This window comes from Aggregatibacter kilianii, assembly GCF_003129965.1.
GTDB classification, from domain to species: domain Bacteria; phylum Pseudomonadota; class Gammaproteobacteria; order Enterobacterales; family Pasteurellaceae; genus Aggregatibacter; species Aggregatibacter kilianii_A.
This window is the reverse complement of record NZ_NRCJ01000009.1, coordinates 57672-104559: the sequence shown is the minus strand read 5'-3', so window position 1 is coordinate 104559 and position 46888 is coordinate 57672. Positions and strand designations below refer to the sequence as shown.

Here is a 46888-nt window from a genome sequence, read left to right as displayed (position 1 = left end):
TTATTTAACCAACTTACCGTTTTCCCACTCTTGCGTGCGATAGACTTCATCTTCGCCTTTGTTATTGGTGCGGTAGAATTCTTCTTTGCCATGTTTCACATTGCCATCCATTTCTTGCATATGAATGATGTGGCCATGTTTATGTTCCCAAACTTTGAACAATTTACCGTTTTCATCATATACACGATCTAAACCGTGTTCCAAATCATTTTGGTATTGGATGTCGCCTTTCAAAGTGCCATCTTCTCTATAAAAAACCATCTTGCCGTGTTTTTGCCCCTCGTTGTTATATTGCATAATCGCTAGCGGTTTACCGCTAGGTGAGTAACGCACATATTCTCCCACAGTAGCACCTTTTGGTGTTTGCGTAATAACAGATTCTAAAATAGTGTGTGCCGCATCATAGTAACGGTAACAGCGTTCATTACCATTTTTTAGCACTTCACACCGCGTTAGCGGAGGCGGTGGCGTGTATTGGGAAGAAGAACCGCCGGAATAGCTTCCGGATGAACAATTTGGGTTGTAACCATATCCACATAATGCAGGGTCATTCTGTAATGCACCTTTTGTTACATCATAAGTTGGATCGGCAGCATAACCACTCTCGGCAAGCATTGTTAACGAAATTAACCACCATTTTTTCATCATTTTGTTCCTTTTAAGTGAGAAAAATAAATCCGACAAAAACTATCAGAATCTATGCCGAAATGCACTGAAAATTCCCCGGATGGCGCGCGTTTCCTAACGCGTGCCGGCTAAAGGCGTTTATTTAACCAACTTACCGTTTTCCCACTCTTGCGTGCGATAGACTTCATCTTCGCCTTTGTTATTGGTGCGGTAGAATTCTTCTTTACCGTGTTTAATTTTGCCGTCCATTTCTTGCGAGTGAATCAGATGACCCTGATTGTATTCCCAAACTTTGAACAATTTACCGTCTTCATCATACTCGTGGGATAAGCCGTGTTCCAAATCATTTTGGTATTGGATGTCGCCTTTTGGTTTGCCGTTTTTCCAGTAGTGAACGATTGTGCCGTGTTTTAACCCCTTATCGTTATAACGCATAATATTTTTAAGTCTGCCATTATCATAATAATTCAAGTATTCACCAATAACGACGTTATTAGGATCTAGGGTCATGACAGATTTTAAGCTCGTACGGGTCACATCATAGTAATGGGCGCAACGTTGGTATCCATTGCCTAGAGCTTCACACTGAATACTATCTACGCGTGGTGGTGGCGTGTATTGGGAAGAGGAACCGCGGGAATAGCTCCCTGATGAACAATTTGGGTTGTAACCATATCCACATAATGCAGGGTTATTTTGTAGCGCACCTTTTGTTGCATCATAAGTTGGATCAGCAGCATAACCACTCCCGACAAGCATTGTTAATGAAACTAACCACCATTTTTTCATCATTTTGTTCCTTTATTAAGTGAGAAAAATAAATCCGACAAAAACTATCAGAATCTATGCCGAAATGCACTGAAAATTCTTTTTACTGGCGCAAACGCCCGTGCTTATGCTTGTTTTTTGTTCAAATATTGAAATATTCAGATAGCGCAAGCGTCCTCGCTTGTGCTTGTTCCGGTAGGATGGGCTTGCCAGCCCACCGTATAAATGTGCATGGTGGGTTAGCCAATCCACTCCACAAAAAACACATCAAAAACCGACCGCACTTTATTCTTCCACAAACCCAAGCGCGGTTTCCACCACTTCAACGCCTGCGCCGGCTTTGTAGGCATTTTCGCTTAAATACCGCCGCCATTGGCGTGCGCCTTTGCACTGTTGGAATGCGCCGAGCATGTGACGCACGATGTGGTTGAGATACACGCCTTGGCTGAGTTGGTTTTCAATGTATGGGAACATTTTTTCCACTGCTTGGCGCGGGGTGACAATCGGCGCATCGGCATCAAATAGTGCCTGATCGATATAGCCGAGCAACGACGGATTATGATAAGCCTCGCGCCCCACCATCACACCGTCCACCTGTTGCAAATGCCGTTGCATTTCTTCAAGGGTTTTAATGCCGCCGTTAATACTGATGAGCAAATGCGGAAAATCCCGTTTCAGTTGATAAACCCGTTCGTAATCCAACGGCGGGATTTCGCGATTTTGCTTCGGGCTTAAACCGGACAACCAGGCTTTGCGGGCGTGCACGATAAATTCTTGACAGCCTGCTTGTTGCACTTTTTGAATGAAATCGCAAAGAAAATCATAACTGTCGAGATCATCAATGCCGATGCGGGTTTTCACCGTAACGGGAATCTGCACCGCTTGTTGCATTTGCTGCACGCATTCGGCGACCAGCTCTGCTTTCGCCATTAAACAAGCGCCGAACATGCCGTTTTGCACGCGATCCGACGGGCAGCCCACGTTCAAGTTGATTTCTTGGTAGCCCCGTTGTTCCGCCAGTCGGGCGCAATGTTGCAGTTGCGCGGGGTCGCTTCCGCCCAGTTGCAATGCCACGGGGGGGGCCGCCAAATCAAAATCCAAGTGATCGTATTTGGCATGAATGATGGCTTGTGTCGTCACCATTTCCGTGTAAAGCAGGGCGTGGCGGGAAAATTGGCGGTGGAAATAGCGACAGTGGCGCGTGGTCCAGTCCAGCATAGGCGCCACGGCGAAGCGTCCGCGATAAAAGTGCGGTTGATTTTGGGGCATTTTTACGGTTTTTCCTTCATGTCTTTTTGCATTTCTTCTTGAATCCGATGGCGGAAACGCCCCGCCGCAAAGTGATAAAACGGCTTCGGATTAAATTGGCGTGAAATAATGGAGGAAATCAGGCAGCAAATCAATAGCCAAATCAACACGGGCTGGCAGCCGGTCATTTCCATTACGATGACGCTGGCGGTCACCGGCGATTGGGTGGCGCCCGCCAAAAACGCTGCCATGCACAACAGCACCAACAGGCGTTGGTCGATTAAGCCGTCGGTGAGCGTCGCCACTTGTACGCCAAGCCCGGCGCCGATGGTTAAGGACGGCGTGAAAATCCCGCCGGCAATGCCCGTCCAGTAAGTGCCTACGGTGGCGAACAGTTTCATCACGCCGATGTCCCCTTGTAAGGGTTGTCCGTCGAGGGCTTGGGTCACCACATGATAGCCTGTGCCGTAGGTTTGCCTGTGAGTGTATGTACCAAGTGCGGTCAAAATTAAACCCAAAATAAAGGCGGTATAAATGGGGTGATTGCGTACCCAGCCACGGCATAAATTCGGTAACACGCCGCTCACGCCTTTTGCCAACAGGCGCGCGAAAATGCCGCCGAAGACGCCGCTTACCACGCCGCACAATAAGACCCATAAATACAAATAAGGAATGTCGGTCACGCCGTGGTATTTAGGAAAATACGGGTTGTTGCCGTCGATGGCGACCAAAATAAAACCGGCGGCAAGCACGCCCAACAGCACTCGCCGTTCCCAGCGTAATAATACGCCGCGCCCCAATTCTTCAATGGCAAAGATGACGCCTGCCAGGGGCGCGTTAAAGGCAGCAGCAAGACCACCGGCGGCGCCTGTTGCCATCAATTCGTTGGCGCTTAAACCCTGAAATGCGATGCCGTATTTTCGGCACAAATTGCCCCACCATAACATCACGGCCGCCCCGACTTGCACGGAGGGACCTTCCCGCCCGACGGACGCGCCGATGAGCATTGCCAGAAAGGTTAGCGGGATTTTCCACAAGGTTTGTGCAAATGCCACTAAACGTGTTTTGTCGCCGTTATGAGGCAAACTGAGCGAAGCGATCACCTGCGGAATGCCGCTGCCGCCCACATAAGGCGTATATTTCAGTACGAACCACGCCAGTGCGGCTAGCCCGCAGGGCATGACAAACCAAGCAGCGAGAGGATATTGCTGCGTCCACTGCGCATTCCATTCCAAACCCAAATCCGCCAGTTTGGCAAAACCTAAGGAGAAAAGGGAAACTAAGGCGGCGCCGATCATGAGGCAGGAAAATTCGACGGTTTTGTGGGAAATGCGGTGGCTCTGGCGCAATTTCTTGTGTAAAACGTACCGCACTTTTGACGCAAAGTGGCGTAATGAGGTGATGAAAGCGTTCATTTTTATCGTGAAATTTTAAGGTATTGTGGTGTTTTATGAGCAATTTCTCTGTAAAACCGAATTTTATACCAATAAAAATCCCTTTGTTAGACATAAGTTCAAAATCTTTACACTGAGGCGAAAAATTCGCAATTATATTTCCCGTGACTTCTCTTAGAATACAATCATTCGCAATCCGCTGTTGGTCGTATGTCGAATACCCCATTTGTTGTTAGTCAATCCATCATATAAATAAGGAGATTATTATGGCTTTCAATCTTAAAAACAGACACTTATTAAGCTTGGTAAATCACTCAGAACGTGAAATCAAATATTTGTTGGATTTGTCCCGAGACTTAAAAAGAGCGAAATATGCCGGCACCGAACAACAAAAATTAAAAGGGAAAAACATTGCGTTAATTTTTGAAAAAACCTCCACCCGTACCCGTTGTGCCTTTGAAGTCGCCGCCTACGACCAGGGCGCCAACGTCACTTATATCGATCCGAATTCCTCCCAAATCGGGCACAAAGAAAGTATGAAAGACACTGCCCGCGTGTTGGGCAGAATGTACGATGCCATTGAATATCGCGGCTTCAAACAAGAAATTGTGGACGAGTTGGCGGCTTATGCCGGCGTGCCGGTGTTCAACGGTTTAACCGACGAATTCCACCCGACCCAAATGTTGGCGGATGTGCTCACTATGATTGAAAACTGCGACAAACCGTTAAGCGAAATCAGCTATGTGTATATCGGCGACGCGCGTAACAATATGGGTAACTCCTTACTCTTAATCGGGGCAAAACTGGGGATGGATGTGCGCATTTGCGGACCGAAAGCCTTATTGCCGGATGCCGAGTTGGTGGAAATGTGCGAAGGGTTTGCAAAACAAAGCGGCGCCCGTATTACCGTCACCGATGACATAGACAAAGCGGTAAAAGACGTGGATTTTGTGCACACCGACGTGTGGGTTTCCATGGGCGAACCGTTGGAAAGCTGGGGCGAGCGCATTAAATTATTGCTACCGTATCAAGTCACCCCGGCATTGATGAAACGCACCGGTAATCCGCGTGTGAAATTTATGCACTGTTTACCGGCATTCCACAACAGCGAAACTAAAGTGGGTCGTCAAATTGCGGAAAAATACCCTGAATTGGCAAACGGCATTGAAGTGACCGAAGATGTATTTGAATCGCCGATGAATGTGGCGTTTGAACAAGCGGAAAACCGGATGCACACCATCAAAGCCGTGCTTTATTCCAGCCTAATCTAAGAGGTGGCGTATGAGAATTGTCATTGCATTGGGCGGTAATGCGCTGTTGCGGCGCGGTGAACCGTTGACCGCCGAAAACCAGCGATTGAACGTGCGTATCGCTTGCGAACAAATCGCCAAGATTTATCCGAATAACGAATTGGTGATTGCCCACGGTAACGGTCCGCAAGTGGGCTTGCTTGCACTGCAAGGCGCGGCGTATAAAGATGTGCCGACGTATCCGCTGGATGTGCTGGGCGCGGAATCAGTGGGGATGATTGGTTACATGATTCAACAAGAATTGGGTAATTTGGTGCCGTTTGAAGTTCCGTTTGCCACCTTGCTTTCACAAGTGGAAGTGGATATTAACGACCCGGCATTCAAGAACCCGACCAAACCGATTGGCCCGGTGTATTCCAAAGAAGAAGCGGAGCGTTTGGCGAAAGAGAAAAATTGGACTATTGCGCAGGACGGCGATAAATATCGTCGTGTAGTGCCAAGCCCGTTACCGAAACGGATTTTTGAAATTCGTCCGGTGAAATGGTTGTTGGAAAAGGGAAGCATCGTGATTTGCGCCGGTGGCGGCGGGATTCCGACTTATTATGATGAGCAACATAATCTGCAAGGCGTGGAAGCCGTTATCGACAAAGATTTGTGTTCGGCATTGTTGGCGGAAAATCTGGAGGCGGATTTATTCATTATCGCCACTGATGTGTCTGCCGCCTTTGTGGATTGGGGCAAACCGACGCAAAAAGCCATTGCGTTGGCACCGCCTGATGAAATCGAAAAACTCGGTTTTGCCGCCGGTTCTATGGGACCGAAAGTGCAAGCTGCGGCGAATTTTGCCCGCCATACAGGAAAAGATGCAGTCATCGGATCACTTTCCGACATTGTTGATATTGTGAAAGGTAAAGCCGGCACCCGTATTACCAACAAGGTGACTGAAATTTCCTACTACTCATAAGGATGGACATAATAACAAAAGCGCTTTGAGAAATTCAGCGGTTCAAAGTAAAATGCGCGGTTGGCATAACTGCTTGAAAGTTATGCCAACTTGCCAAACAAAACTGTTGTATTGACGAGGAGTCTGTTATGGAAGCGTCTACTCAAAAAAAGACCTTTAATTTCCCATCGGCATTCACGATTTTATTCTTTATTCTCATTCTTGCCGTGGGACTCACCTGGGTTATTCCTTCCGGTTCATATTCTAAATTGACTTACAATATGACCGACAAAATGTTCGTAGTGAAAACCTATGGCGAACAAGATAAAGCCTATCCCGCCACCGAAGAAACATTAAATAACCTTAATATAAAAATCAAACTTTCCAATTTCACCGAAGGTGTCATTAAGAAACCGATTGCCATTCCGGGCACTTATCAACGTATTGAACAACACTATAAAGGCATCAAAGATATTCCTATAAGCATGGTGGAAGGAACCATTGAAGCCGTTGACGTGATGGTCTTTATTTTCGTGCTGGGCGGTATGATCGGCGTGATTAACAAAACGGGCTCCTTTAACGCCGGCCTGATGGCATTGGCGCGGCGTACCAAAGGCAACGAATTCATGATCGTGTTCAGTGTCTCCGTTTTGATGGTGCTGGGTGGAACCACTTGCGGTATCGAAGAAGAAGCCGTGGCGTTTTATCCTATCCTTGTACCGGTCTTTTTAGCCTTGGGCTATGATGCAATCGTTTGCGTCGGTGCAATCTTCTTGGCAGCTTCCATGGGGACGGCATTTTCCACCATTAACCCGTTTTCCGTGGTAATTGCCTCTAACGCCGCCGGTATTCAATTTACCGAAGGTATCGGCTTCCGCACCCTCGGCTTAGTGTTGGGGTCTATTTGCGTGATTTCTTATCTCTATTGGTATTGTAAGAAAATTAAAGCCGATCCGAGTTTTTCATATACTTATGAAGATAGAGAAGAGTTTCGTCATCGTTATATGAAGAATTTTGATCCGAATGTCGTGGTGGAATTTACCTTAAGAAGAAAACTCATCTTGATTTTATTCTGTATCGCTTTCCCAATGATGATTTGGGGCGTGATGGCAGGCGGCTGGTGGTTCCCGCAAATGGCGGCGTCTTTCTTATCTATCACCATTATCATCATGTTTATCAGTGGATTAAAAGAGAAAGAGATCGTGGAATCCTTCACCGATGGCGCATCCGAATTGGTGGGCGTATCGCTCATTATCGGCTTGGCGCGCGGGGTTAACTTGGTGCTGGAACAAGGTATGATTTCCGATACCATTTTGGATTACATGTCCAACCTCGTCAGCGGTATGCCGGGTAGCGTCTTTATTCTCGGTCAGCTCGTGGTCTTTGTCTTCCTAGGACTCATCGTGCCGTCTTCCTCCGGCTTAGCGGTACTTTCCATGCCGATTATGGCACCGCTTGCCGACGCCGTAGGCATCCCGCGCGACATCGTGGTTTCCGCTTATAACTGGGGGCAATATGCCATGTTGTTCCTGGCGCCGACCGGCTTGGTATTGGTGACGTTACAAATGTTGCATATTCCGTTTAATAAATGGGTGAAGTTTGTTATGCCGATGATAGGCTGCCTGTTGGTCATCGGCGCGGTATTACTGGTCGTTCAGGTTTCGTTGTATAGCGTTTAGACGGGATAATGAAAAGACCGCCCGTATTACAGATTTTTGCGGGTGGTCTTGTTATAATCTGTCGGTCTTTTTTCTTTTTTATAAAGGATTTTCTATGCGAAAGAAACCGTTTGATAACATTGATACGCGCATTCTTAAGGCATTGCAACGCAACGGAAGATTGCAAAATAACGAGCTTGCCAAAGAAGTCGGGCTATCCAATTCTGCTTGCCTACGACGGGTGAATCAGTTGGAAGAAAGTGGTGTTATTGATGGTTACGCAGCATTATTGGCACCCAAAAAACTGAATTGTAATTTGCTGGTGTATGTGCAGGGCACGTTTTTTGAAGAGGACCCGGAGATAAAAGAGCGGTTCATTTTTGAAGTGAAATTAATTCCGCAAATTACCGAATGTCATTTGATGGCGGGTAGCTATGATTTCATTTTAAAAATGTGGGTCTCCGATTTGGAAGAATTTAATGCCATTAAAACCAAATATCTCACTAAAGAAATCGGGATTAAAACGTTAAAATCCGAGGTGTCGCTGAAAATCGTCAAATCAACCACCGAGTTGCCGTTGTGATTTTGTTGTCTCTCTTAAAAGTGCGGTCGTTTTAAAAAACGTTTTTTAAAACGACCGCACTTTCTCTATGTAAAGATTAAGAAAACGCTTGCAGAGCCGGGGCACTTTTAGTAAAATTTGCGGGCTTTAATTATAGAAGCCGTTTAGTGTAATCATTTATTAAACGGGTATTACGATAGGTAATACTAACAATGTCCCCGATTTGGGGACTATATAACAGGTAGCTTGCACCTCCTTTTCTTGTTTTTTTGATGTAAGAATTGTGATGGTGTTAGTTTTTTTATTAGCTAAATTTATTGGAGCTCTGGTCTCATGCAGAACCAAAGAATCCGTATCCGTCTTAAAGCGTTTGATCATCGTTTGATCGATCAATCCACGGCGGAGATCGTTGAAACAGCTAAACGTACCGGTGCACAAGTGCGTGGTCCGATTCCTTTACCAACTCGTAAAGAGCGTTTCACAGTATTGATTTCTCCACACGTAAACAAAGATGCGCGTGACCAATATGAAATCCGTACTCACAAACGTTTAGTTGATATTGTCGAGCCAACAGAAAAAACTGTTGATGCATTAATGCGTTTAGACTTGGCTGCCGGCGTTGACGTGCAGATCAGCCTAGGTTAATTAAGAGGTTACTACAATGATTGGTTTAGTCGGTCGTAAAGTCGGTATGACCCGTATCTTCAATGAAGACGGCGTGTCAGTACCGGTTACCGTTATCGAAATCGAAGCCAACCGCGTAACTCAAGTTAAAACTCTTGAAAACGATGGCTACACTGCAGTTCAAGTTACAACCGGTTCTAAAAAAGCGAGCCGTGTGACTAAGCCTGAAGCTGGTCATTTCGTGAAAGCCGGTGTTGAAGCCGGTCGCGGTTTATGGGAATTTCGTACTGAAGGTGAAGAATTCACTTTAGGTCAAGAAATTAACGTTGACATCTTTGCAGATGTTAAAAAAGTCGATGTTACCGGTACATCTAAAGGTAAAGGTTTCCAAGGCGGTGTTAAGCGTTGGAACTTCCGTACTCAAGATGCTACCCACGGTAACTCTTTATCACATCGTGTTCTTGGTTCCATTGGTCAAAACCAAACTCCGGGCCGTGTGTTTAAAGGTAAAAAAATGGCAGGACACTTAGGTAATGAACGTGTAACCGTTCAATCACTTGAAGTTGTTCGTGTAGATGCTGAGCGTAAATTACTATTAGTGAAAGGTGCCGTTCCAGGTGCTACCGGTAGTGATGTTATCGTTAAGCCGGCAGTTAAAGCATAGGTCTGGGAGATAGAGATGGAATTACAAGTTGTAGGTGCTAACGCACTCACTGTTTCTGAAACTACCTTCGGCCGTGAGTTTAACGAAGCGTTGATTCACCAAGTTGTTGTTGCTTATGCAGCAGGTGCCCGTCAAGGTTCTCGTGCACAAAAAACTCGTGCTGAAGTGTCCGGTTCAGGTAAAAAACCTTGGCGTCAAAAAGGTACAGGTCGTGCTCGTTCCGGTGATATTAAATCACCAATCTGGCGTTCCGGTGGTGTTACTTTCGCAGCAAAACCACAAGATCACAGTCAAAAAGTGAACAAGAAAATGTACCGTGGTGCAATCAAGAGCATCCTTTCCGAGCTTGTTCGTCAAGATCGTTTGGTTGTTGTTGAGAAATTTGAAATTGATGCGCCAAAAACCAAAGTATTAGTTCAAAAATTAAAAGAATTAGCACTTGAAGATGTGTTAATCATCACAGCAAGCTTAGATGAAAATCTATTTTTGGCAGCGCGTAACTTATACAAAGTAGATGTTCGTGATGCTCAAGGTATCGATCCTGTAAGTTTGATCGCTTTCGATAAAGTGGTTGTGACTGTGGATGCTGTGAAGCAAATTGAGGAGATGTTAGCATGAGTCAAGAACGTTTGCTAAAAGTGCTTAAAGCACCACATGTCTCTGAGAAAGCAACAAATAACGCTGAGAAGTCAAACACTATCGTTTTCAAAGTAGCTTTAGATGCAAATAAAGTAGAAATTGCTAATGCAGTAGAGCAACTATTTGAAGTGAAAGTAGATTCTGTTCGTACCGTTGTGGTGAAAGGTAAAACTAAACGCCGTGGTGCTAAGATCGGACGTCGCAGTGACTGGAAAAAAGCTTATGTTACTCTTCAAGAAGGCCAATCTTTGGACTTCGTTGAAGGTGCGACAGAGTAATTACGGAGGAGTAGAAGATAATGGCTATCGTTAAATGTAAGCCGACCTCCGCTGGTCGTCGTCATGTTGTTAAAGTTGTTAACCCTGAATTGCATAAAGGCAAACCTTTTGCTGCACTTTTAGATACTAAATCTAAAACCGGTGGTCGTAACAACTATGGTCGTATTACTACTCGTCACATCGGTGGCGGTCATAAACAACACTATCGTTTAATTGATTTTAAACGTAATAAATTAGACATTCCTGGTGTTGTTGAGCGTTTAGAATACGATCCGAATCGTTCTGCAAATATCGCTTTAGTGCTTTATAAAGACGGTGAGCGTCGTTATATTTTAGCACCTAAAGGTTTGGCTGCAGGTGATCAAATCCAAGCGGGTGCGCATGCGCCAATTAAAGTTGGTAACGCATTACCAATGCGCAACATTCCGGTTGGTTCTACCGTACATAATGTTGAATTAAAACCGGGTAAAGGCGGTCAAATCGCCCGTTCTGCAGGTAGCTATGTACAGATCATCGCCCGTGAAGGTAACTATGTGACTTTGCGTCTTCGTTCCGGCGAAATGCGTAAAGTACTAGCTGAGTGCTCCGCAACCATCGGTGAAGTCGGTAACTCAGAACACATGCTTCGCGTATTGGGTAAAGCAGGTGCCAGTCGCTGGAGAGGCATTCGCCCTACAGTTCGCGGTACTGCAATGAACCCGGTAGATCACCCGCACGGTGGTGGTGAAGGTCGTAACTTTGGTAAACACCCGGTCACACCTTGGGGCGTTCAAACCAAAGGTAAGAAAACTCGCCATAACAAACGTACCGATAAATATATCGTACGTCGTCGTGGTAAATAATTTAAATTAATAAGAGGATAAGCCATGCCACGTTCTCTCAAGAAAGGTCCTTTCCTTGACCTACACTTGTTGAAGAAGGTAGAGAAGGCGGTGGAAAGCGGGGATAAAAAACCAATTAAAACCTGGTCCCGTCGTTCAATGATCATTCCATCAATGATCGGATTGACCATCGCAGTCCATAATGGTCGTCAGCATGTTCCTGTTTATGTTTCTGATGAAATGATCGGTCATAAATTAGGCGAATTTGCACCGACTCGTACTTACCGCGGTCACGCTGCGGATAAGAAAGCTAAGAAGTAAGGGGTAAAAGATGGAAACTATTGCAAAACATCGTTACGCTCGCACTTCAGCGCAAAAAGCTCGCTTAGTTGCGGATTTAATCCGTGGTAAGAAAGTTGCTCAAGCATTAGAAATTCTTACTTACACTAACAAAAAAGCATCCGCTTTAGTGAAGAAAGTTCTTGAGTCAGCGATTGCTAATGCCGAGCACAATGACGGTGCAGATATCGATGATCTTAAAGTTGCGAAGATTTTCGTAGATGAAGGTCCAAGCATGAAACGTGTTATGCCACGTGCTAAAGGTCGTGCAGATCGTATTTTAAAACGTACAAGCCACATCACTGTGGTTGTGTCAGATCGTTAATCGTAGAGGAATAACAATGGGTCAAAAAGTACATCCACATGGTATTCGCCTAGGTATTGTAAAACCTTGGAGCTCTACTTGGTTTGCGAATACACAAGACTTCGCCGATAATCTTGAAGGCGATTTCAAAGTACGTCAATTCTTAAATAAAGAATTAGCGAATGCTTCCGTTTCACGCATTACTATTGAGCGTCCTGCGAAAAGTATTCGTGTTACTATTCACACAGCTCGCCCGGGTATCGTAATCGGTAAAAAAGGCGAAGATGTTGAGAAATTGCGTAACGCAGTGGCAAAAATTGCCGGCGTTCCAGCACAAATCAATATTGCTGAAGTGAAAAAACCTGAATTAGATGCGAAATTAGTTGCAGATAGCATCGCTTCCCAATTAGAACGTCGTGTAATGTTCCGTCGTGCTATGAAGAAAGCGGTACAAAATGCAATGCGTTTAGGCGCTAAAGGTATCAAAGTTGAAGTTAGCGGTCGTTTAGGCGGTGCAGAAATTGCCCGTTCTGAATGGTATCGTGAAGGTCGTGTACCTCTACATACATTACGTGCGGACATCGACTATAACACTGCTGAAGCTCATACAACATACGGCGTAATTGGCGTTAAAGTATGGATCTTCAAAGGTGAGATTCTTGGTGGAATGGCTGCGTTGGCGCAACCGGAACAACAACCTGCCGACAAGCCTAAAAAGGCTCCGCGCGGTAAAGGTCGTAAGTAAGGAGAATCGCTAAATGTTGCAACCAAAACGTACAAAATTCCGTAAAGTTCACAAAGGCCGTAACCGTGGTATCGCGGGCGGTACAGAAGTTAGCTTCGGTACTTTCGGTTTAAAAGCAGTTGGTCGTGGCCGTTTAACTGCGCGTCAAATTGAAGCCGCTCGTCGTGCTATGACTCGTGCAGTAAAACGTCAAGGTAAAATCTGGATTCGTGTATTCCCAGATAAACCAATTACTGAAAAACCATTAGAAGTTCGTATGGGTAAAGGTAAAGGTAACGTTGAGTACTGGGTAGCCTTAATCCAGCCGGGTAAAGTTCTCTATGAAATGGATGGTGTGTCTGAAGAGATCGCAAGAGAAGCATTTGCATTAGCAGCTGCTAAATTGCCGGTTAAGACCACTTTCGTAACTAAGACGGTGATGTAATGAAAGCTCAAGAACTACGTACAAAAAGTGTTGAAGAGCTGAATGCTGAATTGGTTAACTTGTTAGGTGAGCAATTCAAGTTGCGTATGCAAGCAGCCACCGGTCAGCTTCAACAAACCCATCAGTTAAAACAAGTGCGTCGTAGTATTGCACAAATTAAAACTGTTCTAACCGAAAAGGCGGGTGAGTAATGACTGATAAAATTCGTAGCGTGCAAGGTCGTGTAGTGAGCGACAAGATGGAGAAATCTTTCGTTGTTGCTATTGAACGCAAGGTTAAACACCCACTTTATGGTAAGTTTATCCGTCGCACAACTAAACTACATGTGCACGATGAAAATAACGAAGCTAAATTAGGTGATTTAGTAGAAGTTCGCGAATGTCGTCCGATTTCTAAAACTAAGTCATGGACTTTAGTTCGTGTTGTTGAGAAAGCAGTAATTGCTTAATTAACGTTAAATAAAAGCCAATGATTTTGTGTCATTGGCTTTTTTATTTCTATATGATTCTTCTGAAAAACATTTAAAATTTTGACCGCACTTTCCTCTTAGTATGGTTAGAACCAATGACTTTGATAAAAGATCATAAGTTATTTAAAAGCTTATTGCTTTCGCTGTGTTTTTTATGCTAGAATCCGCACCCTATCCGCTATGGGTAGGTTCGTCCCGCAAGGGTGGTTTTTTAATTTAACGGAGCACTAATATGATCCAAGAACAGACTATGCTGGATGTTGCTGATAACTCAGGGGCTCGCAGCGTAATGTGTATCAAGGTTCTAGGTGGATCGCACCGTCGTTATGCTGCTATTGGCGACATCATCAAAATTACCGTAAAAGAAGCAATTCCGCGCGGTAAAGTGAAAAAAGGTGATGTGTTAAAAGCGGTTGTTGTGCGCACCAAGAAGGGTGTTCGTCGCCCAGATGGGTCAGTTATTCGTTTCGATGGTAATGCCTGTGTAATTTTAAATAATAACACCGAGCAACCAATCGGTACTCGTATTTTTGGACCGGTGACTCGTGAACTTCGTTCTGAGAAATTCATGAAGATCATTTCCTTGGCTCCAGAAGTACTGTAAGGAGAATGTAATGGCTGCAAAAATCCGTCAAAATGATGAAGTAATTGTGCTTACCGGCAAAAGCAAAGGTAAGCGTGGCAAGGTAACTAAAGTGTTATCTAACGGTAAAGTGATTGTTGAAGGTGTAAATATTATTACTAAACATGAAAAACCGGTACCTGCATTAGGTAAAGAAGGTGGTTTAGTTAAGAAAGAAGCGGCGATTGATGTATCAAACGTTGCAATTTTCAATCCGACAACAAATAAAGCTGACCGAGTAGGTTTTAGATTCGAAGACGGCAAAAAAGTACGTTTCTTCAAATCTAACAATGAAATTATTTAATAAACTGGAGTAATGCGATGGCGAAACTGCATGATTACTACAGAGATCAAGTAGTAAATGAATTGAAAACGAAATTCAACTACTCATCTGTCATGCAAGTCCCACGAATCGAAAAGATAACCCTAAATATGGGTGTGGGTGAAGCATTGACCGATAAGAAATTGCTAGATAACGCGGTAGCGGATCTCGCAGCAATTAGCGGTCAAAAACCTTTGATTACGAAAGCCCGTAAATCTGTTGCTGGCTTTAAAATCCGTCAGGGATATCCAATCGGTTGTAAAGTAACACTACGTGGTGAGCGTATGTGGGAGTTCTTAGAACGTTTAATTACAATTGCTGTTCCACGTATTCGTGACTTCCGCGGTTTAAGCGCGAAATCATTTGATGGTCGTGGAAATTACAGTATGGGTGTGCGTGAGCAAATCATCTTCCCTGAAATCGACTACGATAAAGTAGATCGTGTGCGTGGTTTAGATATTACTATTACCACCACAGCTAAGAATGATGAAGAAGGTCGAGCACTATTGGCTGCCTTTAATTTCCCATTCCGTAAGTAAGGCAGGTTACAAATGGCTAAACAATCAATGAAAGCACGCGATGTAAAACGCGTGAAATTGGCTGAAAAGTTCTACGCTCAACGTGTAGAATTGAAAAAAATTATTTCTGACGTTAATGCCTCTGACGAAGACCGTTGGAATGCCGTGTTGAAGTTGCAAACTTTACCACGTGATTCTAGTCCTAGTCGTCAACGTAACCGCTGTCGTCAAACCGGACGTCCTCACGGCGTTCTTCGTAAGTTTGGTTTAAGCCGTATTAAGGTTCGTGAAGCCGCTATGCGCGGTGAGATCCCGGGTCTTAAGAAAGCAAGTTGGTAATGTGCCACTTTAATTTGGAATCGGAGTAAAAGCACAATGAGTATGCAAGATCCTATCGCAGATATGTTGACCCGTATTCGTAACGGTCAAGCTGCGAATAAAGTTGCGATCAGTATGCCTTCATCCAAGCTAAAAGTTGCAATTGCCAATGTATTAGCTAACGAAGGTTATATCGAAAGCGTTAAAGTAGTTGAAGGTGTAAAACCTGAATTGGAAATCACATTAAAGTATTTCCAAGGTAAACCAGTTGTAGAAAGCATCCAGCGTGTAAGTCGCCCTGGTCTTCGTATTTATAAACGTAAAGACGAATTACCGAAAGTAATGGGTGGTTTAGGTATCGCTGTAGTATCTACATCTAAAGGTGTAATGACTGACCGTGCAGCTCGTCAAGCGGGTTTAGGCGGTGAGATCATTTGTTATGTAGCTTAATGGAGAGGTAGGAAAATGTCTCGTGTTGCAAAAGCACCTGTTAGTATTCCTGCCGGTGTTGAGGTAAAACTTAACGGACAGTTACTAACAATTAAAGGTAAAAATGGTGAGTTGTCACGCTCTATTCATCATTCAGTAGAAGTTAAACATGAAAATAATGAATTAACATTCTCCCCACGCGAAGGTATTGAAGGCGGTAATGCGCAATCTGGTACTGCTAGAGCATTAGTTAATTCTATGGTTATTGGTGTTACTGAAGGATTTACAAGAAAACTACAATTAGTAGGTGTAGGTTATAGAGCTCAAATTAAAGGAAATGCTGTTGCTTTAAGTCTTGGATTTTCTCACCCTGTTGAGCATGTTTTACCTGCGGGGATTACTGCTGAATGTCCATCTCAAACAGAAATTGTTTTGAAAGGTTCGGATAAACAGTTAATCGGTCAAGTTGCTGCAGATATTCGTGCTTATCGTCGTCCTGAGCCGTATAAAGGTAAAGGGGTACGTTACGCTGATGAAGTGGTGCGTATTAAAGAAGCTAAGAAGAAATAATTAAGGTAACACTATGGATAAGAAATCAGCTCGTATCCGTCGTGCGGCTCGTGCGCGTCATATGATGAGAGAGCAAGGTGTAACTCGTTTAGTTGTTCACCGTACTCCGCGTCATATTTACGCTCAGGTTATCGCACCAAACGGTTCAGAAGTGCTTGCTGCTGCTTCTACTGTTGAGAAAGCAATTAGTGAGCAAGTAAAATATACCGGAAATAAAGATGCTGCCGCAGTTGTAGGTAAAGTTGTGGCGGAAAGAGCGTTAGCAAAAGGCGTTAAAGACGTAGCTTTTGATCGTTCCGGTTTTAAATATCATGGCCGTATCCAATCGCTAGCGGATGCTGCTCGTGAAGCTGGTCTACAGTTCTAATTGAGGTAATTTGAGATGTCAAACATCGAAAAACAAGCTGGTGAACTGCAAGAGAAGCTAATTGCGGTAAACCGCGTATCTAAAACTGTAAAGGGTGGTCGTATTATGAGCTTTACTGCGTTAACCGTAGTAGGCGATGGTAATGGTCGTGTTGGTTTTGGGTATGGCAAAGCGCGTGAAGTTCCTGCAGCTATTCAAAAAGCAATGGAAAAAGCACGTCGTAATATGATCAATGTAACTTTAACCGAAGGTACATTACAGCATCCTATTAAAGGTGTTCATACAGGTTCACGTGTGTTTATGCAACCTGCCAGTGAAGGTACCGGTATTATTGCCGGTGGTGCAATGCGTGCTGTATTGGAAGTGGCTGGCGTACGTAATGTATTGTCAAAAGCTTATGGTTCAACTAATCCAATCAATGTTGTTCGTGCAACTATTGATGCTTTAGCAAAAATGAAGTCACCAGAAATGGTTGCTGCTAAACGTGGTAAATCAGTTGATGAAATTTTGGGGTAATTAATAATGGCTAAAACTATTAAAGTAACGCAAGTTCGTAGTTCTATTGCTCGTTTACCGAAGCATAAAGCTACACTACGTGGTCTTGGTCTTCGCCATATGCACCATACTGTTGAGTTAATTGATACTCCGGCAGTACGTGGAATGATTAACCAGGTTTCATATATGGTTAAAGTGGAGGAGTAATAGATGCGTTTAAATACTCTATCTCCGGCTGAGGGTGCTAAGCATAGTGCTAAACGTCTAGGTCGTGGTATTGGTTCAGGTCTAGGAAAAACTGGTGGACGTGGTCATAAAGGTCAAAAATCTCGTACTGGTGGCGGTGTTCGTCGCGGGTTTGAAGGTGGTCAAATGCCACTATACCGTCGTTTGCCTAAATTCGGTTTTACTTCAATGAAATCTGCAGTTACGGCAGAAGTTCGTTTAGATGATCTGAATAAAATTGAAAATGGTATTGTTACTTTAGAAACATTGAAAGCCGCCAATATTTTAACTAAGGACATTCAGTTCGCTAAAGTTATTTTAGCTGGTGAAGTGAAGTCTAAATTAGTTATTCGTGGTTTGCGTGTTACTAAGGGTGCTAGAGCAGCTATTGAGGCTGTTGGCGGTTCAATCGAGGAATAATTAATGGCTAAACAACCAGGCTATCAAACAAGAAGTACTCAAGGCGGTACAAGTGAACTAAAGAGCAGACTGCTGTTTGTTCTGGGGGCGCTTATTGTTTTCCGTATTGGTTCATTCATTCCGGTTCCTGGTATAGATGCAGCTGTATTGGCCCAATTGATTGAGCAACAAAAAGGCACCATTATTGATATGTTTAATATGTTCTCTGGTGGTGCGCTGAGCCGTGCTTCTATTTTTGCGTTGGGAATTATGCCATATATCTCGGCATCAATTATTATCCAATTGTTAGCATCGGTTCATCCTGCGCTAGCAGAATTAAGAAAAGAGGGTGAGTCTGGTCGTCGTAAAATTAGTAAATATACACGTTATTCAACAGTTGTACTTGCTACTTTACAGGCGGTGGGTATTTCAACGGGCTTGCCTAATATGTTACCTGGATTAGTCCCTAACTTAGGGTTTGGGTTTTACTTTACTGCTGTAATTAGCTTGGTCACAGGAACGATGTTCCTAATGTGGTTAGGTGAGCAAATTACAGAGCGCGGTATTGGTAACGGGATTTCTTTAATTATTTTTGCTGGTATTGTAGCTGGATTACCGGCTGCAATTGGTCAAACAATTGAGCAAGCTCGTCTTGGTCAAATGCATTTTCTCGTTCTTCTATTAATTGCTGTAATTGTCTTAGCAGTTACTTACTTTGTGGTCTTTGTAGAAAGAGGACAGAGAAGAATTAAAGTTGAATATGCTAAACGTCAACAAGGTAGACAAATTTTGGGGGGGCACTCGACTCATCTTCCATTAAAAGTGAATATGGCGGGCGTTATCCCAGCAATTTTTGCATCAAGTATAATTCTTTTTCCTGCAACATTAACTCAATGGTTTGGGCAGGGTTCCAGTCTGGAATGGTTAACTGATTTGTCAATGTTATTACATCCTGGGCAGCCTCTATACTTAGTTGTCTATGCTACCGCAATTATTTTCTTTAGCTTTTTCTATACTGCTATGCAATATAATCCTAGAGATACGGCAGATAACTTGAAAAAATCAGGTGCATTTATACCTGGAATTAGACCAGGGGAACAAACATCTAGATATATCGATAAGATTATGACCAGACTTACGCTTATTGGTGGTCTTTATGTCACATTCGTATGTTTAGTTCCTTATATCATGACTTCAGCATGGAATGTACAGTTTTATTTTGGTGGTACCTCCTTATTGATCGTTGTGGTGGTAATTATGGATTTCATCGTTCAGATTCAAAGTCATTTGATGTCTACAAGATATGAATCTGCGCTGAAAAAAGCAAACCTTAAAGGTTTTGGACAATAGTCCAATTAATAAAAGGATAAGCAATGAAAGTTCGTGCTTCCGTTAAGAAATTATGTCGTAACTGTAAAATTGTTAAACGTGAAGGGGTTGTTCGTGTACTTTGTAGCGACCCTAAGCATAAACAACGTCAAGGTTAATTGATATTTTTCTTGCAAAGAACAAGTTGGGTAGATATACTACTCAGCTCATTTATTTCCTTGGCACTCTGTTTGAGTATCCTGAAAACGGGCTTTTCAAGATCAGAGTGTCAACTAATCAAAAATAGGAGTGCATAGTGGCCCGTATTGCAGGCATTAACATTCCTGATCATAAACACGCTGTAATCGCTTTAACTGCAATTTACGGTATTGGTAAGACCCGCTCAAAAACTATTTGTGCAGCAGCAGGTATTGCCGAAGATGTTAAGATCAGCGAATTGTCTGAAGAGCAGATTGACAAACTGCGTGACGAAGTTGGTAAATTTACCGTTGAAGGGGATTTACGTCGTGAAGTAACACTCAACATTAAACGCCTATTAGATTTAGGTTGTTATCGTGGTTTACGTCATCGTCGTAGTCTACCTGTACGTGGTCAACGTACTAAAACTAATGCGCGTACCCGTAAGGGTCCTCGTAAGCCGATCAAAAAATAATCGGGGTAAATTAAGATGGCAAAAACACCAGTTCGTGCACGTAAACGTGTAAAAAAACAAGTTGTAGATGGCGTTGCACACATTCACGCATCTTTCAATAATACAATCGTTACTATAACTGATCGCCAAGGTAATGCCTTAGCTTGGGCTACAGCAGGTGGTTCAGGTTTCCGTGGTTCTCGTAAATCAACCCCGTTTGCTGCACAGGTTGCTGCTGAGCGTTGTGCTGAAATCGTAAAAGAATTCGGCTTAAAGAACTTGGAAGTTATGGTAAAAGGACCTGGTCCTGGTCGTGAGTCAACTATTCGTGCGTTAAATGCGGCAGGTTTCCGTATCACGAATATTACTGATGTGACTCCGATTCCTCATAACGGTTGTCGTCCACCGAAAAAACGTCGTGTTTAATGACGTTATAGGATAGTTGGAGAAAGAAAATGGCAAGATATTTGGGTCCTAAACTCAAGCTAAGCCGCCGTGAAGGTACTGATTTATTTCTTAAATCAGGCGTTCGTGCGATTGATTCAAAATGTAAGATTGATACCGCACCTGGTCAACATGGTGCTCGTAAACCACGCTTATCTGACTATGGTAGTCAGTTGCGTGAAAAGCAAAAAGTTCGCCGTATGTACGGTATTTTAGAACGTCAATTCCGCAATTACTACAAAGAAGCAAATCGATTAAAGGGAAATACTGGTGAAAATTTATTAGTATTGCTTGAGGGTCGGTTGGATAATGTGGTTTATCGTATGGGATTTGCAGCAACTCGTGCTGAAGCTCGCCAATTAGTGAGTCATAAAGCTATTGTTGTTAATGGTCGTGTGGTAAATATTCCATCTTTCCAGGTTTCAGTTGATGATGTAGTTGCTGTTCGTGAAAAATCTAAAAAACAAGCACGCATTAAAGCATCATTAGAGTTAGCAGAACAAAAAGAAAAACCAACTTGGTTAGAGGTTGATACTGCTAAAATGGAGGGTGTATTTAAACGTGTTCCTGAACGTTCTGATTTATCAGCAGACATTAATGAACATCTGATCGTTGAGCTTTATTCTAAATAATAGAGCTTAGAAGCAAAGAGAGGATAAAATGCAGGGTTCTGTTACAGAATTTTTAAAGCCACGTTTAGTTGATATTGAGCAAATTAGCTCTACGCAAGCTAAAGTGATCTTAGAGCCTTTAGAGCGTGGTTTCGGTCATACTCTAGGAAATGCGTTACGTCGAATTCTTTTATCTTCAATGCCGGGTTGTGCTGTTACTGAAGTAGAGATCGATGGTGTACTGCATGAATATAGTAGTAAAGAGGGTGTACAAGAGGATATTCTTGAAGTGCTTTTAAACCTAAAAGGGTTAGCTGTAAAGGTGCAAAATAAGGATGATGTTCTTCTAACACTTAGTAAGTCTGGAATTGGCCCTGTTGTTGCTGCAGATATTACCCATGATGGTGATGTCGAAATTGTAAACCCTGAGCATGTGATTTGCCACTTAACTGATGAAAACGCGTCTATTAATATGCGTATTCGAGTGCAACGTGGTAGAGGATACGTGCCAGCATCAGCTCGTACTCAAAATCAAGATGATGATCGTCCAATAGGTCGCTTATTAGTAGATGCTTGTTATAGCCCGATTGACCGTATTGCTTATAATGTTGAGGCAGCACGTGTTGAGCAACGTACCGATTTAGATAAATTGGTTATTGAGCTAGAGACAAATGGTACTATTGACCCAGAGGAAGCAATTCGTCGTGCAGCAACAATTTTAGCAGAGCAACTTGATGCATTCGTTGATTTGCGTGATGTTCGTCAACCTGAAATTAAGGAAGAGAAGCCTGAATTCGATCCGATTCTGCTTCGTCCTGTGGATGATTTAGAGTTGACAGTTCGTTCTGCTAACTGTTTAAAAGCAGAAACAATTCACTATATCGGTGATTTAGTTCAACGTACAGAGGTTGAGTTACTAAAAACACCTAATTTAGGTAAGAAGTCTCTTACTGAAATTAAGGATGTACTTGCCTCACGAGGCTTATCACTAGGTATGCGCCTTGAAAATTGGCCTCCAGCAAGTATTGCTGAAGACTAGTTTGGTCGTAGGTTAAAGATTTTTCTGAGAAGGATAAGGTTATGCGCCATCGTAAGAGTGGTCGTCAACTAAACCGTAATAGCAGTCATCGTCAAGCGATGTTCCGTAATATGGCAAGTTCTTTAATTGGTCATGAGATCATTAAAACTACTTTGCCTAAAGCAAAAGAATTACGTCGAGTAGTTGAGCCGTTAATTACTTTAGCAAAAGTGGATAGCGTGGCAAATCGTCGCCTAGCTTTTGCTCGTACACGCAACACAGAAACAGTTGCTAAATTATTTAATGAATTAGGTCCACGTTTTGCACAACGTGCTGGTGGTTACACCCGCATCTTAAAATGTGGTTTCCGTGCAGGTGACAATGCTCCAATGGCTTACATTGAGTTAGTAGATCGCCCGGAAGTTTCTAGTGAAGAAACTACAGCGGAATAAAACAAGTCATTAATGATATAAAGGCTGAATAATATTTTATTCAGCCTTTTTTTATTTTAATTCCTTAAATAATCCTTCAAGCCGATTTTTATATAAAATAAAGCCCGTATCAGACGGGCTTTTTATCTTATCAAGATTAACTTAGCGCTTTAGCGCTGAATCAAATAGCGCAACTTGGTGCCGTCTTGTTCTACGCTTAATAAGGTGTAGCCGTGGTTTTTGGTGTCCACAGGGATGTTGTTGATGGACTGCGCACAGTCGCTTAGTAATTCGAGGATTTCGCCTTTTTGTAGCTGCGGCATGGTTTCCAGCATCACGATTGCCGGGTATGGGCAAGGTTCGCCGAGAGTGTCTAAGGTGTAATCCGGAGTGATGTCTTTCGGATCTTTATCTAATTTTTGTACAACGGTAAATGCCATAGTGTGTTTTCCTTCTGTGAGATAAAAAATAACGTAAAATCGGACCGCACTTTTACGCCCGTGCAACGGCGGCGATTTTGGCTTTTGCTTTGGCAAGGAAGCGTTTTTCCCACCAAATCACGGCGATTAAGCAGAGAATCAATAAACCGTAGTTCACCAATAGCCCGCCGACCGCACCGAATTCTTTCAATAAGTTGAGCTTTTCGTAGTCGAGCGCCAGTGCCGGAGCCAAGTCGTCCCAGGCGTACGCTAAATAGGTGGAACCGATAACGTTGCCCACGCCGACCCACATGAAATGCACTTGCCCTTCCATCGAGCGATACATCCAGCCGGTTTCGCAGCCACCCGCCAACACGATGCCGAAGCCGAACAATAAACCGCCGATAATGGCGTTCGGACCCGCCCACATGATTTTAGGCGCGACGCCTAATTGAATATAACTGAATACGCCGATAGTGCCGGCAAGAATGCCGAAAATAATGGCTTTCGCCATATAAGCGCGACCGGTTACCCAAAGATCGCGGAAGGCGGAAGTAAAGCAGATTTGCGCCCGTTCGATCAGTAGTCCGAAGGCCAAGCCGCACAGCATAGCGAAGCCGAGTTTGACGGATTGGGTCATGACGTAAAGGGACGCGATAAGATAGGCGAAGAACACCACTATGCCGATCCAGAAACGGCGTTGCGCTTTTTTCGGATCGGTTTCCTGCAATTTCGCCGCGCCTTTTTTCAATTCCAATTTTACTCGGAACATCGGTAGCAAGGTGACTTTCACGCCGACGTAAGTGCCGAGGGCGGTGGCGAGGGTGAAAAACCAGGCGTGCACGGAGAATTGCGGGATCCCGGTGAACAGCGAGGCAAGGTTACAACCCATCGCTAAACGCGCGCCGAAACCCGCCAGCGCGCCGCCGATGAGCGCTTGTGCGATACGGCGTTTATGCGGTTGATTGCGCCATTTCACGTTGTTCGCCCACAGCGCGGCGGAAATACAACCGGCGAACATACCTAGAATCATCACGCCGTCGATACGGGTGAAAATCGTGCCTTGCATACCGATAATTTTGTAATAACTCCAATCGGACACATCCACGCCGAGGGCTTGTAACGCGTGTCCGCCCCAGCGGGTAAATTCCCCTGTGACAGCCCAATAAGTGCCGGTCACACCAAAATAATAAGCCGAGATCAAACCCGCCGCGATGACGGCGACAACCGGATTCCAATATTTCACCAAATATTGTTGTTTGAACTGTTGTAAAGCTTCGTTCATTTTCTAATCCTTTGAATTTGAAAGAAAGTTTTACAAGGAAGGTATAACAATGAGAAAAGGTTCAAAAGAAGGCTTTGTCATTTCCTATACACAAACTTGCGATATAACTGAAATACAAATTGAATTTGCGCGGTTAGTGTAAAAAATTTGCCCCGCTTCTGCAATAAGACTTTGGGGTTAAACTGATTTAGCGCAAAAAGTGCGGTCACAAAAAACAACGTTTTTTGAACGTTGGCTTTGCCAACGGCCCCATCGGGGCGAACAATCGAACTTGATTCGATTGTGAGTAATTTTTTCAAGTGTTTCTTAATCTGCCAAATAGGCTTTTAGATCTTTCATTACATACTGCGCATCGCTCACGCCTAAGTCATACATGGCTTGCACTTTGTGGACGTCTTTTTCAAGGCGTTGAATCGGAAGTGTGATAGAAGGTCGAATGACGAAGATTTTGCCTTGTTCGTTAAGGTGAATGATTTCTTCTACGGCGCGATTGTATTCGGCGTGACGGTTGGTGAGGCGTTCCACCAGTTTCGGATAGCGGCGATAAAAGGCTTTGAACAGCAGCGGATTGGTGGGCGTTTTACGGTAATCCAGCGGGCGGGTGAGAACTACGATGATTTTGTCGTAGCCCAGCTGTTGACAGAAATGTAACGAAATGCTGTCCGCAATGCCGCCGTCTAAGTATTTTTTGCCGTCAATTTCCACCATTTTGGACACGAAAGGCATGGCGGAAGTGGCGCGCAAGGTTTCCATTTGTTCAAACGCGTTGTGGATTTTCACATATTCCGCCTCGCCGCTTTCTACGTTGGTGAGCACCGTATAAAAATCAATGCCGGAGCGGGCGAATTTATCCTGATCGAACACGTCCAGTTCAAAAGGCAACTGATAAAAGGCGAAATCTTTGTTGACGATATTGCCCGTGGTGAACAGGCTGTGGAAGCCCATGTAGCGTTTGTCGTTCAGGTATTTTTTGTTGTAACGCAGTACGCGCCCTTTTTGTTTGGACGGAAAATTCACGCCGAACAAGGCGCCGGCGGACACGCTGACGATGCCGTCAATTTTAATTTGTTCGTCCAGAAACACGTCCAACACGCCGGCGGTGAACATCCCGCGCATGGCGCCGCCTTCTAATACCAATCCGACTTTCATTTAGCTTAACTCATAGGGTAAAGGTTGCATGTCTAACAAGGTTTGGCTGCCAGGCAAGCGGAAGATCTGCCCTTCTTCCAACGGCGTATTTAACACTGCCTGCAACCATAAAACGCCGCCAAAATTGACCGCACTTGTGATGCTGCCGGTGGCGCGCCAGTTGTCGCCGAGCGCCATTTCTAAGGCAGAACCGAGTTCCGGCAGCGCCTCCGTTTGTGCCGCAAAAATAAACAGAGCGCGTTTATTGGCGCTACGATATTTGGCGCGCGCCACGGTTTCCTGCCCGATATAACAGCCTTTGTGGAAGGAAATTGCCTGCTCAATACTTTGTAAATTTAACGCCTGCGGAATGAATTGTAATTGGGTCGCCGCCGCCAAGCTCGGCACACCGTCCTGAATATCCAACACATCCCACGCCTGCGCTTCGGCGGTCGGTTCAACGGCTAACTTGGTCGGATGCAATAAAATGATGCGCGGTTGTCGATCGTTCACTTCAACGCGAATTTGTGCGGAAATCTGACCGCACTTTTCAATGCCTTCTGTGCCTGCAACGCCGAGAATTTGCCAATCCAGCGGAGTGAAGGTGACTTTGGAAAATACCGCATATTTTTTCAGTTGATCCAACGCCGAAGGCAATAATTCGCGTTTCAGCAACATATAAAATAAGTGTTCGTCCTGACGAATCAAGCGGAACAAGGCGCTCATTTTGCCCTTCGGATCGCAATGGGCGCAAAGGGTGGATTGCCCCGCTGCCAATTTGGTCACATCGCAGGTGAGTTGCCCCTGCAAATATTTTTCCGCATCGGCGCCAGCGATTTCAATCAGCGCATAATGTTCGAGCGGGCAGATAATGTCGTCCTGTTGTGCCGTTAAAAGTGAATATGCCATCGTACTTTCCTTAAAAATATCAATAAATTACTCAAGATTTTGAATTTGTTCGCGCATTTGCTCGATGAGCACTTTCAGCTCAATGGCGGAATTGGTCACCTCCACGTTAATGGATTTGGACGCCAGCGTGTTGGATTCGCGGTTCAGTTCCTGCATCATGAAATCCAGTTTGCGCCCCACCGCGCCGCCTTTGCGCAGAATGTTTTGGGTTTCTTTCACATGTAACTGTAACCGATCCAGCTCTTCCGCTACATCAATGCGTTGCGCCAGCATGATGAGTTCCTGCTCCAAGCGTTGCGGATCGGGTTGCAGTTGAATTTCTTCAAAGCGTTGTAACATACGTTCGCGCTGCCATTGTAAAATCTCCGGCATTTTCGACCGCACTTTTTCCTGTTCCGCGTGAATGGCGTCCAAGCGTTGAGTCAGCAACGCATGGATTTTTTCCCCTTCGCGCTGACGCATGGCGATAAATTCGCCCACCACCTGCTCAAACGCCGCCAATAAATCTTGACTGATTAAATCCACGTCCTGCTCCGGCACTTCCACCACGCCCGGGTAGCGCAACACGTCGGTTAAATTCAATTCGCCTTCACCCGCCTGTTGTTTCAGCCACTGCAGGGATTGCAACACTTGGTTGGCGAGTTCTTGATTGATGTGTAATTCGGCGGCAGTTTGTTTTTTGTTGTCAATGCGCAATGTGCATTCGATTTTGCCACGGGTGAGCTTTTGACGCAGGGTTTCGCGTAGGGTATTTTCCAAACTGCGGAATTGTTCCGGCAGACGGAAAAAGGTTTCCAGATAACGTTGATTGACCGAGCGAATTTCCCACACCGCATTGCCCCACTCTTTTTTGATTTCCAAACTGGCGAATGCCGTCATGCTATAAATCATAATAATTCCTTCATTTTTATCCCGTAAAATTGCGCTCTATTGTACTGCCAAATTTCGTTTCTGTCAGTTTGCGTGCTAAAATGGCGCGGTTTTTTACAGCTTAACGAGGAATTTTTCATGCGTCCGAATCAACGTGCCAACAACCAACCCCGCCCGATTAATATCACCCGTCATTATACTAAACACGCAGAAGGTTCCGTGTTGGTGGAGTTCGGCGACACCAAGGTGTTGTGCACCGCCACTGTGGAAGAAAGCGTGCCGCGCTTTTTGAAAGGGCAGGGACAAGGTTGGGTCACGGCGGAATACGGCATGTTGCCGCGTTCCACCCACAGCCGTATGCAACGTGAAGCGGCGAAGGGCAAACAAGGCGGACGCACGTTGGAAATTCAACGTTTAATTGCCCGTTCCTTGCGCGCCATGGTGGATTTGGAAGCCCTCGGCGAACGTTGCATTACGCTGGATTGCGATGTGATCCAAGCGGACGGCGGCACGCGCACCGCGTCCATTACCGGTGCCTGCGTGGCATTATGCGATGCGTTGAACGGTCTGGTGGCAAACGGCACGTTGGCGAAAAATCCGCTGAAAGGCTTGGTGGCGGCGATTTCCGTCGGTATCGTGAACGGCGAAGCGGTGTGCGATTTGGAATATGTGGAAGATTCCGCCGCCGAAACGGACATGAACGTGGTGATGATGGAAGACGGTCGCATGATTGAAGTGCAGGGCACGGCGGAAGGTGAGCCGTTCAGCCATGAGGAATTGTTAACCTTATTGGATCTTGCCAAACAAGGTTGCGGTATCATTTTCCAAACCCAACGCGCCGCGCTGGCAGAATAAAGGATGCAAAATGGAAAACTACAAACAACAGTTTATTGAATTCGCCCTTGCCCGTCAGGTGTTGAAATTTGGCGAATTTACTTTGAAATCCGGACGGATCAGCCCTTATTTCTTTAATGCCGGGTTGTTTAACCAAGGCGCGGATCTTGCCCGTTTAGGCGAATTTTATGCCGCCGCCCTGCAAGATGCCGGTTTGCAATATGACGTGATTTTCGGCCCGGCGTACAAAGGCATTCCTATCGCTACCACGGTGTCTATTGCCTTATTTAACCGCTTCAACATAAATAAACCGGTGTGTTTTAACCGCAAAGAAGCCAAAGATCACGGCGAAGGCGGCAATTTAATCGGCAGTCCGTTGCGCGGCAAGGTGCTGTTGGTGGACGATGTGATCACCGCCGGCACGGCAATTCGCGAATCCATGCAGCTTATTCAGGCAAACGGCGCGCATTTGAGCGCGGTGTTGATCGCGTTAAATCGTCAGGAGCGCGGCAACGGCGAGCTTTCCGCCATTCAGGAAGTGGAGCGCGACTACCAATGCAACGTGCTATCCATTATTGATTTCGCCGATTTGATGGCGTTCATCGAAACCCAACCGGAATATCAACAATATTTGCCGGCAATGCGCGCCTATCGCGAGCAATACGGCATTAAATAAAAAGAAAGTGTGGTCGTATTTCACGACGTTTTTTAAGTCGTCTTTGGGGTTCGTCTTTGAAATTCACCAAAAAAATCCACCGCACTTTTTAACCCAACGGAGCAACAATGAATTTTATCGGAAAATTTTTAGGCGCCCTGATCGGCTTTCGGTTAGGCGGGTTTTTCGGCATGTTGGCGGGGATTTTTCTCGGTCACCTCGCCGACAAAAAACTGTATGAACTGGGCACGGTAAATTCTTCTTTCTTCAAAAACAAAACCACCCGCCAGTTGCTGTTTATGCAAACCACCTTTGCGGTGCTCGGACATATCAGCAAAGCCAAAGGACGTGTGACGGAAAGCGATATTCAGCTAGCCAATCATTTAATGAATCAGCTACAACTGGACGATGCCGGTCGTCGCTTGGCGCAGGAGGCGTTTAATCGCGGAAAGCAGGCGGATTTTCCGATTCGTCAGGTGATTCGCGAATTTCGTATCGGTTGCGGACAGCGTGCGGATTTGTTGCGTATGTTCCTGCATGTGCAAATTCAGGCGGCATTTTCCGATGATCATTTGCACGACAATGAAAAAGAGTTGCTGTTCGTGGTGGCGGAAGAACTTGGTTTGTCCCGCTTCCAGTTTGAACAGATGCTGGCGATGGAAATGGCGGCGCGTCAATTCAGTCGTGGCGGTTATTATCAACAGGGTGGCTACCGGCAAGGTTCTTACCAACAAAGCGGCGGTTATCAATACAACGATTATCAACAACATTCTCGCAGCCAATCTTCCGGTCCGACGCTGGATGATGCCTACAAAGTGTTAGGCGTGAATGCCAATGACGATCAAAATACGGTGAAACGGGCGTATCGTCGCCTGATGAACGAACATCACCCGGACAAACTGGTGGCGAAAGGTTTGCCGCCGGAAATGATGGAAATGGCGAAAGAAAAAGCGCAGCAAATTCAAGCAGCATACGATTTGATTTGCAAAGCCAAAGGTTGGAAATAACCGTTGCGCGTTATTTTAGCCCCGATGCAGGGCGTGCTTGATCCTTTCGTGCGCCTGTTATTAACGGAAGTGAACGACTACGATTTGTGCATTTCCGAATTCGTGCGCGTGGTGGATCAACGCCTTCCGCCGAAAGTGTTTTATCGCCTTTGTCCCGAATTACAACAGCAGGGCTTCACACCAAGCGGCACGCCGGTGCGCGTGCAACTGCTCGGACAACATCCGCAATGGCTCGCGGAAAATGCCGACCTTGCCATTCAACTGGGTTCCCATGGGATTGATTTAAATTGCGGTTGCCCGTCCAAAACCGTCAACGGTAGCAATGGCGGCGCTTCCTTATTAAAACAGCCGGAACTGATCTATCAAGCCACCAAAGCTATTCGTCAAGCCGTCCCTCAACATCACGCTGTCAGCGTTAAAGTGCGCTTAGGCTGGGATTCTACCGATTTCGCTTACGACATTGCCGACGCAGTGCAACAAGGCGGCGCCACCGAAATTGCCATTCACGGACGCACCAAAACCGACGGTTACCGCGCCGAACGTATCAACTGGCAAAAAATCGGCGAAATCCGCCGAAAACTCCATATTCCCGTCATCGCCAACGGTGAAATTTGGCGTTGGGAAGACGGGCAAAAATGCCGTGACATCACCGGCTGTGAGGCTCTGATGGTCGGTCGCGGCGCGCTCAATATCCCTAATTTAAGTCACGTATTAAAACACAACGACGCGCCGTTAAGCTGGGCGGAAATTATGCCGATCCTGCGTAAATACGCTGCGCTGGAAAACCGCCACGACAGCGGCTTTTATCATGTAGCGCGTATTAAGCAATGGTTGCAGTATTTGAAGTGCGAGTATGTGGAGGCTACAGGCTTGTTTGAGGTGGTAAAACGCTGCGATGACGGGGTGGAGTTAAAAAGGCTTTTGGATTCTTATTGTGGTTAAATTATTTTTCTTCAAATGATGCCTATCTACTGTATAAAATATAGTCTTTACTCAACTTACCAAAAAAAGTTTGATAAAATTTTCTTACTTCATTGTGAAACCGATATTGATTAAATGTGTTTTAATCTATTAACAATAGATATTAAATAGATGAAAAATTTCCACCACCAACACACTGCCCATTGCGAAAGCGGCGTCATGTCCACCCTGTTAAAATCGCACGGCGTGGATTTTAACGAAGCCATGGTTTTTGGCTTGGCGTCGGCGTTGACTTTTGTTTATATTCCGTTGGTCAAAGTCAACGGGTTGCCGCTGATTTCTTACCGTATGCCGCCGCGTTCGATTATCAAAACCTTGTCGAAGCTGCTAAAAGTGCGGTTAAAAATACAGAAGTTTCGCTCGCCACAAGCAGGGCAACAGGCACTGGATCAAGCGCTTGCCGACGATAAATTGGTCGGTTTGCAAACCTCGGTTTTCTGGTTGCCTTATTTCCCGCCTGAAATGCGTTTTCATTTTAATGCGCACAATTTAATTGTGTATGGCAAAGAGCAAAACGATTATCTGATTAGCGATCCCGTGTTTGAAAGCGTGCAACGTTGCGCTGCAGAAGATCTGCAACGTGCACGCTTCGCGAAAGGGGCATTAGCAGCAAAAGGCTTGATGTATTATTTTGAAAATCAGCCTAACCTCACAGAAATTGATTTACCTAAATTGGTTCGTCAAGCCGTTCGCAAAAATGCCAAACAAATGCTCGCGCCGTTATTTTTCGTCGGTGTAAACGGCATCCGCACGGTGGCAAAACAGATTGAAAAATTAGCCAACCACAAATCAGACAAATACAAGCGGTTATATTTAGGGCATATTGTGCGAATGCAAGAAGAAATCGGCACAGGCGGCGCAGGGTTCCGTTATTTGTATGCCTATTTTCTCGAACAAACCGCTGAAATTTGCCAAGAACCAAAATATAAACAAGCTTCTATCCAAATGACAGAAATCGGTGATATGTGGCGACAATTTGCCAATTTATGCGTGAAACAATGCAAAAAGCCAACGGAGAAAGGTTATAAAGTGGTGGCGGATTATTTGCGGGAGATTGCGGATAAAGAGAAACAATTATGGCGGGCTTTGTGTAAATCATGATAAAAATCCAAAACATTCAACACCGCTATCCCAACGCCGAAAAAAATGCTCTTAACGCGGTCAATTTTGATATTCAATCGGCATCCACTATTGGCTTACTCGGCCCTAACGGCGCAGGTAAAACTACGCTGATGTCTTTGCTTGCAGGGCTTCAACAGGTACAGCAGGGGGAGATTTATTTTGACGGTGTGCCTTGCGCAAAATTAAGTAAAAAGCAACGCCATCAAATTTCATTGGTACCGCAGGATTTTGCTTTTTATCCATTGCTGACGGTGTGGGAAAACCTCAAATTTTTCGCCGCACTTTATGAGGTGAAAGACAAAAATTATCTGCAAGCCTTGCTGGAACAGGTGGATTTAACGGTGCATAAAAACAAACTCGCAAAACATTTATCAGGTGGGCTGAAACGCCGTCTAAATTTTGCCATAGGTTTGATTAATCGCCCGAAAGTGATTTTTTTAGATGAAATCACGGTAGGCATTGATCCGCAATCCCGCCAATTTATTTTGGATAGCGTGAAAGCCTTGAAACAACAGGGAGTGACGGTAATTTATACTTCCCATTATCTACAAGAAATCGAGCAGTTATGCGATAAATTGGTGTTACTGAATGAGGGCGAATTGATTTATCAGGGATCGGTACAAGGCATTTTACAAGAAGGGCAAAGCTTGGAGCGTTTTTATTTGGACTTCTTAAATAAGGCGGGTAAAACGTGTTAATTGCTTCGATTTTCAAAGAACTTCGGCTATTAAGTCGCGATCTGCACGGTGTCGCCGTATTATTTATCATGCCGATTTTGTTCATGCTGATTATGTCAGCGGCGTTGAGCAACGATAATGCCTTAAGCAATCGCTCGGAAATTGTACTACTGAGTGAAAAAAATGCGCTTAACGATGCGTTTTTAGACGCGCTCAAAAATGAAAAACTTGCCGTTCGCCAAGCGTCGCCGGAAGAACTGGCGCAATACCAACAGGCGTTACAAGCCGGGAAATTCGATTTGCTGATCTTTAATCCGAACAAAAAACAGACCGCACTTTCCGAAGAACAAAACCTGCAGCTTTGGTTGAATCCGAGCGTGGATCGCAGTTGGTTGTTGGGTGTGAAAGGCGTATTGCAAAAGCATTATTCCAAACTCCGTGTGAACGACTATTTGGCAGACAATCACATCACGTTAGAAAACAATAAACGCAAGCAAATCAAAGAGATTCAAAATAAAGTCAATAAAGAACTGGATAGCAAGTTCGCCCAAATTAACGATTATCTGGCAAAAGATTTATGGCAGGAAATTTATGTGAATCGGCAGGGGAAATCGGTTTCCAAGCCGAATTCCGTGCAACACAGTGTGCCCGCCTGGCTGATTTTCGGGATGTTCTTTATCATGATTCCTCTTTCCAATGTCATGGCGATGGAACGACAAACCAACACGCTTACCCGTCTGCGCATGGCACGCGCCTCCGCATGGAGCCAGATTGTTGCCAAATTGATTCCGTATTTCCTCATCAACCAACTGCAATTTATCGGCATGGTGGCGCTCGGTTATTTCGTGTTACCTGCGCTGGATATGCCGGCGTTTGGGTTAACGGGCGACTGGTTGCCTTATTTTGTGCTTTCAAGCGCCGTTAGCCTTGCCGCCTTGGGTTACGGCTTGCTGGTGAGCGTGGTGGCGCGCACCACCGAACATGCCGTGGTGTTGGGCGGCGGCGGCATTATCATTATGGCGGCAATCGGTGGTATCATGGTGCCCGTTTATGTGATGCCGGAAATCATGCAAACCGTGGCGCAATTTTCCCCGATGGGGTGGGCATTAAGCGGTTTTCAGAATTTGTTATTAAATCATTACGATCTCGGTCAAATTGTCAATTCCTTGTGGAAATTGACCGCTTTTGGTGCAGTGACATTAGGTTTAGCAGCAATGATTTATCAGCGGCAATTAACCACGCAGGCAAGATTTTAACTTATTGTTTTAACACATTAATCATGTATTGTAGGGGCGGGTCCTGTGCCCGCCCGAAATTATCAATGGAGCACGGGCGGGCACAGGACCCGCCCCTACAGATAATTAATATGTATCAATTTACTCTAGAACCAGAAAAACTCGAATACGAACTCAAAAAACTCATCGTGCAAGAAACGGAAAAAGACGAATTTGACCCGACGGAAATCAGCGATGACGAATGGCTTTTCGGCGAACAAAGCCGCATTCAGTTGGATTCTTTAGATGCTTTACAGGTTGTCGTGGCGTTGCAGGCTCATTTCGGCGTGCGTTTGCAGGGCGATCGCATGGTGCGTAAACACATGATGAACGTGCGCGATCTTGCCGCCTTTATCCGCGAACAGCACCAAAAAGTCTGATGAATATTTATCTCAACGCTGCCTCCGCCAAGTTTGCCGATAGTTTAGGGCAACGTACCTCCAATATGTTGGGGCAACCGCTCCGTTTTCCTTACTTCAATGCTTTTAAGGAGCCTTTGCTTTCCCTTGAGCAGCTTTATGCGTATTTTGATGTGGAAATCGACCGCACTTTACAGCAGGCGGGCTGGAATAAAAGGGAGTTGAAGCAGATCCCGATTCTGCTCGGTTCCACCGCTTATGTTATCAGCGATTGCGAAGCCCGTCTGGCGCACAATCTCCCATTGCCGGAAGAACATAGTCTGGCGGTGATTGCCGATGATTTGCGTGCCCGTTATCAAACGGACGTGTTCAGTTTCGCCACCTCTTGCACCTCCTCCGCACAAGCGATGGGGTATGCCTATAAAATGCTGAAAAGCGGAATGTATGAAAAAGCCTTGGTCATCGGCTTTGAAATGTTTAATCGTCTGACGTTCGAGCATTTTCAGGCGATGAATTTATTATCACAGGAAGCGCAATATTCGCCTTTAACCCATTCAACTGGCATTGTGCTGGGTGAAGGTATCGGCTGTGTGGCGTTATCTACCCACCCGAATTCGAAATTGTCTTGCGAAATAGTGGGCGTCACGACGCTAACCGATAACGAAAATCTCACCAACAGCAGTGAATCAGCGTTGCGTGAACTCATCAATGAATGTTTGAATAAAACGAATTTAACACCCGCCGACATTGAAGGTGTGAAAATCCATGGCGTCGGCGGCAACAGCGACGAAATGGAGCAACGGGTTTTACAAGAAATTTTCCCTCATGCACAATGGCTTTCCATGAAAGCCCAAACGGGGCACACCCTCGGCACAAGCGGTGCGCTTGAAAGCGCCATTTTATTCAATCAATTGAAAACCGAAGCACAAAAGTGCGGTCGTTTTTTAAATTATTTTTTAGGTTTCGGAGGCAGTCACATTGCGTGGGTGCTTGAGGCGAATAAATGACGTACTTTATCCGACAAATCCATCAGTTCACCAGTAATGATATGGACGACAAAAGCTTGCGCCAACAACTCAAAGTACATGGCGTAGATGCCCGCCGTTTAAGTCGCTTCACCCAACTTGCCTTGCTTGGCGCATTGCCGCTCAAACCGTATCTGACGGAGAAAAGTGGTATTTACCTAGGCGCGCCGTTCAATTCACCAAGTAAATTCGACAAAATGTTCCGCCAGCTTACGGAACAAAACCTGCCAAGCCCGTTGGATTTTATGGCGAATATAAATAACGCGGCGACCTTTCAACTGGCGCAAACCTTGCAAATCCGTGGTAATTCGCTGTTTTTACCGGTAAACCAGCACACTCTTTGGCAACCATTGCAACTGGCGCTATTGGATTTAGAACAGGATGCGATGCCGTCCGCGCTGGTCGGTTGGGTGATGGAAGCAGACAACGGGCAACAAGAAGGCGCGTGCTTTTGGGTCGTGTCGAAGGAAGCCGAAAGTGCGGTCAAAATACCGAATGTTTTGCCGCAAGGTGAGGATGTGCAAGGAATGGATTTTTTGACTATTGTGCAAAGAGCAGTCTAATGGGAATTGGTCGGGCGCAGGACCCGACCTGACTAATTACCCCCGCCACCGCTTAAAAATCAACGAGGTGTTCACGCCGCCGAAGGCGAAGTTGTTATTCATCACATAATCCGTATCAATATGTCGCCCGTCGCCTTGGATGTAATCCAGTTTGCCGCAACGCTCGTCGATATTATCCAGATTGATGGTCGGCGCAAACCAGCCGTCGCGCATCATTTCAATGGAAAACCAAGATTCCAATGCGCCGCACGCACCGAGCGTGTGCCCTAAATAACTTTTTTGTGAACTTAACGGCACATTGCCGAACACGGCTTCCGTGGCGAGGGTTTCGGCAATGTCGCCTTGTTCCGTTGCGGTGCCGTGCCCGTTGACATAGCCAATTTTTTCTGGCGATAAGTTAGCATCTTTCAGTGCCAATTCCATACAACGCTGCATCGTATCTTTTTGCGGGCGGGTAACGTGTGCGCCGTCACTGTTGGCGCCATAGCCTATTACTTCGGCGATAATATTCGCGCCGCGAGCAAGAGCGTGTTCGAGTTCTTCTAATATGAACATTCCTGCCCCTTCGCCAATCACCAAGCCATCACGATTTTTATCATAAGGGCGTGGCGTTTGCTTTGGATTTTCTACGTTGCGACTTGCCGCATAAAGTGAGTCGAAAACATAGACTTCCGACGGGCAAAATTCCTCGGCGCCACCGGCTAACATCATCGGAATTAAGCCGTATTTGATGGATTCATAAGCATAGCCGATGCCCTGACTGCCCGAGGAACAGGCGCTGGACGTCGGGATAATACGCCCCGTTAAACCGAAGAAAATACCGATGTTGGCAGCGGTGGTATGCGGCATCATGCGCACGTAAGTATTGGCGTTAAAACCGTCGGATTTTCCGGTCATCAACAGTTCGGCGGCATCTTTGATGTCGTTGGTGGAGCCGGTGGATGAACCGCACGCCACGCCCATTCTGCCGTCTTTGAGATACGCCGGAATATTGCCGTTTTCATCCAACAAATTCGCATTTGCCAACGCCCGTTCAGCGGCCTCCACGGCAAATTGTGAGACCCGCCCGAGACTGCGTAATTGCTTGCGGTTCCAGTGTGTAGGCGGCTGATAATCGTGAATTTCCGCACCTAAACGGGCTTCCAATTCGGGGTAGCGTTCCACCCAATCTTCTTTTGCTAACACGGCATTTTGTTTGCGTTGAAATGCGGCTTTAATTTCTTGCCACTCTTTGCCAAAGGCAGTCACAGCACCAATGCCGGTGACGACAACTCGTTTCATTTTATGTTTCTCTTCGATTATTTAGCACAAACCGCCATTCACGGCGATCACTTGGCGGGTGATGTACGCGGCTTTTTCATCCATCAGGAAATTCACGGCGTGCGCCACTTCTTCGGGATCGCCCATGCGCGCCGCCGGGATCATTTTCAGGATTTCATCAATGGGCACATTTTCATCCAGGATGTCCGTATCAATTAAGCCCGGCGCCACGCAGTTCACAGTGATTTTGCGTTTTGCCAATTCCACCGCAAGGGCTTTTGCCGCACCGATAATGCCCGCTTTGGACGCACTGTAATTGACCTGTCCGCGATTGCCGATTAAACCCGATACGGAAGTAATACAGACAATGCGTCCCGCTTTGCGACGACGAATCATCGGCATCATAATCGGGTGAAGCACATTGTAAAAACCATCCAGATTGGTGCGTAACACCTGATCCCAATCCTCATCCGTTAAAGCAGGAAAGGCATTATCACGGGTTAAACCGGCATTCAGCACCACGCCGTAATATGCGCCATGTTCTTCCACATCGGCGAGTAATTTTGTGGCAGCTTCTTCACGATTGCTCACATCAAATTGCAACACTCTTGCATGTTGTCCTAAATTTCTGACCGCTTGTGCGACTTCTTCGGCTTCTTCAATACGACTGCGGCAATGCACCACAATATCAAATCCCGCCTGCGCCAAACGCAAAGCGATGGCTTTGCCGATGCCTCGGCTGGAACCTGTGATTAAAACTGTTTCGCTCATATGATTTCCTTAGTTCGGGTAAAAGTGCGGTGTGTTTTGGCGATGAATTTACACCTGCGGTCTGAATACGTTTAATGCGCCTTCCACAACCACTTGTTGGTTGGCGGCATCAATCAATTGGCAATCAAATACGCCGAAGCCTGTGGCATCTTCAATGGAAAGTTTGATGTGAATGCATAATTTGCTGCCGATGGCAATTTCCGGCTGATGAATACTGAGTTTGCGCGAGCCGATCCAATAGCCTAAGCCGATAGGCTTGCCGGCACGTACGCATTTGCAACCTGCCCAAGCGGCGACCCCTTGCGCCATGATTTCTGCACCGAGAAAGCTTGGTAAGGTATTTTCTTTCACCAGCAAATTATCGGGGCGTACTTCCGCTTCGGCGACTAAAAAATCCTCGCCGAAATCCGTCACCCGATCCAATAAAATCATGTTGCCGCTATGTGGCACGAGCGGGGCGATGTCGGTAATCGGACAAGTTAAATCAAGCATTCTGTTCTCCTAAAATCAGCACTGTGTTATTTCCGCCGAAAGCAAAAGAACTGCTTGCACCGATACGCGGTTCGTCGCGCCAATGGCTGTGTTCGTCCGTAATGGCAACCTTCGGTAACGCCGGATCCGCCTGTTTATCCCATAATTGGGCGGGTAGTTGTCCTTGCGGGTTTAACCTGCGGTCAATCATGCCCCATAAAATTGCGGCTTCTACCGCACCCGCTGCGCCGAGAGTGTGCCCGGTGTAAGGTTTGGTGGTGGTGCATGGGGTGTTATCGCCGAATACTTGATGTACCGCCAAGGTTTCCATTTGATCATTATGTACCGTTCCCGTGCCGTGTAAATTGATCCAGCCGATAGCGTCGGCATTTAAGTTTGCAGAATTCAACGCGGCACGAAAAGCACTAATGGCGCCTTCGCCTTCAGGGTGCGGGGAGGACATATGGTAGGCGTCGCTGCTTGCACCGTAACCTAATAATTGAATATCGCTATCGTCCAATTTTTCACGGGTCATCACGAAAACCGCCGCACCTTCGCCAAGATTAATCCCGTCACGATTCACGGAAAGCGGGTTGGAACGTTTATCGGACAATACGGATAAGGCGCCGAAGCCACTGATCGTTAGCGGGGAAAGCTCATCTACGCCGCCGCAAATCACAGCATCGCATAATCCGGCATTTAACAAACGCGCTGCGCTAATCAATGCCTTGGCGCCGGAGGTACAAGCGGTAGAAATGCCGTAGCTCAATCCTTGCAAGCCGTATTGGTAGGCGATGAAATCGGAAGGGGCGCAAAAATATTGTTGCTGTTGTTTGAACGCTGCGCCCGACCAATCGTTATGGCTGACGGCATATTTAAACACCGGTACGTTTTCATCCACGCCGGTGGTGGATGTGCCGATGACAACGGCAATACGTTGACGACCAAAACGCGCAATCGCCTGTTGGATTTGTTCTTCAATTTGTGCCAAACAATGCCACAGAAGCTGATTATTGCGGCTTTGATGTATCGCCGGCAAGTCCGCCGGAAACGGGCGCAAGGGCAGGTTCACTTCACCGAATACCCGAGCTTTGCCTTCGGTGTGATACATTTTAAATGCCGAATCGGACAAGGCTAGCGGGGAATCGTCGGCTGCCAGTAAACGCCGAACGTGCGTTTCAATGCTTTCGCCCAAGCTCGTCAAAACGGCAGGTTTGCTTAAATAAAGTGCGGTCATTTTTTCCTTAATTTAATTCTTCAATACGCCAGCGGCTGTCATCCGCCAGGTCAATGTCAATGCGTTGTGGGCGGGAGGTAATCCGCCACACTTTTTTATTGTGAATGAAATAATCCTTGCCTTGCTCAACAGGCTGAATATGGCTAAAAGTAAACAACGGCTGTTGCGGATTCAACGCTGTTGCCAGGGCGGAAAACAACTGACGCGCCTGTTGATTCGGCATAATAAACCCGTCGTTCTGCCAGCCTTGCTGCGTTAGAATCACGCGTGCCAGAGGGGCTCCCAGCGGATCCGTTTGCACCCAGCGCCATTGCTGCGGTTCCGTTTGCAAGGTTAGCAAACTGGCTTGTTGTAACTGATGTTGCGCATTGAGCTGTTCCACTTTGAACACGCGCACTGCCTGTTGTTGTGGCGGTAATTGCGTCACCTGCGGCAACGAGTGACAGGCGGTCAGCCAAAAACAGCACAATAACGCAACGTATTTCAACATATTAAAACGCATCTTAATCCTGCGTCGCCGTACCGCAAATTTCCGCTAAGGCCTTCAGGCGGGCGGTGGATTTCGCTACAAACGGATTTTCCGTATCCCACGCATAACCCGCTAAAATCGAGGACAACATTTGGCGAATTTCAGGTTGCGGGTTACGTGCATAAATTACGTCTTGGAAGGAATGATCGTACCAACCGTTCACATAAGTACGGAAGGCATTCACGCCGATCATCAACGGTTCGGCAAACTCTTTTTGCCAATCCACCACTTCACCTTTCAGCTGACGCGGGATAACGCGGCAAGCCAAACGGGCGGAATGCAGTGCAATGGTGACTCCTGAGGAAAATACCGGATCGAGGAACTCGGCGGCGTTACCCAATAAAGCGAAATGCTTGCCGTGCAAGGTCTTCACGTTGGCGGAGTAGCCTTGAATATTGCGATACGGGAACTCATTTTCCCAGTTTGCATTGGCTAAAATGCGTTTAAGCATCGGGCATTCCAGAGCAAATTTTTTCAACACGGTTTCATTGTCGCCGTCCAAGGTTTCCGGCAAGCCTACCACGCCGATGGAACAACGATTATCGGCAAAAGGAATTAGCCACAACCACACGTCACGGTGCACCGGATGGGTGGTGATGAGAATCTTATTACGGTCAAAATCGGGATCGCTGATGTTATCGTCAATATGTGTAAAACGGGCAACGCGCGCAGGCAGGGAGGACGGCGTTTCTAAATCCAATAGGCGCGGCAACACGCGACCATAGCCGCTGGCGTCCAGCACGAAACGCGCTTCAAGCTCGTATTCCGCACCATTTTCCGACCGCACTTTTAAGTGTGCCGCGCCACCTGAATTGTCTAAATTTAAAACTTCATGCCCGAAGCGTACTTCAACGCCTTTTTTGGCGGTTTCATCAATCAGAATTTTGTCGAAAATGCCGCGACGCACCTGATAAGTCGTGCCCGGTCCGGCGGTGAATTTATCGGTGAAGTCAAAATAGGTATAACGATTGCCCCAGGTAAATGCCGCCCCGTTTTTAAATTGGAAGGTCGGCTCCGCATTTACCGCGTCCACCAACTCCGCTTCGGCTAAAATGTCCATACAATACGGTAGCAGGCTCTCGCCGATGACAAAGCGCGGGAAATGTTGTTTTTCCAACACGCACACCTTAACGCCCTGTTTATGCAATAAAGACGCGGCAACAGAACCGGAAGGTCCTGCGCCGATAATCACCACATCAAATTGTTCCATTCGATTCTCCGGATTCACGCAATAGTTTAAAGGTAATGATAACGCTGAATAACACACCAAGACTCACACTCAACCCGAATGAAGCCACCGCCGGCGTGGAACTCAGCCCTAATAAGACAAAAGAAATCAGGGTTGTCGTTGCCGCCAATAATACCGCAATGTACTTACTGTATAAAGGTTCATTTGCAGTTTGCATATAGGCGGTGTAATCAATGCCGATAGCCGACACCAACAACAACCCGAACATGGTAAATAAGCTGATCGGCAACCCGAGCCAGCCGAAAATCGCCACCGTCATCACAATGGCGCACAATGGCGGAAGTAACATCCTGAACGTGCGCTTGGCACCGAACAAGCGCCACAGGAGCAGGCCTGCAAACACAAAGGACAACACTTTCAGCCATGCCGCCTGATCGCGGGTTTGTTGGAACGCCTGATTTAAATGCGCCCGTTTGTCCTGCCAGAAAATATCCTGTTGATTTGCCAGATGGGCGAGAGAAGCTTCATTTCCGTTCACCTGCACAATGCCCGCCACCTGATTTTCCGTCAATCTGCCCAAATAAAGCGGCTGCCAGGCTTTTCCGACGGTGGATTGCAAGGCTTGTTGCAGAGATAACGTCGGCTGTGAGCCTAATGCCTGCAACGCCTGTTGTAACGCTTCCGACGGCACGCCGATGTCCGTTAACACAGCATAATCCTGCGGTTTCAGCGTTCTCTTCAATTCCGTAATAAACTGTCGTTGTTGCGCTTCCGACATGATCCATTGGGAAAGGGCGCGATAAGGCACGTTCTGTTCATCCAGTTTTTCTGTCAGCGTCCGTTCTTTTTCCAACAAGGCATTGTCGTTGTCGGCAAGCACCAAGAAATAACGATTGCCCAAGTCCATGCCGGTCAGTTCGCCGATGTGTTTTGCCTCGTCTAACATGGCTTTCGGCATGGAAACCCATTGGCGAATATCGTCCCGCCATTGAGATTGATACAATCCGCCGCCGATAAAAATTATGCCCAACAACATCGGCAACGCACCGATTCGACGGGTAAAAAACGCGTCTAAAAACGACCGCACTTTGGGGTTAGGCGTACGCGGTTTGTTTTGATAACGACGGAATAAGGCGGGTAAAAAAAGCAAGGTGGCAAGCATCGCGGTGATCAACGCCGCAGCGGAGAAAAGTGCGGTCTGTTTTAACACCGGAAGCGCGGTGAAGCCGAGCAAACCGTAGCCCAGCAACGTCACAAGCAGGCTAATCAGAAAGGTAAAACGTAGCTTTTGCATTGCCTGCTCGCCGTTCCATTGCGGTTGGAAACGTGATGAGGCAAGCCAATGTAACGGAAAATCAATCAGCACACCGATGAGGCTGGTGCCGATAACAATGGTCAGGATATGAATTTGCCCGAACGCCCAAACGACAGCGGTTACGCCGCATAACATCCCCGCCAGAATCGGCAAAAACAACCACAGCACGCGTAACGTTCTAAAAACGACCAGTAGCAATAACAGCGTCAGGCTCACGCCGAGCGCGCTCATTAAGGTGCTTTCCCGCTCCGCTTTAACTTTCGCGTCAATAGCGAACAACGCCGCGCCGGTGGCTAATATGTCGCCCTGTTCCGTCGCAACGGTTTGGCGATTTTGCGCCAAAAGTGCGGTCAGATTTACCGACGGATTTATCAGGTTGCCCTGCTGCAACACAGCACGCAAGAACACCCAAGTTTTATCCTTCTCCGTGATGTAAAGCATGCCGTTTTCCGCATGCCATTGAATCCGGCCCTGCGTTTGCGCCTGCGGCAAAACGAATCTGCCGAAACCCGGCCAATCTTCATCTAAAGGAACCAAATGGGTTTGCGCGAACGGGCTCATGATTTGTTCCGCATAATCGCGAAAATAGTCCTGTGGGGCGTGAAGGAGTTGATGACGAACGGAGGGCGGCAAGGTGGCGAGGCGTAATTGCCTGATTTCCGTACGCAGAGCGGAAATATTCGGCTGCATATTGGCATCCACTTGCGCAAATAATCCGCTATCGCGCCACTGTTGCGCCACCAGCTCCGCCAGCTGAAACGCCTTTTGCGGTTCGGCATGCCCGATCAGGGAAACGAGTTGTTGATTGAGGCGTGCTTCCTGTTGTTCATCCGCCAGCAGTTGTTCCGTCGTCCAGCCCTGTTCTTGCGGTAGCAACGCGCGCAAATCCGTTTGCAACCAGCCGCCTTTTTGCACCGCATAGCCGAATAGCAACAATATCGCCATCAGAAACAGGGCATAGAGAAGAGAAAGTGCGGTGTTTTTTTTCATCGTTTTTTAGTCTAACGCCGATTGTGCAAACGCCGCTAAGGGCTGATTTTGTTGAATATGATCGAACCGAATATGGGTTTTATCGCCTTGTTTTTCGTTTAATACGATGGCTTTCACCACATCATCGCCTTGAATTTGAATGTCGGTAAAAATCTGTTTCATCAGTAACGAACTCGGCGTTAAAGTCAGTTGCCAGTTTTTTGCTTCGCCGGACAGCACCACGTGAAACTGCGATTTCAAACCGGAAATGTCGCCCGACAACAAACCGAGAAACAGATTGATTTGTTCCGTCTGTCCCATTTTGCTATTCGCCACCCATTGCTTGCCGTCCCACTGCATAATGCCGTCGGTTTTTACCCGCAGTTGGTTGGCAAATGGTTTTTCCATTTGCCACAACAAGCCTTTTTTAGCCAACAGGGTGAACTTGCCTTGAGTGGTGATGGGCTTGGCGAGGGATTTGAGAAAACGCTGCTGGGTGAAATTGCCCTGCACGTTTTGCGGGGTTTGTAACAAGGTGATTAATTCCGCTTCGGAGAAAGCGAACGTTAGCGGGCTGAAAAACAAAAGGCAGAGGGCGAAAATGTTACGCATGATTATTTCTCCGCCTGAAAAGTGCGGTGATTTTCCACCGCACTTCGCCAGCAAGGTGGGGTTTGCAGTTGCATTTCGCCGCTTTTGATTTCCACCGCCACTTGGGTGGTGCTGCCGCTGGTAAGTTTCTGATGGGTCGCCGCATCGCGAATCAGGTAATCAATGCGAATGCAGCTTTCGTATTCCACCAACGCCAGTTCCACCCGAATTTTCTGACGAAAAACGGTGGGTTTCACATATTTCAAATTCAGCTGCACCACCGGCCAGCCGTAACCTTTTTCTTTCATCACGTCGTAGGTGTAGTGAATTTCTTCCAAAAAGGCACAGCGCGCCATTTCCAAGTATTTCACATAATGGCCGTGCCACATGATGTTCATGGAATCCACGTCAAAAAATTGAATTTCATATTCGGAGGCATGATGACAATAAACGTGTTTTTTCATTCTGAATAATCCTCCCAGAAATCGTAAAAATTGAACCAATATAGCGGATTTTCTTCGCATTCTTTGGCAAGAATATCGGCGTATTGTTGCATGGCGCGGGCGATATTCTCGTTGCGCTGTTTGCCTCTGCCTTCAATGGGCGCGCAGAAATGACGTAATTTTAGATGATATTCGCCCCGTTTTTTGATACAAAATACCGTGTTAATCGGCGTTTTCAGCAGGCTTGCCAACAGCCACGGGCCTTGCGGAAAGGTTGCCGGCGAGCCTAAAAAATTCGCTTGCAGGGTTTTGTCGCCGCGCACCGGAATACGATCGGCGGCAATGGCGAGCCATTCGCCCCGTTCAATACGTTCGTTCAATTCCAGCATTTTCTGTGCATCTAAATCTTCCACCTGAATTAACGGCAAGGAGGTTGCTCCCGCTTTTTCGAGGGTTTCATTAAACGCCTGCGCATGGCGATTATGCACCAAAATGTTCAGCCGGAAATTGCCATGATGTCCGCTGTCCACCAGGGCGCGACAAATTTCAATATTGGCGAAATGGGAGCAAATCAGAATCTGTCCGCGTCCTTTGGCACGGATGTCGCGATACACATTATCGCTGTCGTCCAAAATCAAATCGGGATAGCGGATTTTTTTCTGCCACACGGCAAAGCGATCGGTAATGGCTTCACCGAACGCCAGGAAATGACGAAACAAGGCATAACGCGGCAAGGTCAGATGCGGAAAAGTTTGCTGTAACCGCTGATGATAACGACGAATGTGGCGGCGGGCTTTTTTAGAGGTGAGGAAAAAATAACTCACCACGATAAACGTCACGATGCGAATCACCCAAAGGGGGCAATATTGCACGATCAAACGGGTTAAGTTTAAGAAAAACTTACTGCCCCGCTCATGTTGCTGTGCCCAATGTTGTGAAGTCATATTTTCCGCCCCGTCAAAATACGCGACAGCATACCAAAAAATAAGCGCGTATGCAGTTTGCTGATTTGCCAATTATCGGCAACCCCGCGAAAATGGGAAATGCCGTCCGGTTCATAACGCACCGGCGTGTCCACCCACACCAGCGGGATTTGATGCCAATGGGCTTTGATTAAAATATCAATATCGAAATCCATGCGATTGCCGAGGGATTCCTGTTGCATAAGGGACAAAACGGATGCCAGCGGATACAAACGAAAACCGCACATGCCGTCTTTAATATCGAGAGAAAGCGTGTGAATAGCGTTCCAGAAATCGGTAATTTTACGTCCGTACAAACGCGCTTTGGGCGCGTCGTCGCTATAAATGGGACGACCGCAAATAAGTGCGGTGGGATTTTTGTGCATTTCTGCGATCATTTTCAGCACATCCGGCAAATGATGTTGCCCGTCCGCATCCACTTGCACGGCATGGCTAAAACCCATATCCGCCGCAAGACGAAAGCCGGTTTTCATTGCCGCCCCTTTGCCGCCGTTAGTGGAGCAATAATGAACGACAACCTCAGGCTGTTGCTGTAACGCCTGTAATACGCGCAAGTGATTTTCGGCGGAGCCGTCATCTACCACCAGTACGGGCAAATCGAAGGCGCGCAACTGCCGCACCACCTCGCCCACCGTGTCGGAATGATTATAATGAGGAATAATCACAATGACTTTTTGCATTAAAAATGTTCCTCTTTTTCCGTTAAAAACACCTGATTGAAATCATTTTTACCGATTTTTGACTGGCTGTTGCGCGGTAATTCCGTGGTAAACCGCCAAAAACGCGGCAAACCTGAGCGTTCCTGTGTTTGCATGAGGAAACTGCGTAATTGATTGACCAATTCATGACGTCCGAGTTGACGATATGCCGCGATGCCCGCTGCGTTTAAAGCCACCCAAGCCGCCGGGCGCAAATGTTGCGGATGCTGAGCCACGTAACAATCCGCCACCCATGAATGACGCAATAAATCCTGTTCGATTTTTACCAGGGAAATGCGTTTGTCACCGAATTTTACAATGCGATCCAAACGTCCGAGTAAATTGAATTTGCCATCGATCAGTTCGGCGGCATCGGCGGTTTGCTCGCGCTGATTGAGCCATTCGGACTGCACCCATAACGCGCCTTCGTCGTTTAATCCCACCCGCGTGAGCGGCGTCGGCTGCCATAACCCGTCATCGGCGCGAAAGGCGATGGCGCCTGTTTCCGTGCTGCCGTAACATTCGATCACCGTCGCGCCTAACTGCTCCCGTATGGCATTGCCCGTATGAGCGGGCAATACCCCGCCGGAAGAAATGATCCCCGCGAAGGAACAGCGTTTTAATTTTTCATCGGCTAAATTGAGTCGAGTCAGCAATGCGGGGCTACTAATCCAAAGCACCGCCTTCGCAGGCAGGCTTTCTTCAATGAGGTATTCCGGATAAGGCAACTGCTTGCGGGCAATGCTCCAACCCATGGTGAGCGGCAACATAATGCGATAGGACAAGCCGTAGTGATGTTGTGCCGATACGCTGGACACCAAATGAATCCCGTTGCCCG

The 46888-nt window shown here is 46.3% G+C and carries 63 protein-coding genes (1 of these 63 running past the window's edge); 42 read left to right on the top strand and 21 right to left on the bottom strand.

Annotation, left to right across the window (positions count from 1 at the left end; genetic code table 11):
* The 4 genes from DK430_RS13285 to DK430_RS08435 form a co-directional block, all read right to left on the bottom strand.
* Positions 1-648: a toxin-antitoxin system YwqK family antitoxin gene (locus tag DK430_RS13285; RefSeq protein ID WP_204352533.1), complete on the bottom strand. Its 648-nt coding sequence runs from the start codon at positions 646-648 to the stop codon at positions 1-3.
* A 117-nt stretch (positions 649-765) separates the two neighbouring features.
* Entirely contained in the window at positions 766-1419 is a 654-nt protein-coding gene (locus DK430_RS13280) for a toxin-antitoxin system YwqK family antitoxin (RefSeq protein ID WP_204352532.1), read from the bottom strand.
* Between the two features lie 261 nt (positions 1420-1680).
* On the bottom strand, positions 1681-2664 hold the full coding sequence (gene dusA, locus DK430_RS08440; protein WP_109078625.1) for a tRNA dihydrouridine(20/20a) synthase DusA: 984 nt from the start codon (positions 2662-2664) through the stop codon (positions 1681-1683).
* 2 nt (positions 2665-2666) lie between these two features.
* Entirely contained in the window at positions 2667-4058 is a 1392-nt protein-coding gene (locus DK430_RS08435) for a chloride channel protein (RefSeq protein ID WP_109078624.1), read from the bottom strand.
* 245 nt (positions 4059-4303) lie between these two features.
* On the opposite strand from DK430_RS08435, the gene DK430_RS08430 reads away from it, so the two are divergent.
* The 32 genes from DK430_RS08430 to rplQ all read left to right on the top strand — a co-directional run bounded on the left by DK430_RS08430 (position 4304) and on the right by rplQ (position 22507).
* Positions 4304-5308 (top strand): ornithine carbamoyltransferase, encoded by a 1005-nt coding sequence (locus DK430_RS08430; RefSeq protein ID WP_109078623.1) that lies wholly within the window; start codon positions 4304-4306, stop codon positions 5306-5308.
* A gap of 10 nt (positions 5309-5318) precedes the next feature.
* On the top strand, positions 5319-6251 hold the full coding sequence (gene arcC / locus DK430_RS08425; protein ID WP_109078622.1) for a carbamate kinase: 933 nt from the start codon (positions 5319-5321) through the stop codon (positions 6249-6251).
* 128 nt (positions 6252-6379) lie between these two features.
* Entirely contained in the window at positions 6380-7909 is a 1530-nt protein-coding gene (locus DK430_RS08420) for a YfcC family protein (RefSeq protein ID WP_109078621.1), read from the top strand.
* 94 nt (positions 7910-8003) lie between these two features.
* Positions 8004-8471 carry an Lrp/AsnC family transcriptional regulator gene (locus tag DK430_RS08415; RefSeq protein ID WP_109078620.1) on the top strand — a complete coding sequence of 156 codons (468 nt, stop codon included), beginning with the start codon at positions 8004-8006 and terminating at the stop codon, positions 8469-8471.
* A gap of 312 nt (positions 8472-8783) precedes the next feature.
* Positions 8784-9095, top strand: a complete 312-nt coding sequence (rpsJ, locus tag DK430_RS08410; RefSeq protein WP_001181005.1) for a 30S ribosomal protein S10 — start codon at positions 8784-8786, stop codon at positions 9093-9095.
* A gap of 16 nt (positions 9096-9111) precedes the next feature.
* Positions 9112-9738: a 50S ribosomal protein L3 gene (gene rplC / locus DK430_RS08405; protein WP_005545484.1), complete on the top strand. Its 627-nt coding sequence runs from the start codon at positions 9112-9114 to the stop codon at positions 9736-9738.
* A gap of 15 nt (positions 9739-9753) precedes the next feature.
* On the top strand, positions 9754-10356 hold the full coding sequence (rplD, locus tag DK430_RS08400) for a 50S ribosomal protein L4 (protein WP_109078619.1): 603 nt from the start codon (positions 9754-9756) through the stop codon (positions 10354-10356).
* Entirely contained in the window at positions 10353-10655 is a 303-nt protein-coding gene (gene rplW / locus DK430_RS08395) for a 50S ribosomal protein L23 (protein ID WP_109078618.1), read from the top strand. Before rplD ends, rplW begins: the two co-directional genes overlap by 4 nt.
* A 20-nt stretch (positions 10656-10675) precedes the next feature.
* Positions 10676-11497 (top strand): 50S ribosomal protein L2, encoded by an 822-nt coding sequence (gene rplB / locus DK430_RS08390; RefSeq protein ID WP_109078617.1) that lies wholly within the window; start codon positions 10676-10678, stop codon positions 11495-11497.
* Positions 11498-11521: 24 nt separating this feature from the next.
* The gene (rpsS, locus tag DK430_RS08385) at positions 11522-11797 is read left to right on the top strand and encodes a 30S ribosomal protein S19 (RefSeq protein ID WP_005539416.1); all 276 of its coding nucleotides are present in this window, start codon (positions 11522-11524) and stop codon (positions 11795-11797) included.
* 10 nt (positions 11798-11807) lie between these two features.
* The gene (rplV, locus tag DK430_RS08380; RefSeq protein ID WP_005539363.1) at positions 11808-12140 is read left to right on the top strand and encodes a 50S ribosomal protein L22; all 333 of its coding nucleotides are present in this window, start codon (positions 11808-11810) and stop codon (positions 12138-12140) included.
* A gap of 16 nt (positions 12141-12156) precedes the next feature.
* Complete coding sequence (gene rpsC, locus DK430_RS08375; RefSeq protein WP_005715746.1) at positions 12157-12864, top strand: 30S ribosomal protein S3; 708 nt, start codon at positions 12157-12159, stop codon at positions 12862-12864.
* A gap of 13 nt (positions 12865-12877) precedes the next feature.
* A complete protein-coding gene (gene rplP, locus DK430_RS08370) occupies positions 12878-13288 on the top strand; it encodes a 50S ribosomal protein L16 (protein ID WP_005539359.1) in 411 nt (136 codons plus the stop codon).
* Positions 13288-13479 carry a 50S ribosomal protein L29 gene (gene rpmC, locus DK430_RS08365; protein ID WP_005539356.1) on the top strand — a complete coding sequence of 64 codons (192 nt, stop codon included), beginning with the start codon at positions 13288-13290 and terminating at the stop codon, positions 13477-13479. The genes rplP and rpmC overlap by 1 nt, the downstream gene beginning before the upstream one ends.
* Positions 13479-13736, top strand: coding sequence for a 30S ribosomal protein S17 (gene rpsQ, locus DK430_RS08360; protein WP_005539352.1), 258 nt, complete (start codon positions 13479-13481; stop codon positions 13734-13736). Before rpmC ends, rpsQ begins: the two co-directional genes overlap by 1 nt.
* A gap of 253 nt (positions 13737-13989) precedes the next feature.
* Positions 13990-14361, top strand: coding sequence for a 50S ribosomal protein L14 (gene rplN / locus DK430_RS08355; protein ID WP_005548786.1), 372 nt, complete (start codon positions 13990-13992; stop codon positions 14359-14361).
* Between the two features lie 10 nt (positions 14362-14371).
* A complete protein-coding gene (rplX, locus tag DK430_RS08350; RefSeq protein ID WP_005548785.1) occupies positions 14372-14683 on the top strand; it encodes a 50S ribosomal protein L24 in 312 nt (103 codons plus the stop codon).
* Between the two features lie 17 nt (positions 14684-14700).
* Positions 14701-15240, top strand: coding sequence for a 50S ribosomal protein L5 (gene rplE, locus DK430_RS08345; RefSeq protein ID WP_005548784.1), 540 nt, complete (start codon positions 14701-14703; stop codon positions 15238-15240).
* 12 nt (positions 15241-15252) lie between these two features.
* Entirely contained in the window at positions 15253-15558 is a 306-nt protein-coding gene (rpsN, locus tag DK430_RS08340; protein WP_109078616.1) for a 30S ribosomal protein S14, read from the top strand.
* Positions 15559-15594: 36 nt separating this feature from the next.
* Positions 15595-15987, top strand: a complete 393-nt coding sequence (gene rpsH, locus DK430_RS08335; protein ID WP_109078615.1) for a 30S ribosomal protein S8 — start codon at positions 15595-15597, stop codon at positions 15985-15987.
* A 15-nt stretch (positions 15988-16002) separates the two neighbouring features.
* The gene (rplF, locus tag DK430_RS08330) at positions 16003-16536 is read left to right on the top strand and encodes a 50S ribosomal protein L6 (protein WP_005715756.1); all 534 of its coding nucleotides are present in this window, start codon (positions 16003-16005) and stop codon (positions 16534-16536) included.
* 13 nt (positions 16537-16549) lie between these two features.
* Positions 16550-16903, top strand: a complete 354-nt coding sequence (rplR, locus tag DK430_RS08325) for a 50S ribosomal protein L18 (RefSeq protein ID WP_109078614.1) — start codon at positions 16550-16552, stop codon at positions 16901-16903.
* A gap of 15 nt (positions 16904-16918) precedes the next feature.
* Positions 16919-17419, top strand: coding sequence for a 30S ribosomal protein S5 (gene rpsE, locus DK430_RS08320; protein WP_109078613.1), 501 nt, complete (start codon positions 16919-16921; stop codon positions 17417-17419).
* 6 nt (positions 17420-17425) lie between these two features.
* Positions 17426-17605 carry a 50S ribosomal protein L30 gene (gene rpmD, locus DK430_RS08315; protein WP_005543631.1) on the top strand — a complete coding sequence of 60 codons (180 nt, stop codon included), beginning with the start codon at positions 17426-17428 and terminating at the stop codon, positions 17603-17605.
* Positions 17606-17608: 3 nt separating this feature from the next.
* Positions 17609-18043 carry a 50S ribosomal protein L15 gene (rplO, locus tag DK430_RS08310; RefSeq protein ID WP_109078612.1) on the top strand — a complete coding sequence of 145 codons (435 nt, stop codon included), beginning with the start codon at positions 17609-17611 and terminating at the stop codon, positions 18041-18043.
* 3 nt (positions 18044-18046) lie between these two features.
* Positions 18047-19372 (top strand): preprotein translocase subunit SecY, encoded by a 1326-nt coding sequence (gene secY, locus DK430_RS08305; protein WP_109078611.1) that lies wholly within the window; start codon positions 18047-18049, stop codon positions 19370-19372.
* Positions 19373-19395: 23 nt separating this feature from the next.
* Positions 19396-19509: a 50S ribosomal protein L36 gene (rpmJ, locus tag DK430_RS08300; RefSeq protein ID WP_005548767.1), complete on the top strand. Its 114-nt coding sequence runs from the start codon at positions 19396-19398 to the stop codon at positions 19507-19509.
* A gap of 137 nt (positions 19510-19646) precedes the next feature.
* Positions 19647-20003: a 30S ribosomal protein S13 gene (gene rpsM, locus DK430_RS08295; protein ID WP_109078610.1), complete on the top strand. Its 357-nt coding sequence runs from the start codon at positions 19647-19649 to the stop codon at positions 20001-20003.
* Positions 20004-20018: 15 nt separating this feature from the next.
* Positions 20019-20408 carry a 30S ribosomal protein S11 gene (rpsK, locus tag DK430_RS08290; protein WP_005543603.1) on the top strand — a complete coding sequence of 130 codons (390 nt, stop codon included), beginning with the start codon at positions 20019-20021 and terminating at the stop codon, positions 20406-20408.
* A gap of 29 nt (positions 20409-20437) precedes the next feature.
* Positions 20438-21058 (top strand): 30S ribosomal protein S4, encoded by a 621-nt coding sequence (rpsD, locus tag DK430_RS08285; protein WP_109078609.1) that lies wholly within the window; start codon positions 20438-20440, stop codon positions 21056-21058.
* 28 nt (positions 21059-21086) lie between these two features.
* Positions 21087-22076 carry a DNA-directed RNA polymerase subunit alpha gene (locus tag DK430_RS08280; RefSeq protein WP_109078608.1) on the top strand — a complete coding sequence of 330 codons (990 nt, stop codon included), beginning with the start codon at positions 21087-21089 and terminating at the stop codon, positions 22074-22076.
* Positions 22077-22117: 41 nt separating this feature from the next.
* The gene (gene rplQ, locus DK430_RS08275) at positions 22118-22507 is read left to right on the top strand and encodes a 50S ribosomal protein L17 (protein WP_109078607.1); all 390 of its coding nucleotides are present in this window, start codon (positions 22118-22120) and stop codon (positions 22505-22507) included.
* 149 nt (positions 22508-22656) lie between these two features.
* Here the strand turns inward: rplQ and yedF are convergent, their stop codons facing one another.
* The 5 genes from yedF to DK430_RS08245 all read right to left on the bottom strand — a co-directional run bounded on the left by yedF (position 22657) and on the right by DK430_RS08245 (position 27118).
* On the bottom strand, positions 22657-22926 hold the full coding sequence (yedF, locus tag DK430_RS08270; protein ID WP_005696304.1) for a sulfurtransferase-like selenium metabolism protein YedF: 270 nt from the start codon (positions 22924-22926) through the stop codon (positions 22657-22659).
* 52 nt (positions 22927-22978) lie between these two features.
* The gene (gene yedE, locus DK430_RS08265; RefSeq protein ID WP_109078606.1) at positions 22979-24190 is read right to left on the bottom strand and encodes a selenium metabolism membrane protein YedE/FdhT; all 1212 of its coding nucleotides are present in this window, start codon (positions 24188-24190) and stop codon (positions 22979-22981) included.
* A gap of 306 nt (positions 24191-24496) precedes the next feature.
* Positions 24497-25339: a patatin-like phospholipase family protein gene (locus DK430_RS08255; protein WP_109078604.1), complete on the bottom strand. Its 843-nt coding sequence runs from the start codon at positions 25337-25339 to the stop codon at positions 24497-24499.
* Positions 25340-26227, bottom strand: coding sequence for a CAF17-like 4Fe-4S cluster assembly/insertion protein YgfZ (gene ygfZ, locus DK430_RS08250; protein ID WP_109078603.1), 888 nt, complete (start codon positions 26225-26227; stop codon positions 25340-25342). It abuts the gene before it with no gap.
* Between the two features lie 27 nt (positions 26228-26254).
* Positions 26255-27118 (bottom strand): YicC/YloC family endoribonuclease, encoded by an 864-nt coding sequence (locus DK430_RS08245; protein ID WP_109078602.1) that lies wholly within the window; start codon positions 27116-27118, stop codon positions 26255-26257.
* Positions 27119-27235: 117 nt separating this feature from the next.
* Here DK430_RS08245 and rph point away from each other — a divergent pair, with 117 nt between their 5' ends.
* The 10 genes from rph (at position 27236) to DK430_RS08195 (ending at position 35594) form a co-directional block, all read left to right on the top strand.
* Positions 27236-27952 (top strand): ribonuclease PH, encoded by a 717-nt coding sequence (rph, locus tag DK430_RS08240; protein ID WP_109078601.1) that lies wholly within the window; start codon positions 27236-27238, stop codon positions 27950-27952.
* A gap of 10 nt (positions 27953-27962) precedes the next feature.
* Positions 27963-28607 carry an orotate phosphoribosyltransferase gene (gene pyrE, locus DK430_RS08235; RefSeq protein WP_109078600.1) on the top strand — a complete coding sequence of 215 codons (645 nt, stop codon included), beginning with the start codon at positions 27963-27965 and terminating at the stop codon, positions 28605-28607.
* A gap of 107 nt (positions 28608-28714) precedes the next feature.
* Positions 28715-29593: a co-chaperone DjlA gene (djlA, locus tag DK430_RS08230; protein WP_109078599.1), complete on the top strand. Its 879-nt coding sequence runs from the start codon at positions 28715-28717 to the stop codon at positions 29591-29593.
* Between the two features lie 3 nt (positions 29594-29596).
* Positions 29597-30535, top strand: a complete 939-nt coding sequence (gene dusC, locus DK430_RS08225; protein WP_109078598.1) for a tRNA dihydrouridine(16) synthase DusC — start codon at positions 29597-29599, stop codon at positions 30533-30535.
* A 150-nt stretch (positions 30536-30685) separates the two neighbouring features.
* Positions 30686-31675: a BtrH-related acyltransferase DarH gene (gene darH, locus DK430_RS08220; RefSeq protein ID WP_109078597.1), complete on the top strand. Its 990-nt coding sequence runs from the start codon at positions 30686-30688 to the stop codon at positions 31673-31675.
* Complete coding sequence (locus DK430_RS08215) at positions 31672-32394, top strand: ABC transporter ATP-binding protein (RefSeq protein ID WP_109078596.1); 723 nt, start codon at positions 31672-31674, stop codon at positions 32392-32394. Before darH ends, DK430_RS08215 begins: the two co-directional genes overlap by 4 nt.
* Positions 32388-33629 carry an ABC transporter permease gene (locus DK430_RS08210; RefSeq protein ID WP_109078595.1) on the top strand — a complete coding sequence of 414 codons (1242 nt, stop codon included), beginning with the start codon at positions 32388-32390 and terminating at the stop codon, positions 33627-33629. Before DK430_RS08215 ends, DK430_RS08210 begins: the two co-directional genes overlap by 7 nt.
* A 110-nt stretch (positions 33630-33739) precedes the next feature.
* Entirely contained in the window at positions 33740-34027 is a 288-nt protein-coding gene (locus DK430_RS08205) for an acyl carrier protein (protein ID WP_109078594.1), read from the top strand.
* Positions 34027-35013, top strand: coding sequence for a beta-ketoacyl synthase N-terminal-like domain-containing protein (locus tag DK430_RS08200; protein WP_109078593.1), 987 nt, complete (start codon positions 34027-34029; stop codon positions 35011-35013). The genes DK430_RS08205 and DK430_RS08200 overlap by 1 nt, the downstream gene beginning before the upstream one ends.
* Complete coding sequence (locus tag DK430_RS08195; protein ID WP_109078592.1) at positions 35010-35594, top strand: hypothetical protein; 585 nt, start codon at positions 35010-35012, stop codon at positions 35592-35594. Before DK430_RS08200 ends, DK430_RS08195 begins: the two co-directional genes overlap by 4 nt.
* Before the next feature lie 36 nt (positions 35595-35630).
* Here DK430_RS08195 and DK430_RS08190 read toward each other — a convergent pair whose 3' ends face one another.
* The 12 genes in view from DK430_RS08190 to DK430_RS08135 are tightly spaced (at most 48 nt apart) and all read right to left on the bottom strand, a layout consistent with a single transcriptional unit that may run on beyond the window.
* Positions 35631-36875, bottom strand: coding sequence for a beta-ketoacyl-ACP synthase (locus tag DK430_RS08190; RefSeq protein WP_109078591.1), 1245 nt, complete (start codon positions 36873-36875; stop codon positions 35631-35633).
* A gap of 21 nt (positions 36876-36896) precedes the next feature.
* The gene (fabG, locus tag DK430_RS08185; protein ID WP_109078590.1) at positions 36897-37625 is read right to left on the bottom strand and encodes a 3-oxoacyl-ACP reductase FabG; all 729 of its coding nucleotides are present in this window, start codon (positions 37623-37625) and stop codon (positions 36897-36899) included.
* A 48-nt stretch (positions 37626-37673) separates the two neighbouring features.
* Positions 37674-38117: a hotdog family protein gene (locus DK430_RS08180; RefSeq protein ID WP_109078589.1), complete on the bottom strand. Its 444-nt coding sequence runs from the start codon at positions 38115-38117 to the stop codon at positions 37674-37676.
* A complete protein-coding gene (locus tag DK430_RS08175; RefSeq protein WP_109078588.1) occupies positions 38110-39333 on the bottom strand; it encodes a beta-ketoacyl-ACP synthase in 1224 nt (407 codons plus the stop codon). Before DK430_RS08175 ends, DK430_RS08180 begins: the two co-directional genes overlap by 8 nt.
* Positions 39334-39340: 7 nt before the next feature.
* Entirely contained in the window at positions 39341-39820 is a 480-nt protein-coding gene (locus DK430_RS08170; RefSeq protein ID WP_109078649.1) for a hypothetical protein, read from the bottom strand.
* A gap of 16 nt (positions 39821-39836) precedes the next feature.
* Entirely contained in the window at positions 39837-41072 is a 1236-nt protein-coding gene (locus tag DK430_RS08165; protein WP_109078587.1) for an NAD(P)/FAD-dependent oxidoreductase, read from the bottom strand.
* On the bottom strand, positions 41059-43356 hold the full coding sequence (locus tag DK430_RS08160) for an MMPL family transporter (protein ID WP_109078586.1): 2298 nt from the start codon (positions 43354-43356) through the stop codon (positions 41059-41061). Before DK430_RS08160 ends, DK430_RS08165 begins: the two co-directional genes overlap by 14 nt.
* A gap of 6 nt (positions 43357-43362) precedes the next feature.
* Positions 43363-43947: a LolA family protein gene (locus tag DK430_RS08155; protein WP_109078585.1), complete on the bottom strand. Its 585-nt coding sequence runs from the start codon at positions 43945-43947 to the stop codon at positions 43363-43365.
* Positions 43948-43949: 2 nt separating this feature from the next.
* Positions 43950-44390 carry an acyl-CoA thioesterase gene (locus DK430_RS08150; RefSeq protein WP_109078584.1) on the bottom strand — a complete coding sequence of 147 codons (441 nt, stop codon included), beginning with the start codon at positions 44388-44390 and terminating at the stop codon, positions 43950-43952.
* The gene (locus DK430_RS08145; RefSeq protein ID WP_109078583.1) at positions 44387-45313 is read right to left on the bottom strand and encodes a lysophospholipid acyltransferase family protein; all 927 of its coding nucleotides are present in this window, start codon (positions 45311-45313) and stop codon (positions 44387-44389) included. The genes DK430_RS08150 and DK430_RS08145 overlap by 4 nt, the downstream gene beginning before the upstream one ends.
* Positions 45310-46032: a glycosyltransferase family 2 protein gene (locus tag DK430_RS08140; protein ID WP_109078582.1), complete on the bottom strand. Its 723-nt coding sequence runs from the start codon at positions 46030-46032 to the stop codon at positions 45310-45312. The genes DK430_RS08145 and DK430_RS08140 overlap by 4 nt, the downstream gene beginning before the upstream one ends.
* A protein-coding gene (locus DK430_RS08135; protein ID WP_109078581.1) for an AMP-binding protein crosses the window boundary here: on the bottom strand, positions 46032-46888 show its 3' portion. The gene runs 490 nt beyond the window's last position; only the last 857 of its 1347 coding nucleotides appear in the window; its start codon lies off the right edge, out of view; the stop codon is at positions 46032-46034. Before DK430_RS08135 ends, DK430_RS08140 begins: the two co-directional genes overlap by 1 nt.

Coding starts and splice junctions, on each gene's coding strand:
- DK430_RS13285 (WP_204352533.1), bottom strand. CDS start 648: ATGATGAAAAAATGGTGGTTAATTTCGTTAACAATGCTTGCCGAGAGT.
- DK430_RS13280 (WP_204352532.1), bottom strand. CDS start 1,419: ATGATGAAAAAATGGTGGTTAGTTTCATTAACAATGCTTGTCGGGAGT.
- dusA (WP_109078625.1), bottom strand. CDS start 2,664: ATGCCCCAAAATCAACCGCACTTTTATCGCGGACGCTTCGCCGTGGCG.
- DK430_RS08435 (WP_109078624.1), bottom strand. CDS start 4,058: ATGAACGCTTTCATCACCTCATTACGCCACTTTGCGTCAAAAGTGCGG.
- DK430_RS08430 (WP_109078623.1), top strand. CDS start 4,304: ATGGCTTTCAATCTTAAAAACAGACACTTATTAAGCTTGGTAAATCAC.
- arcC (WP_109078622.1), top strand. CDS start 5,319: ATGAGAATTGTCATTGCATTGGGCGGTAATGCGCTGTTGCGGCGCGGT.
- DK430_RS08420 (WP_109078621.1), top strand. CDS start 6,380: ATGGAAGCGTCTACTCAAAAAAAGACCTTTAATTTCCCATCGGCATTC.
- DK430_RS08415 (WP_109078620.1), top strand. CDS start 8,004: ATGCGAAAGAAACCGTTTGATAACATTGATACGCGCATTCTTAAGGCA.
- rpsJ (WP_001181005.1), top strand. CDS start 8,784: ATGCAGAACCAAAGAATCCGTATCCGTCTTAAAGCGTTTGATCATCGT.
- rplC (WP_005545484.1), top strand. CDS start 9,112: ATGATTGGTTTAGTCGGTCGTAAAGTCGGTATGACCCGTATCTTCAAT.
- rplD (WP_109078619.1), top strand. CDS start 9,754: ATGGAATTACAAGTTGTAGGTGCTAACGCACTCACTGTTTCTGAAACT.
- rplW (WP_109078618.1), top strand. CDS start 10,353: ATGAGTCAAGAACGTTTGCTAAAAGTGCTTAAAGCACCACATGTCTCT.
- rplB (WP_109078617.1), top strand. CDS start 10,676: ATGGCTATCGTTAAATGTAAGCCGACCTCCGCTGGTCGTCGTCATGTT.
- rpsS (WP_005539416.1), top strand. CDS start 11,522: ATGCCACGTTCTCTCAAGAAAGGTCCTTTCCTTGACCTACACTTGTTG.
- rplV (WP_005539363.1), top strand. CDS start 11,808: ATGGAAACTATTGCAAAACATCGTTACGCTCGCACTTCAGCGCAAAAA.
- rpsC (WP_005715746.1), top strand. CDS start 12,157: ATGGGTCAAAAAGTACATCCACATGGTATTCGCCTAGGTATTGTAAAA.
- rplP (WP_005539359.1), top strand. CDS start 12,878: ATGTTGCAACCAAAACGTACAAAATTCCGTAAAGTTCACAAAGGCCGT.
- rpmC (WP_005539356.1), top strand. CDS start 13,288: ATGAAAGCTCAAGAACTACGTACAAAAAGTGTTGAAGAGCTGAATGCT.
- rpsQ (WP_005539352.1), top strand. CDS start 13,479: ATGACTGATAAAATTCGTAGCGTGCAAGGTCGTGTAGTGAGCGACAAG.
- rplN (WP_005548786.1), top strand. CDS start 13,990: ATGATCCAAGAACAGACTATGCTGGATGTTGCTGATAACTCAGGGGCT.
- rplX (WP_005548785.1), top strand. CDS start 14,372: ATGGCTGCAAAAATCCGTCAAAATGATGAAGTAATTGTGCTTACCGGC.
- rplE (WP_005548784.1), top strand. CDS start 14,701: ATGGCGAAACTGCATGATTACTACAGAGATCAAGTAGTAAATGAATTG.
- rpsN (WP_109078616.1), top strand. CDS start 15,253: ATGGCTAAACAATCAATGAAAGCACGCGATGTAAAACGCGTGAAATTG.
- rpsH (WP_109078615.1), top strand. CDS start 15,595: ATGAGTATGCAAGATCCTATCGCAGATATGTTGACCCGTATTCGTAAC.
- rplF (WP_005715756.1), top strand. CDS start 16,003: ATGTCTCGTGTTGCAAAAGCACCTGTTAGTATTCCTGCCGGTGTTGAG.
- rplR (WP_109078614.1), top strand. CDS start 16,550: ATGGATAAGAAATCAGCTCGTATCCGTCGTGCGGCTCGTGCGCGTCAT.
- rpsE (WP_109078613.1), top strand. CDS start 16,919: ATGTCAAACATCGAAAAACAAGCTGGTGAACTGCAAGAGAAGCTAATT.
- rpmD (WP_005543631.1), top strand. CDS start 17,426: ATGGCTAAAACTATTAAAGTAACGCAAGTTCGTAGTTCTATTGCTCGT.
- rplO (WP_109078612.1), top strand. CDS start 17,609: ATGCGTTTAAATACTCTATCTCCGGCTGAGGGTGCTAAGCATAGTGCT.
- secY (WP_109078611.1), top strand. CDS start 18,047: ATGGCTAAACAACCAGGCTATCAAACAAGAAGTACTCAAGGCGGTACA.
- rpmJ (WP_005548767.1), top strand. CDS start 19,396: ATGAAAGTTCGTGCTTCCGTTAAGAAATTATGTCGTAACTGTAAAATT.
- rpsK (WP_005543603.1), top strand. CDS start 20,019: ATGGCAAAAACACCAGTTCGTGCACGTAAACGTGTAAAAAAACAAGTT.
- rpsD (WP_109078609.1), top strand. CDS start 20,438: ATGGCAAGATATTTGGGTCCTAAACTCAAGCTAAGCCGCCGTGAAGGT.
- DK430_RS08280 (WP_109078608.1), top strand. CDS start 21,087: ATGCAGGGTTCTGTTACAGAATTTTTAAAGCCACGTTTAGTTGATATT.
- rplQ (WP_109078607.1), top strand. CDS start 22,118: ATGCGCCATCGTAAGAGTGGTCGTCAACTAAACCGTAATAGCAGTCAT.
- yedF (WP_005696304.1), bottom strand. CDS start 22,926: ATGGCATTTACCGTTGTACAAAAATTAGATAAAGATCCGAAAGACATC.
- yedE (WP_109078606.1), bottom strand. CDS start 24,190: ATGAACGAAGCTTTACAACAGTTCAAACAACAATATTTGGTGAAATAT.
- DK430_RS08255 (WP_109078604.1), bottom strand. CDS start 25,339: ATGAAAGTCGGATTGGTATTAGAAGGCGGCGCCATGCGCGGGATGTTC.
- ygfZ (WP_109078603.1), bottom strand. CDS start 26,227: ATGGCATATTCACTTTTAACGGCACAACAGGACGACATTATCTGCCCG.
- DK430_RS08245 (WP_109078602.1), bottom strand. CDS start 27,118: ATGATTTATAGCATGACGGCATTCGCCAGTTTGGAAATCAAAAAAGAG.
- rph (WP_109078601.1), top strand. CDS start 27,236: ATGCGTCCGAATCAACGTGCCAACAACCAACCCCGCCCGATTAATATC.
- pyrE (WP_109078600.1), top strand. CDS start 27,963: ATGGAAAACTACAAACAACAGTTTATTGAATTCGCCCTTGCCCGTCAG.
- djlA (WP_109078599.1), top strand. CDS start 28,715: ATGAATTTTATCGGAAAATTTTTAGGCGCCCTGATCGGCTTTCGGTTA.
- darH (WP_109078597.1), top strand. CDS start 30,686: ATGAAAAATTTCCACCACCAACACACTGCCCATTGCGAAAGCGGCGTC.
- DK430_RS08215 (WP_109078596.1), top strand. CDS start 31,672: ATGATAAAAATCCAAAACATTCAACACCGCTATCCCAACGCCGAAAAA.
- DK430_RS08205 (WP_109078594.1), top strand. CDS start 33,740: ATGTATCAATTTACTCTAGAACCAGAAAAACTCGAATACGAACTCAAA.
- DK430_RS08200 (WP_109078593.1), top strand. CDS start 34,027: ATGAATATTTATCTCAACGCTGCCTCCGCCAAGTTTGCCGATAGTTTA.
- DK430_RS08195 (WP_109078592.1), top strand. CDS start 35,010: ATGACGTACTTTATCCGACAAATCCATCAGTTCACCAGTAATGATATG.
- DK430_RS08190 (WP_109078591.1), bottom strand. CDS start 36,875: ATGAAACGAGTTGTCGTCACCGGCATTGGTGCTGTGACTGCCTTTGGC.
- fabG (WP_109078590.1), bottom strand. CDS start 37,625: ATGAGCGAAACAGTTTTAATCACAGGTTCCAGCCGAGGCATCGGCAAA.
- DK430_RS08180 (WP_109078589.1), bottom strand. CDS start 38,117: ATGCTTGATTTAACTTGTCCGATTACCGACATCGCCCCGCTCGTGCCA.
- DK430_RS08175 (WP_109078588.1), bottom strand. CDS start 39,333: ATGACCGCACTTTATTTAAGCAAACCTGCCGTTTTGACGAGCTTGGGC.
- DK430_RS08165 (WP_109078587.1), bottom strand. CDS start 41,072: ATGGAACAATTTGATGTGGTGATTATCGGCGCAGGACCTTCCGGTTCT.
- DK430_RS08160 (WP_109078586.1), bottom strand. CDS start 43,356: ATGAAAAAAAACACCGCACTTTCTCTTCTCTATGCCCTGTTTCTGATG.
- DK430_RS08155 (WP_109078585.1), bottom strand. CDS start 43,947: ATGCGTAACATTTTCGCCCTCTGCCTTTTGTTTTTCAGCCCGCTAACG.
- DK430_RS08150 (WP_109078584.1), bottom strand. CDS start 44,390: ATGAAAAAACACGTTTATTGTCATCATGCCTCCGAATATGAAATTCAA.
- DK430_RS08145 (WP_109078583.1), bottom strand. CDS start 45,313: ATGACTTCACAACATTGGGCACAGCAACATGAGCGGGGCAGTAAGTTT.
- DK430_RS08140 (WP_109078582.1), bottom strand. CDS start 46,032: ATGCAAAAAGTCATTGTGATTATTCCTCATTATAATCATTCCGACACG.